Annotated in this window: 57 protein-coding genes and 1 pseudogene (1 of these 58 only partly in view); 32 read left to right on the top strand and 26 right to left on the bottom strand. The window is 72.7% G+C overall.

Annotated elements, in window-relative coordinates; all coding sequences use genetic code 11:
• A protein-coding gene (locus tag ACFY2K_RS29830; protein WP_387715544.1) for a hypothetical protein crosses the window boundary here: on the bottom strand, positions 1–196 show its start. The gene continues 389 nt to the left of window position 1, outside the view; 196 of the gene's 585 nt are visible here — the first part of the coding sequence; it begins with the start codon at positions 194–196; its stop codon lies beyond the left edge, outside the window.
• 195 nt (positions 197–391) lie between these two features.
• Between ACFY2K_RS29830 and ACFY2K_RS29825 the strand changes: the two genes are divergently transcribed.
• The 20 genes from ACFY2K_RS29825 to ACFY2K_RS29730 all read left to right on the top strand — a co-directional run bounded on the left by ACFY2K_RS29825 (position 392) and on the right by ACFY2K_RS29730 (position 24,643).
• Positions 392–1,519, top strand: coding sequence for a sensor histidine kinase (locus tag ACFY2K_RS29825; protein WP_387715541.1), 1,128 nt, complete (start codon positions 392–394; stop codon positions 1,517–1,519).
• Positions 1,516–2,211: a response regulator gene (locus ACFY2K_RS29820; protein WP_380590755.1), complete on the top strand. Its 696-nt coding sequence runs from the start codon at positions 1,516–1,518 to the stop codon at positions 2,209–2,211. Before ACFY2K_RS29825 ends, ACFY2K_RS29820 begins: the two co-directional genes overlap by 4 nt.
• 798 nt (positions 2,212–3,009) lie before the next feature.
• The gene (locus ACFY2K_RS29815) at positions 3,010–3,369 is read left to right on the top strand and encodes an NADH-quinone oxidoreductase subunit A (RefSeq protein ID WP_360239135.1); all 360 of its coding nucleotides are present in this window, start codon (positions 3,010–3,012) and stop codon (positions 3,367–3,369) included.
• Positions 3,370–3,496: 127 nt separating this feature from the next.
• Positions 3,497–4,051 carry a NuoB/complex I 20 kDa subunit family protein gene (locus ACFY2K_RS29810; protein ID WP_375888969.1) on the top strand — a complete coding sequence of 185 codons (555 nt, stop codon included), beginning with the start codon at positions 3,497–3,499 and terminating at the stop codon, positions 4,049–4,051.
• Entirely contained in the window at positions 4,048–4,761 is a 714-nt protein-coding gene (locus tag ACFY2K_RS29805) for an NADH-quinone oxidoreductase subunit C (RefSeq protein WP_375888972.1), read from the top strand. Before ACFY2K_RS29810 ends, ACFY2K_RS29805 begins: the two co-directional genes overlap by 4 nt.
• Positions 4,761–6,092 carry an NADH-quinone oxidoreductase subunit D gene (locus ACFY2K_RS29800; protein WP_380531196.1) on the top strand — a complete coding sequence of 444 codons (1,332 nt, stop codon included), beginning with the start codon at positions 4,761–4,763 and terminating at the stop codon, positions 6,090–6,092. Before ACFY2K_RS29805 ends, ACFY2K_RS29800 begins: the two co-directional genes overlap by 1 nt.
• Positions 6,089–6,895: an NADH-quinone oxidoreductase subunit NuoE gene (gene nuoE, locus ACFY2K_RS29795; protein WP_375888977.1), complete on the top strand. Its 807-nt coding sequence runs from the start codon at positions 6,089–6,091 to the stop codon at positions 6,893–6,895. Before ACFY2K_RS29800 ends, nuoE begins: the two co-directional genes overlap by 4 nt.
• Positions 6,895–8,256, top strand: coding sequence for an NADH-quinone oxidoreductase subunit NuoF (gene nuoF / locus ACFY2K_RS29790; protein ID WP_375888980.1), 1,362 nt, complete (start codon positions 6,895–6,897; stop codon positions 8,254–8,256). The genes nuoE and nuoF overlap by 1 nt, the downstream gene beginning before the upstream one ends.
• Positions 8,253–10,808 carry an NADH-quinone oxidoreductase subunit G gene (locus ACFY2K_RS29785; RefSeq protein WP_387715535.1) on the top strand — a complete coding sequence of 852 codons (2,556 nt, stop codon included), beginning with the start codon at positions 8,253–8,255 and terminating at the stop codon, positions 10,806–10,808. Before nuoF ends, ACFY2K_RS29785 begins: the two co-directional genes overlap by 4 nt.
• Complete coding sequence (nuoH, locus tag ACFY2K_RS29780; RefSeq protein WP_375888984.1) at positions 10,805–12,145, top strand: NADH-quinone oxidoreductase subunit NuoH; 1,341 nt, start codon at positions 10,805–10,807, stop codon at positions 12,143–12,145. Before ACFY2K_RS29785 ends, nuoH begins: the two co-directional genes overlap by 4 nt.
• 6 nt (positions 12,146–12,151) lie before the next feature.
• Positions 12,152–12,754 (top strand): NADH-quinone oxidoreductase subunit NuoI, encoded by a 603-nt coding sequence (gene nuoI / locus ACFY2K_RS29775; protein ID WP_375888986.1) that lies wholly within the window; start codon positions 12,152–12,154, stop codon positions 12,752–12,754.
• Positions 12,754–13,650, top strand: a complete 897-nt coding sequence (locus ACFY2K_RS29770; protein ID WP_380531204.1) for an NADH-quinone oxidoreductase subunit J — start codon at positions 12,754–12,756, stop codon at positions 13,648–13,650. The genes nuoI and ACFY2K_RS29770 overlap by 1 nt, the downstream gene beginning before the upstream one ends.
• A complete protein-coding gene (nuoK, locus tag ACFY2K_RS29765) occupies positions 13,647–13,946 on the top strand; it encodes an NADH-quinone oxidoreductase subunit NuoK (protein ID WP_360244848.1) in 300 nt (99 codons plus the stop codon). Before ACFY2K_RS29770 ends, nuoK begins: the two co-directional genes overlap by 4 nt.
• 14 nt (positions 13,947–13,960) lie before the next feature.
• Positions 13,961–15,874, top strand: coding sequence for an NADH-quinone oxidoreductase subunit L (gene nuoL, locus ACFY2K_RS29760; protein WP_380531201.1), 1,914 nt, complete (start codon positions 13,961–13,963; stop codon positions 15,872–15,874).
• A 157-nt stretch (positions 15,875–16,031) separates the two neighbouring features.
• Positions 16,032–17,651, top strand: coding sequence for an NADH-quinone oxidoreductase subunit M (locus ACFY2K_RS29755; protein WP_380531202.1), 1,620 nt, complete (start codon positions 16,032–16,034; stop codon positions 17,649–17,651).
• Positions 17,648–19,285, top strand: a complete 1,638-nt coding sequence (nuoN, locus tag ACFY2K_RS29750; protein ID WP_375888995.1) for an NADH-quinone oxidoreductase subunit NuoN — start codon at positions 17,648–17,650, stop codon at positions 19,283–19,285. Before ACFY2K_RS29755 ends, nuoN begins: the two co-directional genes overlap by 4 nt.
• A gap of 253 nt (positions 19,286–19,538) precedes the next feature.
• Complete coding sequence (locus ACFY2K_RS29745; protein WP_375888997.1) at positions 19,539–20,549, top strand: polyprenyl synthetase family protein; 1,011 nt, start codon at positions 19,539–19,541, stop codon at positions 20,547–20,549.
• A gap of 94 nt (positions 20,550–20,643) precedes the next feature.
• On the top strand, positions 20,644–21,306 hold the full coding sequence (locus tag ACFY2K_RS29740) for a response regulator transcription factor (protein ID WP_360244863.1): 663 nt from the start codon (positions 20,644–20,646) through the stop codon (positions 21,304–21,306).
• 287 nt (positions 21,307–21,593) lie between these two features.
• On the top strand, positions 21,594–23,591 hold the full coding sequence (locus ACFY2K_RS29735; RefSeq protein ID WP_387715526.1) for a 2-oxoacid:acceptor oxidoreductase subunit alpha: 1,998 nt from the start codon (positions 21,594–21,596) through the stop codon (positions 23,589–23,591).
• Positions 23,588–24,643, top strand: coding sequence for a 2-oxoacid:ferredoxin oxidoreductase subunit beta (locus tag ACFY2K_RS29730; RefSeq protein WP_380531038.1), 1,056 nt, complete (start codon positions 23,588–23,590; stop codon positions 24,641–24,643). The genes ACFY2K_RS29735 and ACFY2K_RS29730 overlap by 4 nt, the downstream gene beginning before the upstream one ends.
• An 81-nt stretch (positions 24,644–24,724) precedes the next feature.
• Here ACFY2K_RS29730 and ACFY2K_RS29725 read toward each other — a convergent pair whose 3' ends face one another.
• From ACFY2K_RS29725 to ACFY2K_RS29715, 3 genes are all read right to left on the bottom strand, one after another.
• Positions 24,725–25,105: a VOC family protein gene (locus tag ACFY2K_RS29725; protein WP_387715523.1), complete on the bottom strand. Its 381-nt coding sequence runs from the start codon at positions 25,103–25,105 to the stop codon at positions 24,725–24,727.
• A gap of 166 nt (positions 25,106–25,271) precedes the next feature.
• Positions 25,272–26,951: an LCP family protein gene (locus ACFY2K_RS29720; protein WP_387715520.1), complete on the bottom strand. Its 1,680-nt coding sequence runs from the start codon at positions 26,949–26,951 to the stop codon at positions 25,272–25,274.
• Entirely contained in the window at positions 26,944–27,294 is a 351-nt protein-coding gene (locus tag ACFY2K_RS29715; protein WP_380590772.1) for a DUF6542 domain-containing protein, read from the bottom strand. Before ACFY2K_RS29715 ends, ACFY2K_RS29720 begins: the two co-directional genes overlap by 8 nt.
• A 417-nt stretch (positions 27,295–27,711) precedes the next feature.
• Here ACFY2K_RS29715 and ACFY2K_RS29710 point away from each other — a divergent pair, with 417 nt between their 5' ends.
• On the top strand, positions 27,712–28,353 hold the full coding sequence (locus ACFY2K_RS29710) for a TetR/AcrR family transcriptional regulator (protein ID WP_380397464.1): 642 nt from the start codon (positions 27,712–27,714) through the stop codon (positions 28,351–28,353).
• Between the two features lie 130 nt (positions 28,354–28,483).
• Here ACFY2K_RS29710 and ACFY2K_RS29705 read toward each other — a convergent pair whose 3' ends face one another.
• The 5 genes from ACFY2K_RS29705 to ACFY2K_RS29685 form a co-directional block, all read right to left on the bottom strand.
• The gene (locus tag ACFY2K_RS29705; protein WP_375889014.1) at positions 28,484–29,191 is read right to left on the bottom strand and encodes a hypothetical protein; all 708 of its coding nucleotides are present in this window, start codon (positions 29,189–29,191) and stop codon (positions 28,484–28,486) included.
• A gap of 268 nt (positions 29,192–29,459) precedes the next feature.
• Entirely contained in the window at positions 29,460–30,242 is a 783-nt protein-coding gene (locus tag ACFY2K_RS29700; protein ID WP_380590774.1) for a GNAT family N-acetyltransferase, read from the bottom strand.
• 54 nt (positions 30,243–30,296) lie between these two features.
• On the bottom strand, positions 30,297–30,857 hold the full coding sequence (locus ACFY2K_RS29695) for an RICIN domain-containing protein (RefSeq protein WP_375889020.1): 561 nt from the start codon (positions 30,855–30,857) through the stop codon (positions 30,297–30,299).
• A gap of 64 nt (positions 30,858–30,921) precedes the next feature.
• Positions 30,922–31,371, bottom strand: coding sequence for a CAP domain-containing protein (locus ACFY2K_RS29690; protein WP_387715513.1), 450 nt, complete (start codon positions 31,369–31,371; stop codon positions 30,922–30,924).
• Between the two features lie 131 nt (positions 31,372–31,502).
• Positions 31,503–34,424: a BTAD domain-containing putative transcriptional regulator gene (locus ACFY2K_RS29685; protein ID WP_380531016.1), complete on the bottom strand. Its 2,922-nt coding sequence runs from the start codon at positions 34,422–34,424 to the stop codon at positions 31,503–31,505.
• A 134-nt stretch (positions 34,425–34,558) separates the two neighbouring features.
• Here ACFY2K_RS29685 and ACFY2K_RS29680 point away from each other — a divergent pair, with 134 nt between their 5' ends.
• Entirely contained in the window at positions 34,559–36,007 is a 1,449-nt protein-coding gene (locus ACFY2K_RS29680; RefSeq protein WP_380531014.1) for a BTAD domain-containing putative transcriptional regulator, read from the top strand.
• Positions 36,008–36,022: 15 nt separating this feature from the next.
• Here ACFY2K_RS29680 and ACFY2K_RS29675 read toward each other — a convergent pair whose 3' ends face one another.
• The 10 genes from ACFY2K_RS29675 to ACFY2K_RS29630 form a co-directional block, all read right to left on the bottom strand.
• Positions 36,023–36,520, bottom strand: coding sequence for a hypothetical protein (locus tag ACFY2K_RS29675; RefSeq protein WP_380638839.1), 498 nt, complete (start codon positions 36,518–36,520; stop codon positions 36,023–36,025).
• Between the two features lie 101 nt (positions 36,521–36,621).
• On the bottom strand, positions 36,622–37,101 hold the full coding sequence (locus ACFY2K_RS29670; protein ID WP_380531009.1) for a hypothetical protein: 480 nt from the start codon (positions 37,099–37,101) through the stop codon (positions 36,622–36,624).
• Between the two features lie 139 nt (positions 37,102–37,240).
• On the bottom strand, positions 37,241–37,399 hold the full coding sequence (locus tag ACFY2K_RS29665; RefSeq protein WP_380524109.1) for a hypothetical protein: 159 nt from the start codon (positions 37,397–37,399) through the stop codon (positions 37,241–37,243).
• A gap of 121 nt (positions 37,400–37,520) precedes the next feature.
• A complete protein-coding gene (locus tag ACFY2K_RS29660; protein ID WP_380524107.1) occupies positions 37,521–37,661 on the bottom strand; it encodes a hypothetical protein in 141 nt (46 codons plus the stop codon).
• 93 nt (positions 37,662–37,754) lie between these two features.
• Positions 37,755–38,885, bottom strand: a complete 1,131-nt coding sequence (locus ACFY2K_RS29655) for a methyltransferase domain-containing protein (protein WP_380638837.1) — start codon at positions 38,883–38,885, stop codon at positions 37,755–37,757.
• Between the two features lie 215 nt (positions 38,886–39,100).
• On the bottom strand, positions 39,101–39,949 hold the full coding sequence (locus tag ACFY2K_RS29650; RefSeq protein ID WP_380524102.1) for a helix-turn-helix domain-containing protein: 849 nt from the start codon (positions 39,947–39,949) through the stop codon (positions 39,101–39,103).
• Positions 39,950–39,959: 10 nt separating this feature from the next.
• Positions 39,960–40,478 (bottom strand): DUF6879 family protein, encoded by a 519-nt coding sequence (locus ACFY2K_RS29645; protein ID WP_380524100.1) that lies wholly within the window; start codon positions 40,476–40,478, stop codon positions 39,960–39,962.
• Positions 40,459–40,722, bottom strand: coding sequence for a hypothetical protein (locus ACFY2K_RS29640; protein ID WP_380524098.1), 264 nt, complete (start codon positions 40,720–40,722; stop codon positions 40,459–40,461). The genes ACFY2K_RS29645 and ACFY2K_RS29640 overlap by 20 nt, the downstream gene beginning before the upstream one ends.
• 135 nt (positions 40,723–40,857) lie before the next feature.
• On the bottom strand, positions 40,858–41,058 hold the full coding sequence (locus tag ACFY2K_RS29635; RefSeq protein WP_380524096.1) for a DUF397 domain-containing protein: 201 nt from the start codon (positions 41,056–41,058) through the stop codon (positions 40,858–40,860).
• Between the two features lie 10 nt (positions 41,059–41,068).
• Positions 41,069–42,007, bottom strand: a complete 939-nt coding sequence (locus tag ACFY2K_RS29630; protein ID WP_387715505.1) for a helix-turn-helix domain-containing protein — start codon at positions 42,005–42,007, stop codon at positions 41,069–41,071.
• Between the two features lie 132 nt (positions 42,008–42,139).
• Here ACFY2K_RS29630 and ACFY2K_RS29625 point away from each other — a divergent pair, with 132 nt between their 5' ends.
• The 5 genes from ACFY2K_RS29625 (at position 42,140) to ACFY2K_RS29605 (ending at position 44,611) form a co-directional block, all read left to right on the top strand.
• On the top strand, positions 42,140–42,508 hold the full coding sequence (locus ACFY2K_RS29625) for an ATP-binding protein (protein ID WP_380524092.1): 369 nt from the start codon (positions 42,140–42,142) through the stop codon (positions 42,506–42,508).
• 14 nt (positions 42,509–42,522) lie between these two features.
• Positions 42,523–42,756: a hypothetical protein gene (locus ACFY2K_RS29620; RefSeq protein ID WP_387715502.1), complete on the top strand. Its 234-nt coding sequence runs from the start codon at positions 42,523–42,525 to the stop codon at positions 42,754–42,756.
• Positions 42,744–42,869 (top strand): hypothetical protein, encoded by a 126-nt coding sequence (locus tag ACFY2K_RS29615; RefSeq protein ID WP_380524088.1) that lies wholly within the window; start codon positions 42,744–42,746, stop codon positions 42,867–42,869. Before ACFY2K_RS29620 ends, ACFY2K_RS29615 begins: the two co-directional genes overlap by 13 nt.
• A 63-nt stretch (positions 42,870–42,932) precedes the next feature.
• A complete protein-coding gene (locus ACFY2K_RS29610) occupies positions 42,933–43,382 on the top strand; it encodes a hypothetical protein (protein WP_387715499.1) in 450 nt (149 codons plus the stop codon).
• Between the two features lie 113 nt (positions 43,383–43,495).
• Positions 43,496–44,611 carry an alpha/beta hydrolase gene (locus ACFY2K_RS29605; RefSeq protein ID WP_387715496.1) on the top strand — a complete coding sequence of 372 codons (1,116 nt, stop codon included), beginning with the start codon at positions 43,496–43,498 and terminating at the stop codon, positions 44,609–44,611.
• A gap of 8 nt (positions 44,612–44,619) precedes the next feature.
• Here the strand turns inward: ACFY2K_RS29605 and ACFY2K_RS29600 are convergent, their stop codons facing one another.
• The 3 genes and pseudogenes from ACFY2K_RS29600 to ACFY2K_RS29590 form a co-directional block, all read right to left on the bottom strand.
• Positions 44,620–45,336, bottom strand: a complete 717-nt coding sequence (locus tag ACFY2K_RS29600) for a DsbA family oxidoreductase (protein WP_380638829.1) — start codon at positions 45,334–45,336, stop codon at positions 44,620–44,622.
• 92 nt (positions 45,337–45,428) lie between these two features.
• A complete protein-coding gene (locus ACFY2K_RS29595; protein WP_387715493.1) occupies positions 45,429–45,986 on the bottom strand; it encodes a GNAT family N-acetyltransferase in 558 nt (185 codons plus the stop codon).
• Between the two features lie 172 nt (positions 45,987–46,158).
• Positions 46,159–46,605: pseudogene (locus tag ACFY2K_RS29590) on the bottom strand (MerR family transcriptional regulator); the annotation flags it as partial.
• A gap of 68 nt (positions 46,606–46,673) precedes the next feature.
• Between ACFY2K_RS29590 and ACFY2K_RS29585 the strand changes: the two are divergent.
• The gene (locus ACFY2K_RS29585; RefSeq protein WP_387715490.1) at positions 46,674–47,654 is read left to right on the top strand and encodes an oxidoreductase; all 981 of its coding nucleotides are present in this window, start codon (positions 46,674–46,676) and stop codon (positions 47,652–47,654) included.
• Positions 47,655–47,716: 62 nt separating this feature from the next.
• Here ACFY2K_RS29585 and ACFY2K_RS29580 read toward each other — a convergent pair whose 3' ends face one another.
• Together ACFY2K_RS29580 and ACFY2K_RS29575 are read right to left on the bottom strand one after the other, a co-directional pair.
• The gene (locus tag ACFY2K_RS29580; protein ID WP_375889041.1) at positions 47,717–48,205 is read right to left on the bottom strand and encodes a hypothetical protein; all 489 of its coding nucleotides are present in this window, start codon (positions 48,203–48,205) and stop codon (positions 47,717–47,719) included.
• A gap of 150 nt (positions 48,206–48,355) precedes the next feature.
• Positions 48,356–49,072, bottom strand: a complete 717-nt coding sequence (locus ACFY2K_RS29575) for a chitinase (protein WP_380524077.1) — start codon at positions 49,070–49,072, stop codon at positions 48,356–48,358.
• Positions 49,073–49,348: 276 nt separating this feature from the next.
• On the opposite strand from ACFY2K_RS29575, the gene ACFY2K_RS29570 reads away from it, so the two are divergent.
• On the top strand, positions 49,349–51,379 hold the full coding sequence (locus ACFY2K_RS29570; protein ID WP_380594941.1) for a hypothetical protein: 2,031 nt from the start codon (positions 49,349–49,351) through the stop codon (positions 51,377–51,379).
• Between the two features lie 21 nt (positions 51,380–51,400).
• On the opposite strand, the gene ACFY2K_RS29565 is transcribed toward ACFY2K_RS29570, so the two are convergent.
• Positions 51,401–51,592, bottom strand: coding sequence for a DUF6011 domain-containing protein (locus tag ACFY2K_RS29565; RefSeq protein WP_375889049.1), 192 nt, complete (start codon positions 51,590–51,592; stop codon positions 51,401–51,403).
• 43 nt (positions 51,593–51,635) lie between these two features.
• Here ACFY2K_RS29565 and ACFY2K_RS29560 point away from each other — a divergent pair, with 43 nt between their 5' ends.
• Positions 51,636–52,448: a TetR/AcrR family transcriptional regulator C-terminal domain-containing protein gene (locus tag ACFY2K_RS29560; protein ID WP_387715485.1), complete on the top strand. Its 813-nt coding sequence runs from the start codon at positions 51,636–51,638 to the stop codon at positions 52,446–52,448.
• Here ACFY2K_RS29560 and ACFY2K_RS29555 read toward each other — a convergent pair.
• Positions 52,435–52,854 (bottom strand): winged helix-turn-helix transcriptional regulator, encoded by a 420-nt coding sequence (locus ACFY2K_RS29555; protein ID WP_375889053.1) that lies wholly within the window; start codon positions 52,852–52,854, stop codon positions 52,435–52,437. The genes ACFY2K_RS29560 and ACFY2K_RS29555 overlap by 14 nt on opposite strands.
• 110 nt (positions 52,855–52,964) lie before the next feature.
• Here ACFY2K_RS29555 and ACFY2K_RS29550 point away from each other — a divergent pair, with 110 nt between their 5' ends.
• Together ACFY2K_RS29550 and rarD are read left to right on the top strand one after the other, a co-directional pair.
• Positions 52,965–53,852: an SDR family oxidoreductase gene (locus ACFY2K_RS29550; RefSeq protein ID WP_380524072.1), complete on the top strand. Its 888-nt coding sequence runs from the start codon at positions 52,965–52,967 to the stop codon at positions 53,850–53,852.
• Between the two features lie 202 nt (positions 53,853–54,054).
• Positions 54,055–55,044 (top strand): EamA family transporter RarD (gene rarD / locus ACFY2K_RS29545; RefSeq protein WP_387715480.1); only part of this gene is annotated, 990 nt, incomplete at its 3' end.

Genomic DNA, 55,044 nt, shown 5'->3' with positions numbered 1-55,044 from the left:
CCGTCGCCCCGCTGAAACCGAGCGGGACGCCGAAGCCGAAGACGATCCGCCACAGTCCCGAGGGAACCGTGCTGAGCGCGGCGGCCGCGGCGGCGATCCGGGCCCAGCGCGGGGCGGGCGGGACGTCCGGCACGACCGCGTCGACCGGGCCGATCCGGTGGTCGGACAGACGGGCATTGATCATGAGCTTCGACATGGCGGTGCACTCCCTTCGGCTCCGGCCCCGTGGCCGGTGCGATGACTCAAGACTGGCGCTCGGGAAGGGCCGGCGGCAGATGCCGATCGGGCTGTTCCTCCTGCTCAACTGCCCTTTGAAATGTGCCGATCGGCACAGGTGTGCCGCCCCTCCCGCGCCGTAATGTGACGGCAGTCGAAGAGTCGAGGAGAGGTGATGACGATGACTCAGATCCTGTCCGGGGTCGTCCTGGTCCTGGCACTGCCTGCCTGGTCGGCGCGGGGCCGCCGTGGCACGGCAGTCGTGACCTTGGCGCTCGGGGCGTCCTCGGCGGTGGTCACGGCCGCCGTCTGGATCCTCGGCCGTTGGATGGAGGGCGACCGCTGGGCCGGGCTGCTCGGACTGGTCGAACTGGCCGTCCTGCTGCTGTCGGTGGTCATCACCCTGCGCACCGAGGACGGCCTGCGGTGCGCACTGGCGGCCTGGACGGCATGCGCAGCGGTCGCCCTCTGGCTTACCAGGTTCGCGTTCGTCGAAGGGCCCGGGGACGTCCTCACGATCTTCGGCTTCGGCTCGGCGCTCTCCCTGCCGGCCGTCCTGATCGGGCTCTACCTGAGGGGCCTGGACGAGGGACGCGCCAAGGCGGTGGTCGAGGCCAGGCGGACCCAGCGGCTCGAACTGGCCCACGATCTCCACGACTTCGTGGCGCACGACGTCAGCGGCATGGTGGCCCAGGCCCAGGCCGGTGCTTACCTGGCCTCGGTCGACCCGGCCCGAGCGGTCGCCATGTTCGAACGGATAGAGCAGGCCGGGCAGCGGGCCCTGGCATCACTGGACCGGACGGTCCAGCTGCTGCGCACGGAGGAGGGGACCGGGCGCGGCCCACAGCCGGGGCTGTCGGAACTCGCGGAGGTGGCCGAGCGGTTCACCGCCGCGGGCGGCCCCGAGGTCCGGCTGGAACTGCCGGAGCAGCAGGTTCCGAGGGAGCTGGGAGGGACGGTCCACCGGATCGTCGTCGAGGCGCTGACGAATGTCCGACGGCACGCCCAGGGTGCCGGACGGGTCGACGTCCGGGCGCGCCGTGTCGGCGAGTGGCTGGAGCTGACCGTGACGAACGACGGTCGGCCGGTGGGGGCGGCCAGTCGGCCCCGGCGTGGGGGCGGCAGCGGACTGCCTGGTCTGGCCGCGCGGGTGGAGGCGCTCGGCGGCACCTTCGAGGCGGGAGTGCATGAGCGGGAGGCCTGGCGTGTGACGGCGAGGCTGCCGCTGGCGGGGCGGGAGGAACCGGAGCGGCCGGAGACCCCGATGAGGACGAGTGCGGGTGCAGGGGAGAAGAGCGGATGAGCAGCAGCGCAAAGCCGATCCGGATCCTGGTCGCCGATGACCAGGCGGACATTCGCAGCGCGTTCAGGATGATCCTGGACGTTCAGCCGGACATGACGGTGGTGGCGGAGGCGGCGGACGGTGCCGCGGCGGTACAGGAAGCGAACAGGCTGCGGCCGGACGTGGTGCTCGTGGACATCCGGATGCCGAAGCTCGACGGCCTGGAGGTCACGCGGCAACTCGCCGGTCAGTGCAAGGTGATCGTGGTGACGACCTTCGACCTGGACGAGTACGTGCACACGGCCTTGCGGCACGGTGCGGCGGGCTTCCTGCTCAAGCGCTCGGGGCCGGTCCTGTTGATCGAGGCGGTCAGGGCGGCGATGGCGGGGGACGCGTTGATCAGTCCGCAGGTGACCGTTCGGCTGTTGCAGCACATGGCACTGCCGGGCGCCACGCCGACGCCTGGGGCCGCGGGCGGGGGAGGCGTGCCGGGCCCGTCGATAGCCGGCCCGGTGGAAGAACTGACCGAGAGGGAAAAGGAGATCGCTGAGCTGGTGGCCGATGGAGCGACCAACGCCGAGATCGGCGCCGGGCTCTTCATCTCACCGGGAACGGTGAAGAACCACCTCGCCAACATCCAGCGCAAGCTCGGTGCCCGTAACCGGGTGGGCATCGCGGCCTGGGTGTGGGAACAGGCAGTCGGCAACCGGTAGCCGGCCCCTGGCCCCAAGGGCGAGAGCGGAACGACGGACGAGGCCTGCGCCAGAGCAGGGCCCGAGAGCGAGAGGGAGGCAGGGCGGAGGAGGAGGCGGGCCGAGGGATTCGAGGGCCGCAGCAGGAAGTTGGGCCTGCCTACACGGGAGGCGGAGCCGCGAGGGCGGCGGGTGAAGCGGAGGCGGAGGAGGAGGGCAGGCCCCCAGGGGCCCACAGGCTGCCGGGGCTGCGAGCGCGCAGCAGCCCCGCGCTGGGACCGGCCGGTCCAGCGCAGGTGACACCGGCAGCAGGTGGGCAACCCTGGCGCGGGCGGCGGGCGGCGGGCGGCGGGCGGCGGGAGGGGGAGGGGGAGACCCCCACGGCAACATCGCGCGCTTGTGAATAAAGGGTCAAGCAAGCGTTCCTCCCCCCACCACCCCTCCGAGTGAGCCGCTATAACACGTCAACATGACGCCCAGAAATTTGCCATCCCCGGAGCATAGTTGATATAGGAATACGCCCCCGACCAGCCGCTTCCCAGGTGAATGCGACTGCTTGTGACCATTTGACTCCTTTGCGTTGACAACTCTGGGCATGTTCACATTCGCCACCATTCACATGGTGGCGTAGATCACAAAGATGACGATGAACTGCGTGTCGCAGATCACAAGCCACCGGGCATAGGATGCGCTCGTTCCAGGCTTTGTGAACTGCCTCACATGAGGTGGATCTCGGGAACTGGAACGCGGGTTCACCTCAGTGTGACCCGCCGGTTCCGATCTGCAGTCAAGGACGACTGGACGGAGGGAGCGGGGGCTATGAATGCCTACGCGCCGATCCTCGTACTCGGTGCCATCGCGGCGGCGTTCGCGGTCGGTTCCGTCGTGATGGCCTCACTCACCGGCCCCAAGCGCTACAACCGGGCCAAGTTGGAGGCGTACGAGTGCGGCATCGAGCCGACCCCGCAGCCCGTGGGCGGCGGTCGGTTCCCGATCAAGTACTACCTGACGGCGATGCTCTTCATCGTCTTCGACATCGAGATCGTCTTCCTCTACCCCTGGGCGGTGACCTTCGACTCCCTGGGGCTCTTCGGGCTGGTCGAGATGCTCCTGTTCATCGCCACCGTCTTCGTCGCGTACGCCTACGTCTGGCGTCGCGGCGGCCTGGAGTGGGACTGAGGCAGGGGTGGCGCCGCCGCCCTTGTGAACGAGCGGACAAGCTCGGACGGGCCGGACGTTCCCCCGGACGCTCCGCGGGCGCATCGCCGGACGTACCAGAGGACTTGAGGGCATTGAGAGGGATCTGATGGGAATCGAGGAGAAGCTGCCGAGCGGCTTTCTGCTCACGACCGTGGAGACGGCCGCCGGCTGGGTGCGCAAGGCGTCACTCTTCCCGGCCACCTTCGGTCTGGCCTGCTGCGCGATCGAGATGATGACCACCGGTGCCGGCCGCTACGACCTGGCCCGGTTCGGGATGGAGGTCTTCCGGGGCTCCCCCCGGCAGGCCGATCTGATGATCGTGGCGGGCCGGGTGAGTCAGAAGATGGCCCCGGTGCTGCGCCAGGTGTACGACCAGATGCCCAACCCGAAGTGGGTCATCTCGATGGGCGTCTGCGCCTCTTCCGGCGGGATGTTCAACAACTACGCGATCGTGCAGGGCGTCGACCACATCGTCCCGGTGGACATCTACCTGCCCGGTTGCCCGCCCCGCCCGGAGATGCTGCTGGACGCGATCCTGAAGCTGCACGACAAGATCCAGCACGAGCCGCTGGGCGTGAACCGGCGCCGCGCCGAGGAGTTGGGCGAGGCCCTGGCCCTCAAGGCGACCCCGATCAGCGAGATGCGGGGGCAGCTGCGATGAGCGAGCAGGTACCCGAGTCCCGCCGCGAGCAGCCGCCCCGGGAGATCCCGGTCGAGGTGGTCGGCCGCCGGCAGGGCATGTTCGGTGCCGACGGCACCGGCGACACCTCCGGCTTCGGCGGTCTGGCCGCCCCGATCGTGCTGCCCGGCCCGAGCGAACGCCCGTACGGCGGCTGGTTCGACGAGGTCGCCGACGAGTTCGAGGGCGCGCTGGAGGAGCAGGGCCTGGACCCGGCCGAGGTGGTCGAGAAGACCGTGGTCGACCGCGGCGAGCTCACCTTCCACCTGGACCGCACCCACCTGTTGAAGGCGGTGCGCATCCTGCGCGACGACCCGGCGCTGCGCTTCGAGCTGTGCCTGGGCGTGAGCGGGGTGCACTACCCGGGCGACCGGGGCCGCGAGCTGCACGCGGTCTACCACCTGCGTTCGATCACCCACGGCCGGCTGATCAGGCTGGAGGTCACCGCGCCGGACGCCGACCCGCGGATCCCCTCCGTGGTGAGCGTCTACCCGACCAGCAACTGGCACGAGCGCGAGGCCTACGACTTCTTCGGCCTGGTCTTCGACGGCCACCCGGCGCTCACCCGGATCATGATGCCGGACGACTGGCTGGGCCACCCGCAGCGCAAGGACTACCCGCTCGGCGGCATCCCCGTCGAGTACAAGGGCGCCCAGATCCCGGCTCCCGACCAGCGGAGGTCGTACAGCTGATGAGTACTCAGCACTACGAGGAAGCAGATGCCCGCGACACCACCGAGGGCCGGGTCTTCACCGTCACCGGCGGCGACTGGGGCGAGGTGATCGAGGCGGCCGGCCGGGCCGACGACGAGCGCATCATCGTCAACATGGGCCCCCAGCACCCGTCCACCCACGGCGTGCTGCGGCTGATCCTGGAGATCGACGGCGAGACGGTGAAGGAGGCCCGCTGCGGCATCGGCTACCTCCACACCGGCATCGAGAAGAACATGGAGTTCCGCAGCTGGGTCCAGGGCACCACCTTCGTGACCCGCATGGACTACGTGATCCCGCTGTTCAACGAGACCGCCTACTGCCTGGCGGTCGAGAAGCTGCTCGGCATCACCGACGACATCCCGGAGCGGGCCAGCGTCATCCGGGTGATGATGATGGAGCTCAACCGGATCGCCTCGCACCTGGTCTGCCTGGCCACCGGCGGCATGGAGATCGGCGCCACCACCCTGATGGTCTACGGGTTCCGGGACCGCGAGCTGATCCTGGACGTCTTCGAACTGGTCACCGGCCTGCGCATGAACCACGCGTACGTCCGCCCCGGCGGCCTGGCCCAGGACCTGCCGCCCGGCGCCGTCGACCAGATCCGCGAGGCGGTCCGCACGCTCCGCTCCCGGATGCACGAGTACGACAAACTCGCCACCGGCAACCCGGTGTTCAAGGCCCGGCTGGTCGACGTCGGCTTCCTGGACCTGGCCGGCTGCCTGGCCCTGGGCGCCACCGGTCCGATCCTGCGGGCCACCGGCCTGCCGCACGACCTGCGCAAGACCGATCCGTACTGCGGCTACCAAGACTACGACTTCGAGGTCGCGGTCGCCGACACCGCCGACTCCTACGGCCGGTTCCTGATCCGGCTGGAGGAGATGAAGCAGTCCCTGCGGATCGTCGAGCAGTGCCTGGACCGGCTGCGCCCGGGCCCGGTCATGGTGGCCGACAAGAAGATCGCCTGGCCGGCCCAACTGGCCGTCGGCCCGGACGGGATGGGCAACTCGCTCGACCACATCCGCAAGATCATGGGCACCTCGATGGAGGCCCTGATCCACCACTTCAAGCTGGTCACCGAGGGCTTCCGGGTCCCGGTCGGCCAGGCGTACGCGGCGGTCGAGTCGTCCAAGGGCGAGCTGGGCGTGCACGTGGTCAGCGACGGCGGGACGCGCCCGTACCGGGTGCACTTCCGGGACCCGTCGTTCACCAATCTGCAGACGATGGCGGCGATGTGCGAGGGCGGCCAGGTGGCCGACGTGATCGTCGCGGTGGCCGGGATCGACCCGGTGATGGGAGGCGTGGACCGGTGACGGACGTCGAACTGGGACTGCCGGCGATGCCGGCCCCGCCGTACCCGGAGGAGGTGCGCTCCCGGCTGGCCGCCGACGCCGCCGAGCTGATCGGCCGCTACCCGCAGGCCCGTTCGGCGCTGCTGCCGCTGCTGCACCTGGTGCAGGCCGAGGAGGGCTTCGTCAGCCGGACCGGGATCCGCTTCTGCGCCGAGCAGTTGGGGCTCACCACGGCCGAGGTCACCGCCGTCGCCACCTTCTACACGATGTACCGGCGGCGCCCGGCCGGGAAGTACCACGTCGGGGTCTGCACCAACACCCTGTGCGCGGTGCTCGGCGGGGACCGGATCTTCGCCGACCTCCAGGAGCACCTGGGCATCGGCAACAACGAGACCACCGAGGACGGCGAGATCTCGATCGAGCACATCGAGTGCAACGCCGCCTGCGACTACGCCCCCGTGGTGATGGTCAACTGGGAGTTCTTCGACGACCAGACCCCGCAGAGCGCCCGCCGGCTGGTCGACGACCTGCGGGCCGGCCGCGAGGTGCGGCCCACCCGAGGCGCCCGGCTGTGCGGCTTCAAGGAGACCGCCCGGATCCTGGCCGGCTTCCCGGACGAGCGCCCGGGCGCCAACGACGAGTCGGGTGCCGGCGGCGCCCCCTCGCTGGCCGGGCTGCGGCTGGCGCGCGGCGAGGCCCTGCCCGGCACCGCCGGCACCAAGGTGGTCTCCCCCCGCCACGAGGCCCCCCGCCACGGGGATCCGGGCCACGGGGAGCCGGGCCACGAAGGCAAGGCCGACGGCCAGGAAGGGACCGAAGCGTGATGACCTCCGCCGAGCCGGCCGAGAAGCTGCTCACCCCCGTCCTGTCCGACCCCTGGGACGACAGCCGTCCCTGGACCCTCGCCACCTACCGCCGCCACCACGGCTACGAGGGCCTCAAGGCGGCCCTCGCGATGCCCCCGGACGACGTGATCGCCCTGGTCAAGGACTCCGGTCTGCGCGGCCGCGGCGGCGCCGGCTTCCCCACCGGGATGAAGTGGCAGTTCATCCCGCAGAACGACGGCAAGCCGCACTACCTGGTGGTCAACGCGGACGAGTCCGAGCCGGGCACCTGCAAGGACATCCCGCTGCTGTTCGCCAACCCGCACTCCCTCATCGAGGGCATGGTCATCGCCTCCTACGCGATCCGCTGCGACCACGCGTTCATCTACCTGCGCGGCGAGGTCGTCCCGGTGCTGCGCCGCCTGCACGCCGCGGTCGCCGAGGCGTACGCGGCGGGCCTGCTCGGCCGGGACATCCTCGGCTCGGGCGTGAACCTGGACATCACCGTCCACGCCGGCGCCGGCGCCTACATCTGCGGCGAGGAGACGGCGCTGCTGGACTCGCTGGAGGGCCGCCGCGGCCAGCCGAGGCTGCGCCCGCCGTTCCCGGCGATCGCCGGCCTGTACGCCTGCCCGACGGTGGTCAACAACGTCGAGTCGATCGCCTCGGTGCCGCCGATCCTGGCCCGCGGCAAGGAGTGGTTCAAGGGCCTGGGCACCGAGAAGTCCCCGGGCTTCACGCTGTACTCGCTGTCCGGCCACGTCACCAACCCCGGCCAGTACGAGGCCCCGCTCGGCATCACGCTGCGCCAGCTGCTGGACCTCTCCGGCGGCGTCCGGGCCGGGCACCGGTTGAAGTTCTGGACCCCGGGCGGCTCCTCCACCCCGATGTTCACCGACGAGCACCTCGACGTCCCGCTGGACTACGAGGGCGTCGGCGCGGCGGGCTCGATGCTCGGCACCAAGGCGCTGCAGGTCTTCGACGAGACCACCTGCGTGGTGCGGGCGGTGACCCGTTGGACGGAGTTCTACGCCCACGAGTCCTGCGGCAAGTGCACCCCCTGCCGGGAGGGCACCTACTGGCTGGTCCAGCTGTTGAAGCGGATCGAGGCGGGCCAGGGCGTCGACGGGGACCTGGAGAAGCTCCTCGACATCGCCGACAACATCAACGGCAAGTCCTTCTGCGCGCTGGGCGACGGCGCGGCGAGCCCGATCGTCTCCTCGCTCCAGTACTTCCGGGCCGAGTACGAGCAGCACCTGGCCGAGCGCCGCTGCCCGTTCGACCCGGCCGCGTCCACCGTCTGGGCCGACGGCCCCCGCCCCGGCCACCAGTCCGCCACCGAGAGGGAGGTGCACGCGTGACGATCACCGAGCCGGCCGCCTCCACGAACGACGGAGCCGCGGTCGAACTGGTCACGCTCACCATCGACGGCGTCGAAGTGAAGGTCCCCAAGGGCACCTTGGTGATCCGGGCCGCCGAGACCATCGGCACCCAGATCCCGCGCTTCTGCGACCATCCGCTGCTGGATCCGGCCGGCGCCTGCCGGCAGTGCATCGTGGAGGTCGAGGGCCAGCGCAAGCCGGTCGCCTCCTGCACCATCCCGGTCGCCGAGGGCATGGTGGTGCGCACCCAGCTGAGTTCGCCGGTGGCGGAGAAGGCCCAGCGCGGCGTGATGGAGCTGCTGCTGATCAACCACCCGCTGGACTGCCCGGTCTGCGACAAGGGCGGCGAGTGCCCGCTGCAGAACCAGGCGATGAGCAGCGGCGCGGCGGACTCCCGGTTCGAGGGGATGAAGCGCACCTACGCGAAGCCGCTGCCGATCAGCAGCCAGGTGCTGCTGGACCGGGAGCGCTGCGTGCTGTGCGCGCGCTGCACCCGCTTCTCGCAGCAGATCGCCGGGGACCCGTTCATCGACCTGGTGGAGCGCGGGGCGCTGCAGCAGGTGGGCACGGGGGAGGGGGACGACTTCGAGTCGTACTTCTCCGGGAACACCATCCAGATCTGTCCGGTGGGGGCGCTGACCTCGGCGGCTTATCGTTTCCGCTCGCGCCCCTTCGACCTGGTGTCCTCGCCGAGCGTGTGCGAGCACTGCTCGGCGGGTTGCGCGCAGCGCACCGATCACCGGCGGGGCAAGGTGCTGCGCCGGCTGGCGGGCGAGGACCCGGCGGTGAACGAGGAGTGGAACTGCGACAAGGGCCGGTTCGCGTTCCGCTACGCCCAGCAGCGGGACCGGCTGACGGCCCCGCTGGTGCGGGTGGACGGCGAGCTGGTGCCGGTCTCCTGGCCGGAGGCGTTGCGGCGGGCCGCCGAGGGTCTGCGCGGGGCCCGTACGGGTGTGCTGGCGGGCGGCCGGGTGACGGTGGAGGACGCGTACGCGTACGCGAAGTTCGCCCGGGTGGTGCTGGGCACCAACGACGTGGACTTCCGGTCCCGCCCGCACAGCGGTGAGGAGGCGGACTTCCTGGCCGCGGCGGTCGCCGGGCGCGGGGTGGACGTGGACGGTTCGGGCGTCGACTACGCGCGGCTGGAGCAGGCTCCGGCGGTGCTGCTGGCGGGGTTCGAGCCGGAGGAGGAGTCGCCGATCGTCTTCCTGCGGCTGCGCAAGGCGTCCCGGGGCAACGGCGTCAAGGTGTTCTCGGTGGCGTCGTTCGCCTCCCGGGGGCTGGCGAAGCTGCGCGGTGCGCTGCTGCCGGCGGCGCCGGGGACGGAGCCGGAGTGGTTCGCGGCGCTGGCGGCGGACGAGCCGTTGAACGACGAGGCCGGGCGGGCGGCGGAGCTGTTGCGCCGGCCGGGTGCGGTGATCCTGGCGGGTGAGCGGCTGGCGTCGGTGCCGGGTGCGTTGACGGCGGTGCTGCGGTTGGCGCACGCGACCGGGGCGGCGCTGGCCTGGGTGCCGCGCCGGGCCGGGGAGCGCGGGGCGGTGGAGGCCGGCGCGCTGCCGGGTCTGCTGCCGGGCGGCCGTCCGGTGGCGGACGCGGCGGCGCGGGCCCAGGCGGCCTCGGTGTGGGGGGTGGCGGAGCTGCCGTCGCGTCCGGGCCGGGACACCGGCCAGATCCTGACCGCGGCGGCGCGGGGCGATCTGGACGCGTTGCTGGTCGGCGGGGTGGACCTTGACGATCTGCCGGATCCGGCGCTGGCCGGGGAGGCGCTGGCGGCGCTGCCGTTCGTGGTGTCGCTGGAGCTGCGGCCGTCGGCGGTGACGGGCCGGGCCGACGTGGTGCTGCCGGTGGCGGCGGTGGCGGAGAAGGCGGGGACGTTCCTGGACTGGGAGGGCCGGGTGCGGATGTTCGAGGCCGCGCTCAAGCCGGACCAGCAGATGGGCCGTCACCTCCAGTCGGACCTGCGGGTGCTGGCGATGCTGGCGGACGCGCTGGGGCACCGGCTGGGCCTGGCGGACGTGCGGGCGGCCCGGCTGGAGCTGGACCGCTTCGGGCCGTGGCGGGGTGACCGCGCGGCGGATCCGGCGGCGCACCCGGGTGTGCTGCCGCGTCCGGCCACCGGCCAGGCGGTGCTGGCGGGTTGGCGGCTGCTGCTGGACGAGGGCTCGTTGCAGGACGGCGATCCGCACCTGGCGGGGACGCGGCACCGGGCGGTGGCCCGGGTGTCGTCGGCCACCGCGAAGGAGATCGGCGCCAAGGAGGTCGGCGCGGGTGTCGGCACGGGGGTCGGCGCCGAGGTCGGCGCGGAGGCCGCCGGTGCGCTGCGGTTGACCGGTCCGGCGGGTTCGCTGGTCCTGCCGCTGGAGGTGACCGACTCGGTCCCGGACCGTACGGTCTGGATCCCGCTCAACTCCACGCCGGGCGGCGCGCACCGCGCGCTCGGCACCACCGTCGGCCATCTGGTGACGATCGCCGCGGCCGAGCTCGCGCCGGTCGCCGTCGAGGGCGGGTCCCGGGAAGGGGAGGTCCGATGACGACTCCGCAGCCGTACGAGACGCTCCACTTCTTCGGCCAGGACCCGTGGTGGCTGGTGCTGTTGAAGGCGGTGTTCTGCTTCGCCTTCCTGGTGCTGACGGTGCTGGTGACGATCGTCTGGGAGCGCAAGGTGGTGGCCTGGATGCAGTTGCGCATCGGGCCGAACCGGCACGGGCCGTGGGGCCTGCTGCAGTCGCTGGCGGACGGCGTGAAGCTGGCACTCAAGGAGGACCTGGTCGTCAAGGGCGCGGACAAGGTGGTCTACGTCCTGGCCCCGATCGTCTGCGCGATCCCGGCGTTCATGGCCTTCGCGGTGATCCCGTTCGGCCCGGCCGGCGAGGAGGTGTCGGTCTTCGGCACCCGGACGCCGCTGCAGCTGACCGACTTCCCGGTGGCGCTGCTCTACATCCTGGCCACCGCCTCGATCGGCATCTACGGGATCGTGCTGGCCGGTTGGTCCTCCGGTTCGACGTACCCGCTGCTGGGCGGCCTGCGGTCGGCCGCGCAGATGATCAGCTACGAGATCGCGATGGGCCTGTCCTTCGCGGCGGTGTTCGTCTACTCGGGGTCGATGTCGACCTCGGAGATCGTGGCGCACCAGCAGCCGAAGTGGTTCGCGGTGCTGCTGCCGGTGTCGTTCATCGTCTACGTCATCGCGATGGTCGGGGAGACCAACCGGGCGCCGTTCGACCTCCCGGAGGCCGAGGGCGAGCTGGTGGGCGGTTTCAACACCGAGTACTCCTCGTTGAAGTTCGCGATGTTCATGCTGGCCGAGTACGTCAACATGGTGACGGTCTCGGCGGTGGCGTCGACCCTGTTCCTGGGCGGCTGGCGGGCCCCGTGGCCGGTGTCGGCCTTCTGGGAGGGCGCCAACCACGGCTGGTGGCCGATGCTGTGGATCACCTTGAAGATCCAGCTGCTGGTGTTCTTCTTCATCTGGCTGCGCGGCACGCTGCCGCGGTTGCGCTACGACCAGTTCATGAAGCTGGGCTGGAAGGTGCTGATCCCGGTCTCGCTGGTGTGGCTGGTGCTGATCGCGAGCGTGCGGGCGCTGCGCAACGAGGGGTACGGCTTCGGCGAGGTGGTGCTCTACGTGGGCGCGCCGGTCGGCGCGATCCTGCTGCTGGCGCTGGTCCGGGACTTCCTGCGCAAGGAGAAGGAGCCCGGGCCGGAGCAGGAGGCCCCGGGCAAGGGCGAGTTCGATCCGATGGCGGGTGGGTACCCGGTGCCGCCGCTGCCCGGGCAGGTGCTGCCGCCGGTGCCGCGCCGGCCGGGCCGGGCCCCGAAGCAACTCCAGGACGCCCTCAACGGGGCCGACCATTCCGAAGGGAGCTGATCCGCGATGTCGTCCGACCAGACGGGCCGGCCCGAGCGGGCCGACCGGCCGTCGGTGCTCGGTCCGGCCGCCGGTTTCGGCGTGACCTTCAAGGCCATGTTCAAGAAGCGGCTGACCGAGCAGTACCCGGAGCAGAAGAAGCCCACGGCTCCGCGCTTCCACGGCCGCCACCAGCTGAACCGGCATCCGGACGGGCTGGAGAAGTGCGTCGGCTGCGAGCTGTGCGCGTGGGCCTGCCCGGCCGACGCGATCTACGTGGAGGGCGCGGACAACCGGGACGAGGAGCGCTACTCGCCGGGTGAGCGCTACGGCGCGGTGTACCAGATCAACTACGCCCGCTGCATCCTGTGCGGGCTGTGCATCGAGGCCTGTCCCACCCGGGCGCTGACGATGACCAACGAGTACGAGCTGGCGGACTCCTCCCGCAAGGACCTGATCTTCACCAAGGAGCAGCTGCTGGTGGGCCTGTCGGAGGACATGGTCGACACCCCGCACGCGATCTTCCCGGGCACCGACGAGGGTGCGTACTACCGGGGCGAGATCACGGGGGCGGCGCCGGGGACGGTCCAGCAGGAGCGCACCGACCGGGAGAAGGAGGTGCGGCAGTGATCGCACAGCTGGCGGCGGCGGGCGGGACGACCTCCACGGGTGAGGCCGTCCAGTTCTGGGTGCTCGCGGTGATCGCGGTCGGTGGCGCGCTGGGGATGCTGCTGATGCGCAAGGCGGTGCACAGCGCGCTGTGCCTGGCGGCGACCATGCTGGCGCTGGCGGTCTGTTACATGGCCCAGGGCGCGGTGTTCCTGGGCGTGGTGCAGATCGTGGTGTACACCGGCGCGATCATGATGCTGTTCCTGTTCGTGGTGATGTTGGTCGGCGTGACCAGCGAGGACTCCCTCAAGGAGCAGTTGAAGGGCCAGCGGTTCGCGGCGGTGCTGTGCGGGCTGGGCTTCGGGGTGCTGCTGATCGCGGGCATCGCGAACGCGCGGCTGGACCACTTCACCGGGCTGGCCGAGGCGAACGCCGAGGGCAACGTGCCGGGCCTGGCCCGGCTGATCTTCACCCGCTACGTGTGGGCCTTCGAGGTCACCGGCGCGCTGCTGATCACCGCGGCGGTCGGCGCGATGGTGCTGACCCACCGGGAGCACGTGAAGGCGCCGAAGACCCAGCGGGAGCTGGCGGAGCAGCGGGTGCGGGACAACATCCAGCTGCCGCCGCTGCCGGCGCCGGGCGTGTACGCGCGGCACAACGCGGTGGACGTGCCGGCGCTGCTGCCGGACGGCACGATCGCGGAGGACTCGGTGATGGCGACGCTGCGCGAGCGCGGCCAGGTCCGGGACGTCAGCCAGGAGATGCTGCGGCGGATGGCGGAGCTGGAGAACAGTACGGCGGACTGGCTGGGCCGGCCGTCCTCGGAGCGGCCGGTGGTGGCGGCTCCGCGCGGGCCCCTGGAGCCGGTCCCGGGCCACGGGTCCGAGCCGCGCGAGGCCGGGGAGGGAGAGCGGTGAATCCGGTCAACTACCTCTATCTGTCCGCCCTGTTGTTCACCATCGGCGCGTCCGGGGTGTTGATCCGGCGCAACGCGGTGGTGCTGTTCATGTGCGTCGAGCTGATGCTGAACGCCTCGAACCTGGCACTGGTGACGTTCTCCCGGCTGCACGGGACCCTGGACGGTCAGATCATCGCGTTCTTCACGATGGTGGTGGCGGCGGCCGAGGTCGTGGTCGGCCTCGCCATCATCGTCTCCATCTTCCGGACCAGGCACTCCGCTTCGGTCGACGACAGCAATCTGATGAAGCTGTAGGCGGAGGACCTTCGGTGAACTCTCTCATTCCGCTGCTGGTGGCGGCTCCGCTGGCCGGTGCCGCCCTGCTGCTCCTGGGCGGTCGGGCCTTCGACCGCTTCGGCCACTGGCTGGCGACCGCGCTCGCCGCGCTCTCGTTCGGCTTCGGCCTGGCCCTGTTCTCGGACATGCTGGGCCGGGACGTCGAGCACCGGGCGGTGACGAAGCACCTGTTCAGCTGGGTGCCGGTGAACGCCTTCCAGGCCGACGTCTCGTTCCGGCTCGACCAGTTGTCGATGACCTTCGTGCTGTTGATCACCGGGGTGGGCACGCTGATCCACCTGTACTCGGTGGGCTACATGGCGCACGACGAGCGCCGGCGCCGCTTCTTCGCGTACCTGAACCTGTTCCTGGCCGCCATGCTGCTGCTGGTGCTGGCGGACAACTACCTCCTGCTGTACTTCGGTTGGGAGGGCGTGGGCCTGGCCTCGTACCTGCTGATCGGCTTCTGGCAGCACAAGCCGAGTGCGGCGACGGCCGCGAAGAAGGCGTTCCTGGTCAACCGGGTCGGCGACATGGGCCTGTCGATCGCGATCATGCTGATGTTCGCCGAGTTCGGCTCCTTCGCCTTCACCCCGGTCCTCGGTTCGGAGGGCGCGGTCGGGGCGGTGCACGGGGCGAGCGAGGGCAGGCTGACGGCGATCGGCCTGATGCTGCTGCTGGCCGCGTGCGGCAAGTCGGCGCAGGTGCCGCTGCAGTCCTGGCTGGGGGACGCGATGGAGGGCCCGACCCCGGTCTCGGCCCTGATCCACGCGGCCACCATGGTGACCGCCGGGGTCTACCTGATCACCCGGTCCTCGGCGATCTTCGACCTGGCGCCGGACGCCCAGACCGCCGTGGTGGTGGTCGGTGCGGTGACGCTGCTGTTCGGTGCGGTCGTCGGTTGCGCCAAGGACGACATCAAGAAGGCGCTGGCCGGCTCGACCATGTCGCAGATCGGCTACATGGTCCTGGCGGCCGGGCTGGGCCCGATCGGCTACGTGTTCGCGATCATGCACCTGGTGACCCACGGCTTCTTCAAGGCCGGGCTGTTCCTCGGCGCCGGGTCGGTCATGCACGGCATGGACGACGAGGTGAACATGCGCCGCTACGGCGGCCTGTGGCGGCACATGCCGTGGACCTTCGCCACGTTCGGCCTGGGCTACCTGGCCATCATCGGCTTCCCCGGGCTGTCCGGCTTCTTCTCCAAGGACAAGATCATCGAGGCGGCCTTCGCCAAGGGCGGCACCGAGGGCTGGATCCTCGGCCTGTGCGCGCTGGTCGGCGCGGCCGTCACCGCGTTCTACATGACCCGGGTGATGCTGCTGACCTTCTTCGGCGAGAAGCGCTGGCAGCCGGACGCCGAGGGCAACCTCCCGCACCCGCACGAGTCGCCGCGGACCATGGTCGTGCCGATGGTCCTGCTGGCCTTCGGCTCGGTCTTCGCCGGCGGGCTGTTCGTCTACCACGGCTCCTTCCTGAAGTGGCTGGAGCCGGTCACCGGCCACAGCGAGGGCAACCCGCCGCTCGGCTCCTGGACGGTCACCGGGCTGACCACGGCCTGCATGCTGGCCGGCGTCGGGCTGGCGTACCTGATGTACGGGCGCTCGCCCGTCCCGGTGGTGCCGCCGGTCGGCTCCCCGCTCACCCGGGCGGCCCGCCGCGACCTGCTGCAGGACGACTTCAACCACGCGGTGCTGGTGCGGCCGGGCTCGGCGCTGGCGGCGACCCTGGTCTACTTCGACAGCCGCGGCCTGGACGGCTTCGTCAACGGCCTGGCCGCCCTCATCGGGGGCCTGTCCGGCCGGCTGCGGCGGGTCCAGAACGGCTTCGTCCGCTCGTACGCGCTCTCCATGTTCGGCGGCACGCTGGTGCTGGTCGCCTCGACTCTCCTGATGAGGTCCGTGTGATGACTGTGATTCGCCCGCTCGCCTCCGGGCGCTCGGACCCGGCGCCGGCACTCTTCGCTCCGGCACTCCCTCCTTCGTCGGTCGCTGGTCGCTCATCGCTCTCGGCACCGGCGCGCCCTTCGGCTCGGGGCGGGGAAACGCGTCGGGAGGCCAGGCCGTGAGCGTGCTACTGACCACCACCTGTGCCGTCCCGGCGGCCGGCGCGGTGCTGACCGCCGCCCTGCCCGCCGGGTCGAACGCGGCCCGGCGGCGCACCATCAAGACCGTCGCGCTGGCCGTGTCGGGGGTGACCCTGGTGCTGGCCGCCCTGGTGGCGCTGCGCTTCGACCCGCACGGCGCCCGGTTCCAGCTGACCGAGTCGTACAGCTGGATCCGCTCCTTCGGCATCACCTTCTCGCTCGGCGTGGACGGCATCGGCGCGGTGCTGGCCCTGCTGACGGCCGTCCTGGTGCCGATGGTGATGCTGGCCTCCTGGCACGACGCGGACCCGGCCGCCCCGGGCCCCGACGGCAGCTTCGAGAACAAACGGCGCACCCAGGCCTTCTTCGCCCTGATCCTGGCGGTGGAGGCGATGGTGGTGGTGTCCTTCTACGCCACCGACGTCTTCCTGTTCTACGTGTTCTTCGAAGCCATGCTGATCCCGATGTACTTCCTGATCGGCGGCTTCGGCGACCGGGCCGGCGGCCCGGACTCGGCGCGCCAGCGCTCCTACGCGGCCGTCAAGTTCCTGCTGTACAACCTGCTCGGCGGCCTGGTGATGCTGGCCGCGGTGATCGGGCTGTACGTGATCGCCCAGGAGCAGGGCTTCGGCACCTTCGACCTGCCGACCCTCACCGGGGCGATCGCCGGCGGCAGCCTCAAGCTGTCCGGGACGGCGCAGAACGCGCTGTTCCTCGGCTTCTTCTTCGCCTTCGCGGTGAAGGCCCCGCTGTGGCCGCTGCACACCTGGCTGCCGAACGCGATGGGCGAGGCGACGGCCGGCACCGCGGTGCTGATCACCGCGGTGGTGGACAAGGTCGGCACCTTCGCGATGCTGCGCTTCTGCCTCGGGCTGTTCCCGGACGCCTCGAAGACCTTCGCCCCGGCGATCCTGGTGCTGTCGCTGGTCGGGATCGTCTACGGCGCGCTGCTGGCGGTCGGCCAGAAGGACATCAAGCGGCTGGTCGCCTACGCCTCGATCTCGCACTTCGGCTTCATCATCATGGGCGTCTTCGCGATGACCAGCCAGGGGCAGAGCGGCGCGACCCTCTACATGGTCAACCACGGCCTCTCCACCGCCGCGTGGATGCTGGTGGCCGGCTTCCTGATCTCGCGCCGCGGCTCGCGGCTGATCGCCGACTACGGCGGCGTGCAGAAGGTCGCCCCGGTGCTCGCCGGGACCTTCCTGATCGGCAGCCTGGCGACCCTGTCGCTGCCGGGACTGGCCCCGTTCGTCAGCGAGTTCCTGGTGCTGGTGGGCACCTTCACCCGCTACCCGGCGATCGGCGTCGTCGCCACCCTCGGCATCGTGCTGGCCGCGCTGTACGCGCTGCTGCTGTACCAGCGCACCATGACCGGCCCGGTGAAGGAGGGCGTGCGCGCGATGCCCGACCTCAAGGTCCGGGAACTGGCCGTGGTGGCACCGCTGGTGGCGCTGACGATCCTGCTCGGGGTGTACCCGAAGCCGCTCACCGACCTGGTGAACCCCTCGGTGGACGCGACGCTCTCGCAGGTCCACCGGACCGACCCGGCGCCGGCCCACCCGGTCGCCGCCACCTCAGGAGGTGAGCAGAAGTGAGTGCCACCGCAGTGCTCGCCGCCGTCGGCGGCAACACCCCCGGCATCCCGGCGCCGCACATCGAGTACGGCCAACTCTCCCCGATGCTGGTGGTCTTCGGGGCCGCCGTGGCGGGCGTCCTGGTCGAGGCCTTCGTCCCGCGCCGGCTGCGGCACTGGACCCAGGTGTCGCTGGCGCTGGTCGCGCTGGCCGGCGCGTTCGCCGCCGTGGTGGTGCTGGCGACGCAGGGCCACGGCGCGCCGCGGGTCGACCTGCTGGCCATGGAGTCGGTCGCCCTGGACGGCCCGGCGCTGTTCCTCCAGGGCGTGATCCTGCTGGTCGCCGTCGTCGCGGTGCTCACCTACGCGGAGCGCAGGCTGGAGCCCAAGGCCGGCGGCCTGCCCGCCGACGCCTTCGCCGCCCAGGCGTCCGCCACCCCGGGCGGGGAGCAGGAGCGGGACGCGGTCCGGGCCGGCTTCGCGACCACCGAGGTCTTCCCGCTGACCCTGTTCGCGGTCGGCGGCATGCTGCTCTTCCCAGCCGCCAACGACCTGCTGACCATGTTCGTGGCGCTGGAGGTCTTCTCCCTCCCGCTGTACCTGCTGTGCGCGCTGGCCCGGCGCCGCCGGCTGCTGTCCCAGGAGGCGGCGGTCAAGTACTTCCTGCTGGGCGCCTTCGCCTCGGCGTTCTTCCTGTTCGGCACCGCGCTGCTGTACGGCTACGCGGGCAGCGTCAAGCTCGGCGACATCGCGGACGTCATCTCCGGCAAGGCGATGACGACCCCGGCGCAGCTGAGCAGCACCCAGAGCGACGCGCTGCTGCTGACCGGCCTGGCGCTGCTGGCGGTGGGCCTGCTGTTCAAGGTGGGCGCGGTGCCGTTCCACTCCTGGACCCCGGACGTCTACCAGGGCGCGCCGACCCCGGTGACCGGCTTCATGGCCGCGGCCACCAAGGTCGCCGCGTTCGGGGCGTTCCTGCGGCTGTTCTACGTGGCCTTCCCGGGCCTGCGGCTGGACTGGCGGCCGGTGCTGTGGGGCGTGGCGATCCTGACCATGGTGGTCGGCGCGGTGCTGGCGGTGACCCAGCAGGACGTCAAGCGGCTGCTGGCGTACTCCTCGATCGCGCACGCCGGGTTCATCCTGACCGGGGTGATCGCGGTCAACAAGCAGGGCCTGTCCTCGGTGCTGTTCTACCTGGCGGCGTACTCCTTCGTGACGCTGGGGGCCTTCGCCGTGGTCACCCTGGTGCGCGACTCCAAGGGGGAGGCGACCCACCTGTCCAGCTGGGCGGGGCTGGGGCGGCGCTCGCCGCTGGTGGCGGCGGTCTTCGCGCTGTTCCTGCTGGCCTTCGCCGGGATCCCGCTGACCTCCGGCTTCACCGGGAAGTTCGCGGTGTTCCAGGCGGCGGCGGCCGGCGGGGCGACGCCGCTGGTGATCGTGGGTGTGCTGAGTTCGGCGGTGGCCGCGTTCTTCTACATCCGGGTGATCGTGCTGATGTTCTTCTCCGACCCGCAGCCGGGCGGTCCGACGGTGGCGATCCCGAGCGCCTTCACGGCGACCGCGATCGGGGTGGGGGTGCTGGTCACGCTGGGTCTGGGCCTGCTGCCGCAGTACTTCCTGGACCTCGCGTCCAAGGCCTCGCTGTTCGCGTACTGACCGTAGCCGGTCGGTTTGTTCGGAGATCGGCCCGGATCCGCGGGCCGATCTCCGGTCTGTGTTTCCCGATGAATTCGCCCCCACCGCCGCTGCGTCCGCGCAGGCCTCCTGACCAGGGCTTCCGGCGCGGTCATGACGGGATCCGCACGCCCGTGCAGTGATCCACTCGCGACCGGATACCCTGCCTGTATGGCCAGCGGCGGCACTCAGGGACCAGGCCGCTAGATCGACCAGGGACAGAGGAGTGGTCTTCGTGACCGTCGTGGGACCCTTCGGGCTCAGCGTGCAGGACCGCGACCTGACCCGGGACGTCCAGGCCGGACTGGACGCGGTGGAGGCGGCGCTCTCCGAGGCCGTCAAGAGCGACGTCCCCTTCATCACCGTCACCGCCTCCCACCTGATCGAGGCCGGCGGCAAGCGCTTCCGCCCGCTGCTCCTGCTGCTGGCCGCCCAGTTCGGCGACCCGGGGGCGCCCGGGGTGGTGCCGGCCGCGGTGGTCGTCGAGCTGACCCACCTGGCCACGCTGTACCACGACGACGTGATGGACGAGGCCCCGGTGCGCCGCGGCGCGGAGAGCGCCAACTCCCGCTGGGACAACTCGGTGGCCATCCTCACCGGCGACTTCCTGTTCTCCCGCGCCTCCCAGGTGCTGGCCGACCTCGGCCCGGAGGCGGTCCGGATGCAGGCCGAGGCCTTCGAGCGGCTGGTGACCGGCCAGATCCTGGAGACCCGCGGCCCCGGCCCGGAGGCCGACCGGCTGCTGCACTACCTGGACGTGCTGGCCGGCAAGACCGGATCGCTGATCGCCGTCTCCTGCCGGATAGGAGCGCTGATGGCCGGCGCCCCGCCCGCACTGGTGGACACCCTCGGCGAGTTCGGCGAGCGGATCGGCATCGCCTTCCAGCTCGCCGACGACGTCCTGGACGTCGCCAGCGACGGCCACGAGTCCGGCAAGACCCCCGGCACCGACCTGCGCGAGGGCGTGCCGACCCTGCCGACCCTGCTGCTGGAGCAGATGCCGGCCGACCCGGACGACCCGGCCGACACCCGGCTGCGCGAACTGCTCGACGGGGACCTCTCGGACGACGACCTGCACGCCGAGGCGCTGCGCCTGCTGCGCGCCCACCCCGCCCTGGAGCGCGCCCGCCGGGAGACCCTGCGGCACTCCGAGGAGGCCCGGGCGCTGCTGGCCCCGCTGCCGGACTGCGCGGCGAAGGCCGCCCTGGACGGGCTGTGCGACGCGGTGGCCATCCGCACCATGTGAGCGTCCCCGGGCGGATCCGACCCCGAGCCCGTGCGGGCGCGGGCGGATGGGGGAGACTGACACCCGTCAGCTCACGCCTGCCCGGAAGGTCGCCATGCGCCGCGTCGTCATCGCCGAGGACTCCGTACTGCTCCGGGAAGGCCTGACCAGGCTGCTCACCGACCGCGGCCTGGAGGTCGTGGCGGGGGTCGGGGACGGTGCGGCCCTGGTGAAGACGATCCACGACCTGGCGGCGGCGGACGCCCTGCCGGACGTGGTGGTCTCGGACGTGCGGATGCCCCCGACCCACACCGACGAGGGCCTGCGCGCCTGCGTGGAGCTGCGCGGGCGCTATCCGCAGCTGGGCGTGCTGGTGCTGTCGCAGTTCGTGGAGGAGCGCTACGCCTCCGAGCTGCTGGCCGGGTCGACCCGGGGCGTCGGCTACCTGTTGAAGGACCGGGTCGCCGAGGTGCGCGAGTTCGCGGACGCGGTGGTGCGGGTCGCCGAGGGCGGCACCGCGCTGGACCCGGAGGTGGTGCAGCAGCTGCTCAGCCGCAGCCGCAAGGGCGACGTCCTGGCCAATCTCACGCCGCGCGAGCGCGAGGTGCTCGGTCTGATGGCGGAGGGGCGCACCAACGCCGCCGTGGCCAAGCAGCTGGTGGTGTCCGACGGGGCGGTGGAGAAGCACGTCAGCAACATCTTCCTCAAGCTGGGGCTGGCGCAGAGCGCGGAGGACCACCGCCGGGTGCTCGCGGTGCTGACCTACCTCAACTCCTAGCCGGGGGCCGCCCGGGGCCGTTCGGGGCCGCCCGGGGCTGTTCGGGCCGTCCGGGGTTTGTTCGGGGGCTGTTCGGGGCGCCCGCCGCGGGGCGGCTGCTCCGTACCCGGAATGATCTCCGGCGGCCGGGCGTTGTCCTTGGGTGCGGTAGCGGCGTGGGCGGGGGAAATTCCTGCGGGAGTTCCAACCGGGCCCGAGGTCGCGCGCATAGGATGCGAGCGGTGCACCAAGCGGACGGGGCACGGGGCCGCGCCCGCGGTGGTGCGTCCACGAGGAGGTCCGCGGCAGTGACCAGTCAGGTCGATCAGTCGGAGGCAGTGGACGGATCGGGCGGCGACGAGGGTCGTACCGGCAGTGGTGACGGACGCCCCGGAGCGGCCGGACCAGCCGGCCCGCACGCCCCGGGCGGTCCACCGGAGAGGCGCCCCAAGCCCGTTCGCAGACTCGACCGGGTGATCATCCGCTTCGCGGGGGACTCCGGCGACGGTATGCAGCTCACCGGGGACCGGTTCACCTCGGAGACGGCCGCGTTCGGCAACGACCTCTCCACGCTGCCGAACTTCCCGGCCGAGATCCGGGCCCCCGCCGGCACCCTGCCGGGCGTCTCGTCCTTCCAACTGCACTTCGCCGACCACGACATCCTCACCCCGGGCGACGCCCCGAACGTGCTGGTGGCGATGAACCCGGCGGCCCTGAAGGCGAACCTGCCGGACCTGCCGCGCGGCGCGGAGATCATCGTCAACACCGACGAGTTCACCAAGCGCGCGCTGGCCAAGGTCGGTTACGCCGCGGACCCGCTCGGCGACGACTCGCTGGACGCCTTCCACCTGCACCGGGTCCCGCTCACCACGCTGACCCTGGAGGCGCTCAAGGACAGCGGGCTGGCCCGCAAGGACGCCGAGCGGGCGAAGAACATGTTCGCCCTGGGCCTGCTGTCCTGGATGTACCACCGGCCCACCCACGGCACCGAGTCCTTCCTGCGCGCCAAGTTCGCCAAGAAGCCGCAGATCGCCGAGGCCAACATCAGCGCCTTCCGGGCGGGCTGGAACTTCGGCGAGACCACCGAGTCCTTCGCGGTCTCCTACGAGGTGCCGCCGGCCAAGCTCCCGGCCGGGCGCTACCGCAACATCTCCGGCAACCTGGCGCTGTCCTACGGGCTGATCGCCGCCGGGCAGCGCTCCGGGCTGCCGCTCTACCTGGGCTCGTACCCGATCACCCCGGCCTCGGACATCCTGCACGAGCTGAGCCGGCACAAGAACTTCGGGGTGCGCACCTTCCAGGCCGAGGACGAGATCGCCGGCATCGGCGCCGCGCTCGGCGCGGCCTTCGGCGGGGCGCTCGGCGTGACCACCACCTCCGGGCCGGGCGTGGCGCTCAAGTCGGAGACGATCGGCCTGGCGGTCTCGCTGGAACTGCCGCTGCTGGTGGTGGACATCCAGCGCGGCGGCCCGTCCACCGGCCTGCCGACCAAGACCGAGCAGGCGGACCTGCTGCAGGCGATGTTCGGCCGCAACGGCGAGGCGCCGGTGCCGATCGTCGCCCCGGCCACGCCCGCCGAGTGCTTCGACGCGGCGCTGGAGGCGGCCCGGATCGCGGTGACCTACCGCACCCCGGTGTTCCTGCTCTCGGACGGCTACCTGGCGAACGGCTCGGAGCCCTGGCGGATCCCGGAGGTCGACGAACTGCCGGAGATCGACCCGAAGTTCGCGACCGGCCCGAACCGCGAGGACGGCGCCTTCTGGCCGTACCTGCGGGACCAGCACACCCTGGCCCGCCCCTGGGCGGTGCCCGGCACGGCCGGCCTGGAGCACCGGATCGGCGGCATCGAGAAGCAGGACGGCACCGGGAACATCTCCTACGACCCGGCCAACCACGACCTGATGGTCCGCACCCGGCAGGCCAAGGTCGACGGGATCACCGTCAAGCCGCTGGAGGTCGACGACCCGACCGGCGACGCCCGGGTGCTGGTGCTCGGCTGGGGCTCGACCTACGGCCCGATCACCGCGGCGGTGCGCCGGGTGCGCGCGGACGGCGGCGAGGTCGCCCAGGCGCACCTGCGCAACCTCAACCCGTTCCCGGCCAACCTGGGCTCGGTGCTGCGCAGTTACGAGAAGGTCATCGTGCCCGAGATGAACCTGGGCCAGCTCGCGCTGCTGCTGCGGGCGAAGTACCTGGTGGACGCCGAGTCCTACAACCAGGTGCGCGGACTGCCGTTCAAGGCGGCGCAGTTGGCGGACGTGCTGTGGGCGGCGATCGGCACCCTGGACGAGGAGGACCACCGATGAGTGAGCACGCGTTCCCGTCCTTGGAGCTGGTGCCCAAGGCCGACGGGCCGCAGAGCGCCCGGGACTTCAAGACCGACCAGGAGGTGCGCTGGTGCCCGGGCTGCGGGGACTACGCGGTCCTGGCCGCGGTGCAGTCCTTCATGCCGGAGCTCGGCATCAGGCGGGAGAACACGGTATTCGTCTCCGGCATCGGCTGCTCCTCGCGCTTCCCGTACTACATGAACACCTACGGGGTGCACTCGATCCACGGCCGGGCGCCGGCGATCGCGACCGGGCTGGCCTCCTCCCGGCGGGACCTCAGCGTGTGGGTGGTGACCGGGGACGGCGACGCGCTGTCGATCGGCGGCAACCACCTGATCCACGCCCTGCGGCGCAACGTCAACCTCAAGATCCTGCTGTTCAACAACCGGATCTACGGCCTCACCAAGGGCCAGTACTCGCCGACCAGCGAGCTCGGCAAGATCACCAAGTCGACCCCGATGGGCTCGCTGGACGCGCCGTTCAACCCGCTGTCGCTGGCGATCGGCGCCGAGGCCTCCTTCGTCGCCCGCACCATCGACTCGGACCGCCAGCACCTGCAGTCGGTGCTGCGGGCGGCGGCCGAGCACGAGGGCACGGCGCTGGTGGAGATCTACCAGAACTGCAACATCTTCAACGACGGCGCCTTCGAGGTGCTCAAGGACGCCGGCACCCGTGACGAGGCGCTGATCCGGCTGGAGCACGGGCGGCCGATCCGCTTCGGCGCGGACGGGGCCAACGGCGTCTTCCGGGGCGAGGACGGCGAGTTGTCCACCGCCCCGGTGACGCCGGAGAACGAGGCACGGGTGCTGGTGCACGACGCCCACGCGGCCGGCCCGACCGGCGCCTTCGCGCTCTCCCGGATCGCCGACGCGGACACCCTGCACCACACGCCGATCGGCGTGCTGCGCGACGTCCGGCGCCCGGTCTACGACGAGCTGATGGACAGCCAGCTGGCCGCCGCCGTCGCCCACCGCGGGCCGGGCGACCTGGCGGCCCTGCTGGCGGGCGGCGACGCCTGGACGGTGGACTGACCACCCCGCCCGGTCCCGCCGCGACGCGACGCGTGGGCGCCCCCGTCCCCTTCCGGGACGGGGGCGCCCACGCGTTCACGGCTACGGCCGGGCCCACTCCACCAGCTCGATCGGGACCCCGTTCGGGTCGGTGACCTGGAAGAGCTTCTCGCCCCACGGCTCCTCGCGCAGCGGCAGGGTGATCTCGACCCCCTCGCCGCGCAGCCGCGCCTCCTCCGCCGCGACGTCCTCGACGGTGAACGCCAGGATCACCCCGTTCGCGGTCCGGTGCCGCTGCTCCTCGGGCAGCACCTCCAGCCCGCGCCGCAGGTAGACGACGCCGACCCCGCCGCCGGGGTGGCCGAGCGAGACGAAGCCGTCGGCGGACATCAGCTCGGTGTAGCCGAAGTGCCGCTGGAGGAAGGCGGCGGAGGGGGTGGTGTCCTCGACGGTCAGGGAGACGACGGTGCTGGTGATCTGCATACGGAGCCCTCTCGTCACTGCGCACGGGTTATCCCGTACGCAGTACACTATACACAGTACGGAGAATCGCGCCAGGAGTCGGCCAGGAGTCGGTCAAGGGTCGGCCAGGGAAAGCGCCGAGGGAGGCCCCGGCGGGGACCTCCCTCGTGCGGTGCCGCGGTTCGCGTCAGAAGACGCAGGGGATGCCGCCGTCGGACGTGGCGTCGACGCCGGGGCCCTGCATCGGCAGGTTGGCGGCCGGGTCGCCGGTGGGGGTGGGGCCGCCGGGGGCGGCGGACTTGTCGTCGGCGCCGGTGAAGGCGGTGCCGAGGGTGACCACCACGTGGTCGGCGGCGGCGGTGGCGGACTCGGTGGCGGTCACGCCGTAGCGGGCGGCGACCTGGTCGGCGGCCTCCTTGGCGCCCTTGCCGTAGGTCACCGTGGTGGTCTTCGGCTTGCTGCGGGCCGGGCCGGTGGTGCCCTCCTTGAAGCCCATCGCGACCAGGGCCTTGGCCTCGGCGGAGGAGGAGACCCCGGCGGCGGTGGAGGCGTTGTACACGTCGACGGTGGCCGGGGAGGCCGCCTTGGCCGGGGCTGTCGCGCTCGGCGAGGGGCTGGCCGGGGCCTCGGTGGTGGGGGCGTCGGTGGCGCCGCCCGCCGGGGCGGCCGCGTCGGCGTAGCCGAACAGCTGCTTGACCACCTTCTGGATCTTCGAGGGGGTGACCAGGTTGACGTCCTGCCCGTTCCTGGTGCCGAAGCCGTCGAAGGTCAGGGTGTTGAACTCGACGTTGCCGCCGGTCAGCGCCGGGGCCTGCTGGGCGAAGTCCAGGACGTTCCACTCGTTGTCGATCACCAGGTCCTTCTGGACGACGCCGAACAGGTCCTTGAGCTTGCCGAGGTCGCTGATGATGCCGTCCTGCTTGAGCTTGTGCACGACGGAGGAGATGAAGGCCTGCTGGCGGTGGGTGCGGGCGAAGTCGCCGGTGTTGCCCTTGCCGTCGTCCAGGTTGTGGCGCTGGCGGACGAAGGCCAGCGCCTGGGAGGCGTTGAGGGTGTTGATGCCCTTCTTGAAGTCGGCGCCGGAGCCCTGGCCCTCCATCGCCGGGTCCTTGGTGTCGTGGGTCAGGCAGACCTGGATCGGCTCCACGGCCTTGGCGATGTCGTAGAAGCCCATCAGGTTGACCTCGGCGATGTGGTCCACCGGCTGGTTCACGAAGGTCTGGACGGTGCGGATGGTGGCCGCGCGGCCGGCGTCGCGGCCGGCCTTCTCCAGGTCGGCGCCCTTGAGGCCCTTGGCCTTCGGGCTCCGGTCGAAGGCGTCCTTGGCGTTGCCGTACGCCTCCTTGATCTTGTGCATGCCCTGCTGGGAGCCGTCGCCGTTGTAGGTCATGACGTAGTCGTCGCGCGGGATGGAGACCGCCTGCACCTTGCCGCCGCCGGCCGGTATGTGCAGCAGGATCAGGGAGTTGGTGTTGTAGCCGCCGATGTCCGAGCTGTGCCCGGCGTGCAGTTCGTCCTGGACGAACTGCGGGGGCAGGTCGGAGCCGTCCATGGCCTTGCGGCTGTCCAGGCCGATCAGCAGCAGGTTGACCGAGTTGTCCAGGTGCTTGGGGGCGTCCTTCTTGGTCTCCGCGATCGCGTTGGACGTGGTCATCCCGTCGGTCAGCGACGTGTACTCGTACCAGACCACCCCGCTGGCCGCGAACACCGCGAAGCCCACCGTGGTGGCGACCACCCGGCCGACGATCAGCAGCGGGGAGTTGCGGCGCCCCGCCGCCGGGGCCGCCGCGGCCCTGCGGTCGGCGGCCCGGCCGCCCCCCGGCCGTTCCCGTTCCCGTTCCCGCTCGTGCTCACGCTCGTCAGCCATGCTGCCTCCTCCGGTCCAGGACCACCCGGGCCACGATCACCAGTAGGGCCGCCACGGCGGCCTGCGCCATCACCGGGAAACCGTGCACCACCCACTTCGCGGCGCCGGTGGCCAGGGCCTTGCCCCGGTACGTGTCGCCGTTCGCCGCCAGTTCGGCCGCGGCCGTCACGCCGAGCACCACCAGCGGGGAGGCGGCGACCACCCACCACCAGCCGCGGCGGGTGCTGAGCCCGGCCGCGACGCCGGTGCCGAGCACCGCGCACACCGCGAAGGCCAGGCCCATGCCCGGCCCGGAGAACTCGTCGACCACCGCGCCGACCAGCGGCAGCCCGAGGGCCGCCACCGCGGGCAGTGCGGGCCCGCCGGAGAAGGGACGCGTGGGGCCCGCGGGCCGGCTCGTCGTCCGCCGTCGCGAACCCTGGTCGGACGAACGTCCTCGCTGCCCCGCCACTCACTCACCCCCGGGTGTTCCCGTGCTTCGCGCGCCACGTCGGCGCTGCGCCGGGTCTGCCGTGGTAGAGCGGTTGCGGCGCTGCCAGTACGGGACGCTGGTGTTCGGCCGGCCGGTTCCCGTTCTCGGTTTCCCGCTGCTGCTCGGGGGCAGGCCCGTTTTCGGATTTGCTCTACAGAGGTGTAGAGATCGTACGCAGCATAGAGCACGCCTGTTCGGTGGCAAGTCCGCTCGTGAACGGGCCAGCAGACACTACACCGGGCAGTTTCTGAGACGGTCGGCGGGGCGCCGACGGAGAAGGAGAAGGTCGTGGCGACCACGGGCGCAGCGGGACGGCCGGAGAAGCGCAGGGCGATCACCGGGGCCGCGACCACGGTGTTCGGGCGGGAGGGGTACGTCCGGGCCAGCATGGACGCGATCGCGGCCGAGGCCGGGGTGTCCAAGCGCACGGTCTACAACCACTTCGCCGACAAGGAGACCCTCTTCCTGTCGGTGGCACTGCAGAACTCGGCGGAACTGGCCGAGCGGATGCGGGAGTTGCTGGCGGAGCACCTGGACGGGGCGGTGGACGTGCGGCGCGCCCTCACCGCCTTCGCGGTGGAACGGGCGAACGCGGCGCCGGCCGCGGGTGAGCTCGGGGCGCTCGGCCGGGCGATCCGGGCCGAGGTGGCCAACATCCCGGCGGACGTCCTGGAGGCCTGGCTGGAGACCGGCCCGGCGGCGGCCCAGCGCGCCCTCGCGCAGTGCCTGGCGGAGCTCGGCGGGCGCGGGCTGCTGGCGGTCCCGGACCCGGGGCTCGCGGCCGAGCGGTTCACGCTGCTGACCTTCCACGGCGTGGCCGAGCGCTCCTTCTGGGGCGCCCTGCCGGTGGCCGAGGAGGAGGTCCGGCGGACGGCGGAGTCCGGGGTGGACGCCTTCCTGCGGATCCACGGCGGGCCGGCCGCGGGCTGAGCGCGGGCCGGCCACGGCCGACCGGCGGGCGTGCCGGTGGGCGTGCCGGTGGGCGGGGCGGCCCGGAGCCGCCCCGCCCACCGGGTCGTCGGAGGTGCACCGGCGGTCGCCGTCGGTCACCGTCGACGGGTCACTTCCAGTTGACGCCCTTGCCCAGGGTGTACGGCTCGCCCCAGTACTCGGCGCCCGACACCTTGGTGGCCGTCGGGGCCAGCGCCAGCACGCAGGAGGTGATCGACTGCCCGTTGGTGAAGCCCTTCGGGAAGGACGGGTGCGGGCACTTGTCGAAGCTGCCGATCAGCATCACCTCGGCGGCCTCCGAGCCGTCCGGCAGGGTGCCCTTCACCTGGGTCAGGCTGGAGAAGGACAGGTCGGTGCTGCCGGTGTTGGTGACCTTGAAGCGGATGTAGTACGGCACCATGCCCGCGGCCTTGTCGCCGAGCTTGAGCGAGGTGAGGTCGGCCGGGTCGCCCTTGTCGATCGAGGTGACCGCGAGCGCGACGGTGCCCTTGGTGCTGCCCGAGCTGAACGGGATGGTCGCCGCGTCGCCGAGCTTCACCGTGGTGCCGGGCGCCGCCGTCGCACCGGCCTGGGCCGGGGCGCCGCCGGTGGTCCCGCCGGTGGCCGCACCGCCGGTGCCGCCGGTCGGCGCGGCCGCCGAGGCGGAGGCCGCCGGGGTGGTCGGCGCGGCGGACGGCGTGGCCGGGGCCTGGGTGGCCGGCGGGGTGGTGGCGCTGTCGGACGACGCGGCGTCGTCGTTGCAGGCGGTCATGGTGAGCGCGCCGACCACGGCCAGGCCGGCCAGGGCCATGGTGCGACTGTTGCGGATGGTCTTCATGTGAGGTCCCCCGTGCGTGCGGACCGCCGTGTCGGCGGTTCTCCTGAGGGACGTTCATAGCGTAGTGGGGAAGCCGGGCGCCATTCCTCGCCGCCGTCTTGACGCCGCCGTGACGAGTCCCACGCGGGTTCGTGACAAGGGATGCCGAGTCGTGATCAGTGGTACCCGAACCGCCTGCCACCTCGGTCGATCCGGTGCCGTGCGATTCTGTTCGCCATGCGTACGGATGCCGTGACGATGATCGGCCAGGCCCGCCGGCCGGCGGCCCTCAACGCGCCGTCAGCACCAGTTCGTTGTAGGTGGTGACGGTGGTGAAGCCGAGCTGCCGGTAGAGGTGGATCGCCGGGGCGTTGTCGGTGCGGACGTTGAGGCCCAGGTGGTCGGTGGTCGGGGCGAGCCGGCGGGTCAGTGCGGTGACGCAGGCGCGGGCGAGGCCGCGGCCGCGCGCGTCGGGGTGGGTGACGACGTTGCCGAGCACGGCGACCCGGTGGGCGGGGGAGTGCACGTGCACCCCGGCGGCGGCCAGCAGCCGCCCCCGCTCGCGGACGCCGACGTAGCCGCCGCCGGCGAGCAGCCGCGGGTCGAACCAGGACTCGGGGTAGCCCGCGGCCAGCAGGGCGCGCAGATCCCCCTGGTCGGACGGGGTCAACGGCCGGGCGCGGTGGCCGGGTTCGGCGGGGAGCAGCCCGTGGTCCGGGAGGATCATCCGCAGCAGCGGGGTGCGCCGCTCGGTGGTGTAGTCGGGGGCGAGGGCCCGCTCGGCGCCGTCCGGGAGCCCGGCCGTGAACCGGCGCGGCAGGAAGGGGCGCAGCGCGCCGAGCAGGTCCTCCAGGGCGGGGACGGCGGCGGGCCGGGCGAAGGCGAGCAGCACCGGGGTGTCGCCGCCGCTGTAGAGCAGGGCGACCGGCCCGTGGTCGGGATCGGCGGTGTACCAGGCGGTGTTGGGCCAGAGGGTGTCGTCGAGGTCGCCGAGTTCGAACAGGTGCAGCGCGGGGTCGGTGCGGAACCGTTCGGCGAGGGCGGTGCGGTCGTGCAGGCTGATGAGGGGCACGTGACCGAGGATAGGCCCGTTCCTCCGGCCGGCGGAACGGGCCCCGTGGGGTGCCTACTTGTGCCAGCGCTGGGCCGGGTCGGCGGCGTTGCAGGAGGTCACCGAGGTGTACTGGGCGATGCCGTTGCCCTTGAGGCACTGCCCGGTGGCGACGTTGCGGATCAGGTACCAGCCGCGGTCCTCGTCGGTCAGCCGCCACTTCTGGTTGGCGCCCATCCCGGGGCCGTTCTGCTGGTTGAGGCCGTCCCAGCCGCCGGGGGTGTCCCAGAGCTGGACGGCGCCGGTGCCGTGCGAGTCGAGGTCGAGCACCTTGCCGCTGCCGCCGTGCGAGATGGCGGTGGTGCCGTCGCAGTAGTCCCAGAACGTCCAGGTCTGGGCGGGGGACTGGTTGGCGGTGTAGGTGCCGACCCGCGTCCCGTTGGTCTCGTTGTCGGACGGCAGGTCGAGGGCGCCGGCGGAGCCGTTGAAGACGTTGACGGTGGCGCTGACGGACGGCCCGAGGTCGCAGGGCCCGGGCGTGGCCGCCTGGGCGGCGGGGGCGGCGACCAGGACGGTGGTGGCCAGGGCCGCGGCGGCGCCGAGGCCGGCGAGCAGGCGGCGGGTGGGGGTGGTCATGGCGGTTCTCCTTCGGGTGGGGTGCGGTGGGTGTTACTGCGTCACTGCGGTGTGCGGTCGGCCGTCAGACCTGGCCGAGGGTCAGCACGTAGCGGCCCGGGGCGCCGGAGCGGCCGGGGGCGAAGCCGGTGCCGAGGTGGTCGAAGCGCGGGTCGAGCACGGCGTCGCGGTGCCGGGGGCTGTTCATCCACAGCTGGACGGCCCGGGGCACGCTGTCGGCCGGGGCGATGAGCTCGGCGGCGAAGCGGAACGCGAAGCCGGCCGCCCGGATCCGGTGCCAGGGCGTGCTGCCGTCGGTGCCGTCCTGCTGGAGGAGGTCGTGCGCGGCGAGGTCGGCGGCGTGGCGCTGGGCGGCGGCGTCCAGCCGTCCGTCCGGGGTGAGCGGCCGGACGCCGGCGTGGACCCGCCGGAAGTTGACGGAGGTCAGCAGCTCGGTGCGGAAGTCGACGCCCGGTCCGGTCGGGTCGGCTGCCGCGGGGGTCAGGACCCGGCCGTCGTGCACGAGCGTGGTCATGGGTCGCGCCTCTCCTCGGGGTGTCGCCCCGGGGCGGCGGGTGCCGCGGTCCGGGGCCGGATGAGGAGTACGGTCCCGGACCGCGGTAGACAGGCGGTCAACGCGCGTAGCGGGCGATCACCCGGGGCCGGTCACCCCAACTCGGCCAGGACGGCGCTGACCTGGGCCGCGTCCTCGTCGAGGCCGAGCCGCCGGTAGCCGTCCAGGGCGTCGGTGAGGCAGGCCCGGGCCTGGCGCGGGCGGCCGAGGCCGGTGAGGGCGGTGCCGAGGGTGCGCAGCAGTCCGGCCTCCAGGGCGGGGCTGGTGCGGCGGGCCTGCGGCAGGGCGGCCTCGGCGACGTCGGCGGCGAGCAGCCAGCGCTGGGCCTCGCCGTGGATCCGGGCGGCGAGCTCCCCGGCGGCGGCCTCGAACACGGTGACCTGGAGGGCGGCGAACTCGTCCCGGGCGCCGAGCGCGTGGGTGAGGGCGCCCGGGCCGTCCCCGCACAGCCGCAGCACCCGGGCCAGGTAGTAGCGGCCGGTGGCGGCGGAGACCGGTCCGGCGGCGGTCATCAGCCGGGCGCCGCGTTCGGCGGCCTCCCGGGCCTCGGCGAGGCGTCCGGTCTGGGCGGCGTTGAAGGCGAACTCGCCGAGGGCGCTGCCTTCGGCGCGTTCGGCGCCGAGGCGGTGGAAGAGTTCGGCGGCGCGGCCGGCGTGTTCGGCGGCCTCGGCGTGGCGGCCGTGGACGCGGGCGTTGCCGCCGAGGTTGACCAGGGCCTTGGCGAGGACCCGTTCGGTCTCGGGCGTGGTGCAGAGGTCGACGGCGCGGTGCAGCTCCGCCGCCGATTCGGCGTAGTGGTTGAGGTGCCAGAGCATGGCGCCGCGCAGGTAGCGGGCGAGGGCGAGCGGGCCGTGTTCACCGCGGGCCCCGGCCTCGTCGGCGAGGCGTCCGGCGAGGTCGACGATGATGCCGGTCTGGGTGCGTTCGGCGAGCACGGCGCCCATCCGGTCGGCGAGTTCGGCGGCGCGGTCGAGCGGCCGGGAGGGGTCGGCGCAGCTGAGCGCGATGGCGGCGGCGTGCACCTCCGCCTGCTCGCGCATCCAGCGCACGGCCTCCTGGCCGTCGGCGATGGGCACGCCGGGGGAGGCCACGGGGGCGCGGAGCAGGCTGAGTTCGGCGTCCTCGGCCTTGCGGGCGGCCCGGTCGGCGTTGCGGGCGGCGGCGAGGCAGAAGTCGGTGAGCCGGTCGGCGGCGGCGGTGTGCTCGGCGGTCGGTTCCTCGGCGGCGAGCCGGCCGCGGGCGTAGTCGCGGACGAGGTCGTGGAAGCCGTAGCGGCCGAAGCGGGGGGAGTGGAGCAGGTTGAGGTCGACGAGGGTCTCCAGCAGCCGGTCGGCCTCGTCCTCGGTGCGGCCGAGCAGTGCGGCGGCGCAGGACAGCGGGAGGTCGGGGGCGTCGGGCAGGGAGAGCAGCCGGAAGGCGCGGGCGAGTTCCGGGTCGAGGCGGTGGTAGGAGAGGGCGAAGGTGGCCTCGACGGTCCGCTCGCCGTCGCTGAGTTCGGCCAGCCGGTGCTCCTGGCGCAGTCCTTCGGCGAGGCCGGCCAGGGTGAGCGCGGGGTCGGTGGCGATCCGGGAGGCCGCGATCCGGACGGCGAGCGGCAGCAGGCCGCAGGCCCGGACGACGTCCTCGGCGGCCGCCGGTTCGGCGGCGACGCGGTCGGCGCCGACGATCCGGGTGAGCAGTTCCAGCGCCTCGGCGGGCGGCAGGGTGTCCAGGCGCAGGTGGTGGGCGCCGGAGAGGCCGGTGAGCCGCCGTCGGCTGGTGATCAGGACGGCGCAGCCGGCCGCGCCGGGCAGCAGCGGTTCGACGTGGTCGAGGGTGGCGGCGTTGTCGAGGACGACGAGGACGCGCCGCCCGGCGAGGGCCGAGCGGTAGAGGGCGCTGCGTTCGCCGGTGTCGTCGGGGATCCCGCCGGGGGCGACGCCGAGGGCGCGCAGGAAGCCGGCCAGCACGGTGCCCGGGTCGGGCGGGGTGCGGTCGGCGCCGCGCAGGTCGGCGAAGAGCTGGCCGTCGGGGAAGCGGGCGCGGACCTGCCGGGCGGTGTGCACGGCGAGGGTGGTCTTGCCGACGCCGCCCATGCCGTCCAGGGCGGAGACCACGACGGCCCGTCCGCCGGCCCCGGCCAGCCGGTCGGTGAGGGCGTCCAGTTCCTCGGTGCGGCCGGTGAAGTCGGGCAGTCCGGAGGGCAGCTGGTCGGGCGCCTGCCAGGGCTCGGCGGCGGGTTCGGGGTCGGCGCCGGCGGCCCGGGCGGGCAGCAGGGTGGTGTCCTCGCGCAGGATGCGCAGCTGGAGTTCGGCGGCGGCCCGGTCGTGCGGGGGCAGGGCGGGGCGGGCGTCCTCGTAGACGGCGAGCGCCTCGGCCTTACGCCCGGCCTGGTAGAGGGCGCGCATCAGGACGGCGGTGAGCCGGGGCCGGCCGGGGTGTTCGAGGGCGAGCGCGGTGGCCTCGGCGGTGAGGTCGGTGCGGTCGCCGAGGTCGGCGTCCAGTTCGAGCTGGGTCTCCTTGGCCGAGATGCGCTGTTCGGCGAGGTGGGCCCGGAGCGCTTCGGCGTGCGGTCCGGGGAGCCCGGCGAGGGCTTCGCCGGCCCACAGCCGCTGGGCGCGGCGCAGCACTTCCCGGACGTCCTGCCCGGGCGCGTCCGCCCGGCGCAGGTGCTCGGCCTCGGCGAGCAGGGCCTGCCACTGCTGGGTGTCGGTGGGGGCGGTGCGCAGGGCGTAGCCGTCGCCGACGCGGTGCAGCGGCAGCTGGTCCGGGTCGCCGGCGGTGTGCGGCCTGAACGCGGCGCGCAGCCGGGAGACGGCCAGCTGGACGGCCTTGCGCGGGTCGGACGGCGGGGTGCCGCCCCACACGCCCTCGACCAGCACCGAGGTCGCGACCGTCCGCCCGGCGGCGCCGATCAGCACGGCGAGCAAGGCGCGCTGCTGCGGGCGGCCGAGCTCCACCTCTTCCGTCCCGTACCAGGCCCGTAGCGGGCCGAGCAGCGCGAAGCGCAGTCCGGTCCCCCCGATCTCCACCATGTCGTCCCGTTTCGTGAGTCGTCGCGTGCCGGGTTCTCGCCACTTCCGTCCGGACGGCGGCGCCCCCATGTCCCGGCTTCTATGCTCTGTTCACAGATTGTGCCCTGGACGTCGGAATTCCGAGAGGGTGGGGAGTGGAGCTCGATTTCCGCGTACTGGGGCCGTTGCGCGCCCGGTGCGAGGGCCGTGAGGCCGACCTCGGCAGGCCGCAGCAGCGTGCGGTGCTGGCGGCGCTGCTGCTCGCCCCGGGGGAGTTGGTGGCGACGGACCGGCTGGTCGAGGGCGTGTGGGGCGAGGACGACGCGCACTGGCCGAAGGATCCGGTGGGCCAGATCGGCACCCACGCGCACCGGTTGCGGCGGGCCCTGGACGCGCCCGGGCTGCTGGTCGCGGCGGCCGGCGGGTACCGGTTGTCGGTGCCGCGCGCCTCGGTGGACCTGTTCCGGTACGAGGCCGCGGTGGCCGAGGCCGTCGCGTTGCGTCACCGGGAGCCGCTGCGGGCCCGGGAGTTGCTGGTCGGGGCGCTCGACGCCTGGGAGGGGCCGCGGGCGCTGGAGGGCGTACCCGGTCCGCTCGCCGAGCGGGCCCGGGAGCGGCTCGCGGCCGGGCGGCTGGCGGCGCTCAAGGTGCGCTACGACCTGGACCTCGCGCTCGGCGGGCACGAGGAGGCACCGGCGGCGCTGGAGCCGCTGGGCGAACTCGCGCGGGCGTACCCGCTGGACGAGGAGGTGCACCGGCTGCACCTGCTGGCGCTGCACCGCTGCGGCCGTTCCGAGCGGGCGCTGGCGGCGTACGAGGAGCTGCGGGAGCGGCTGGACCGGGAGCTGGGCCTCGAACCGGGGGCCGCGGTGGCGGAGCTGGCCGAGCGGGTCCGGGGCGGGGAGCCGGTGGTGGCGGTGGCCGCGGTGCGGGCACTGCCCCGGCCGTGCCAGCTGCCGCCGGACATTCCCGACCTGGTCGGCCGGGCGGGGTTGGTGGGGGAGGCGGAGCGGGCGCTGCGCGCGCTCGCGGCCGGCGCCTCGCCGGTGGTGGGGCTGTCGGGGCCGTCCGGCAGCGGGGCCTCGGCGCTGGCGGTGCACGTCGCGCACACGGTGCAGGACGCCTTCCCGGACGGGCAGTTGTACGCGGCCGGCGGGGAGGCCGGTGCGGTGCTGGCCGGCTTCCTGCGCGCCCTGGGGGAGCGGCCCGGCGACGGCGCGCAGGTCGCGCAGCTGCGGGTCCGGTACCACGAACTGCTCGCCGGACGGCGGGTGCTGGTGGTGCTGGACGGGGTGGCCGACCCCGGGCCGCTGCTCCCGGAGGTGCCGGGCTGCGCCGTGGTGGTGGCGGGCGCCGAGCCCGGGGCGCTGCCCGGCTGCGCCGTGCGGCTCGCGGTGGGACCGCTGGAGCCGCACGACGCCTACGAGCTGCTGGCCCGGATCGTGGGCGCGGAGCGGATCCGCCGCGAGCCGGACGCGGTGGCGGGGCTGGCCGCGGCCTGCGGGTACCTGCCGGTCCTGCTGCGGACGGCGGCGACCCGGTTGGCGGCCCGCCCGCAGTGGTCGGTGGCCGACCTGGTGCGGTGGTTCGCGGGGCGGGGGTGAGCCCGCCCCGCGGTCTCAGTACAGGTCGGAGGAGAGGGCGACGGTGTTGGAGTCGGGGCCGTTGCTGCTGCGGGGGATGATGCCGCCGTTCCAGTGGACGCCGGAGCGGCCGGCGTCGAAGACCATCAGCTTGGCGTGCGGGTGGCCGGCCGTGCCGAGGGACCAGCAGACGCCGCCGTTGGCGGCGTAGACCACGAGGTTGCCGTCGGACTGCATGACGGCCTTGTAGCCGCAGCCGACGGTGCCGCTCGCGAAGGCGACCTTGCTGAACTGCCCGCTGCCGTCCTTCTGGTAGACGACGAAGTTGCCGTCGGGCTGCATGATCACGCGGGCGGTCATCGAGTCGACGTGCCAGCCCGGGTAGAGCGGCTCGTCGTCGTAGATCGCGGTGTAGCCGTTGCCCGTTTCGAGCGCCGCCTGGGCGGTGCCGGTGGCGGTCATCGTCCCGGCCAGGGCGAGGGCGGTGGTCGCGCCGGCCATCGCCAGGTGCCGGAGGGTCTTCGTCGTCTTCATGTCCCCGTGTGTCTCTTCCAGTTGCTCCGCGCCCCGTGTTCCCCCGGGGGCGCCGTGTCGAAGGTGGTTCGCGGGGCGGGGGTGGGCCCGCCCCGGCGGTCTCAGTACAGGTCGGAGCTGCGCAGGGTCGCCCAGTCGAGGCTGTGGCCGGGCGGGTTGGTGAAGGAGATCGCGAGGCCGCCCTTGTTGGCGACCACCAGGGTGGCCTTGCCGGCGGGGTTGGGCTTGAAGGTGCCGCTGGCCCAGCAGACCTTGGCGTTGGCGCCGTAGACGACGAAGTTGCCGTCGTCCTGCATGATCGCCTTGAGGCCGCAGCCGAGGGTGCCGGGGGCGACCCACGCCACGGTGGGGTAGGCCGTGTTGGTGTTCTTGTAGAGGACCAGGTTGCCGTCGCCCTGCATGATCAGGCTGGTGTCGTCGCTGGAGAGGCGGTTGCCCTGGTAGAGCACCCCGGGCTCGTCCATGCCCACCATGGGGTCGGCGTGCGCGGCCCCCGCCGACACCACCGTCCCGGCCAGCGCCAGCACACCGACGGTGGCGGTCATGGCCATGTGCCTCAGCGTCTTCTTCGTCTTCTGCATGTCCCCGTGTGCCCCTTCTCCGTGCTCCGCGCCCCGTGTTCCCCCGGGGGCGCCGTGTCGAAGAGGATCATGGCGCACGGCGGTAGACAAGCGATGAACGCCCGCCCGCCGGTGACGGCGGGCGGGCGCGGCCGCGCGGCTAGCCGTTCAGGTACGGGCAGGTGCCCGTCAGGATCTGCCACTGGGTGCAGAAGCCCGTCCCCCCGTCCCGGGGCGACGCGGCGGCAGCGGCGGCGGGCACGGCCAGCGCCCCGAGCAGGGCGCACACACTGAGGACGAGAGTGGCGATACGGCGCACGGAGGTGCCTTCCCACGAAGCGGCTGGACGGCCCCGGCCTACCCGCCGCAGTGCCCCGCACGCACGGTGTCGCCCGTGTGAGTGACGAACCCAGGCCGCCGCCCGCTCTGGGTCAGCGGTCTCAGTACAGGTCGGAGCTGCGCAGCCGCACCCACGCCAGGCTGTGGGTGGGCGGGCTGGTGAAGGAGATCGCGAGGCCGCCCTTGTCCTTCGCGCCCCGTGATCCCCCGGGGGCGCCGTGTAGAAGAGGATCATGGCGCACGGCGGCAGGTAAGCGATCAACGCGCCCGCCCGTCGGACTCCGACGGGCGGGCGGTGCGCTGGTCGAGGCGTCCAGTCGGGCTGCGGCCCGGGGTCAGCGCAGGGTGCTGCCGGGGTTGTCCAGCCACACGTGCTGGTCACCGCGGGCCGTGACGGTCAGGCCGAAGCGGGTCAGTTCCGGTCTGCCGTCCGCCAGCCAGGCGCGGCGGGCGGCCACCACTTCGTCCCACAGTCGGCGGGGCCCGCTCTGGTGGACGGCGTCGGCTCCGTGCCAGTCGTTGAAACGCACGGTCGCCCAGGACCCTGATTCGTCCGAGAGCCGGAAGCGGTGGGTGCCGGCCGGGTCGGCCGCCTGCCAGGTGTGCAGGGTCCGGACGCCCGGCACCCGCAGCCCGACGGCGAACGCCGCGTGGACGTTCTCCTCGGCCAGGTCGGGGTCCATGGGGGACGGGCCCCGGCGGGCCGGAGGCAGGTCCGGGCTCGTGACCGTGTGGGGTCGCTGGGCCCGCATCCACATGAACGACACGTCGCCCACGAATCGCCCGTGCGAGTCCCGCCCCCGCTCGCCGACTTCCAGCCGCAGCAGCCCGGCGTTGGCGTACGGGGTGCCCCAGGGGGTCACGACGACCCCGCCGGGGCGGGTCTGCTCGATCCACGCGAGCGGCACCCGCTGAACGGCCGCCGTCGAGTGGATCCGGTCGAAGGGGCCACCGGCGGGGTGGCCGAGCAGACCGTCGCCGACGACCTGGCAGGGCTTCAACCCGAATGCCGCCAGGTGCTTCCCGGCGGTGGCGGCCACCACCGGGTCGACCTCGACCGTCGTGACGGCCCGGTCGCCGAGCCGGTGGCACAGCAGGGCGCTGGTCCAACCGGTGCCGGTGCCGACGTCGAGCACCGTGTCTCCGTCCGCTACGTCCAGGTGATGGAGCATGGACGCGACCAGGCGCGGCATGGATCCCGACGACGTGGCGACACCGGGTCCGTCCGCCCGTCCGTCGTCGAGCTGGGTGACGACCTGCCGGCCGGAGTTGACCTCGGTCCACCACCCGACCGGATCGGCGCCCTTGTCGACCAGGCGGTATCCGTTGGAGGCATCGCCGTCCTCGACCCAGATGCGGTCGGGCACGAAGGCAGAGCGCGGGGCGTGCTCGAAGGCGCCCCGCCACTCCTCGTCCAGCTCGCCGGCCTCCGCGAGACCGGCGAGCAACTGCGCGTACTCGTCCATCGGTTCGGGCTCACTTCTTAGGCGGGTCGGTGACGGGCTTGGTCCACTGGCCGTCCGACTCCTTCGGGGACTGCTTCTTGTCCCCGGACCCGCCGCCCTTGCCATCGCCGTGCTTGCCCATGTCGGCCACTCCCTCGGAGGTGCTGGAATCGATGGCAATACGCTAGGAGGGCGGGCGAGTTGGGATCCACGGGATTCTGCGGGATTGCACGACGTCACCCGATTGCAGCAATCGCGGCCGTGATCAGCGCACGAGCCTTCGAACCGTGGACCGCCATGCCCGCCAGTGCGGTGAACGTGTCGGCGTACATGGTCACTTCGCCGGGCTGGGTCAGCGTGAGGTGCCCGGAGACCAGCTCCACGTTCACCTGGGTCGCGTCGAAGATCCAGAACCCTTCCACGGGCATCCTCGTGCGGTGCATCCGGGTGGGGACGATTCCCACGCTGACATTCGGCAGAGTGCTCGCTGCCATCAGCTGCTCAAGCTGCTCCGCCTGGGTGTCGGCGTCACCGAGCCCGTTGCGCAGCACGGACTCCTCGATGAGGAAGGCGAAGCGACGCTGTCCCTCGCGGAGCACCTGTTGCCGTTCCATCCGGACCGCCACGGCAGCGGCCACGTCGTCGACCGGGACCCGCCTGAGCTGGACGGCGCGCAACACGTCCTCGGTGTACCGGCGCGTCTGGAGGAGCCCGGGAACGAGCCATGACGAATAGGCCCGGAACCGGTGCGTTCGCTCGAAGAGCGGCAGAACGGCCTCCTGTGCCCTCCGCAGGCCCGCCCGCTCCATGCGGCGCCACTCCACCCACATGCCTTCGACGGTCCGCAGCGAGGCCACCAGGTCCGCCGCCTCGTCCTCCCTGCCGCAGGCGCGGCACCACGCGCGCAGGTCGTCAGCGGACGGCGAGGTTCTGGCACTGGAGATCCGGGACACCTTGGACGGATGCCAACCGCACAGCGCCGCAAGCTGCTTGCCGTCCAGCCCGGCGTCCTGGCGCATCTCCCGAAGGCGATCCGCGAGGACCTTGCGGGCGGCTTGGACGTGAGACGATCCGGAATCGGGCATGGGGGTCAGGTCAGGTCAGCTCGTAGTCCTCGTGCGGCGTGGCCCGTTCCCAGACGGTCTCGAAGGCGGAGCCGACCAGTTGAACGGTGGCCCGGTCCGTCCGCCACTCCCGGTCGACGACCTCACCGGCGCCGGAGAAGTACGTGAACAGCACGGCTGATCCGTCGAACATCCAGAGGTCTGTTCCCGGCAGCGCGATGTCGGCAGCCCTCCGCCGGGGCAGCCAGCGGACCAGTTCGCCCGCGGCGATGTTGGCGAACGTGAGGTCATGCTCGTACCGGATGTAGTCCGTCACCGGCTCCGAGACGATGCGGGCCCGCCGCATGACCACGCCCCGCCCGGTCGTCTCGGCCGCGAGGTCGGCCCAGGAGCCCCACCAGCCGGGCAGCTTGGAGGGATCGCTGTCGTACCGGTGGCCGGCGCGCCAGCGGGCGAACTCCGGGTCGTCGGGCGTGTAGCTGTCGCGCATCTCCAGATGCACGGCGGAGCGCTGCGCCTTGGCCAAGCCCTCACGTACGGGGTACTTCACCGGTTCCGTCCTCCAGTCGCGGAATGAACTGCCGCATCACGGCGGGGAGCCGGACGATCGTCTCGTGATCAGGGACGCCCGTGCCGTGGCCGGGGATCGATCCGATCTCCTGGCACGCCTTCACTTCTTCCGCCGTGGCCTTGTAGGACTGGATCAGCAGGTCGCCGCTGTCCTCGTCCAGCCAGATCGTCGGCGAGTCGTCGACGGGGGTGTTCGGGATGATCCCCAGGAAACGCAGCCTCATGACCTCTCCCTGTATCGGGCCGGTCGCACTCAGTTGCACGACTATCGCCCCGGGCAGTCGATGAGCGCAAGAACCGCTGGTACGAACCCCGCCCGCTCGTTGGGGGCCAACGAGCGGGCGGGGGCGGGCGGTGGTTCAGGCGAGGTGGTCGAACTCGCCGGCCTTGGCCCCGAGGAGGAAGGCCCGGAGCGCGGCGGCCGAGGTGGTCAGGATGGAGAAGGGCTCGTCAGACTCGCGAAGGTGGCGGACGTCCTCAGCTCCGGCTGCGAGTTCAACGCAGCTGCCGCCTTCGTTCGAGCCGCTGAACGATGACTTTTGCCAACGGAGTTCGGACATCGGAAGCCTTTCAACTTTGCAGCAAGTAGAGAAGATGTCGAATGAGTCCCCACGAGTCGCGCGAGGAAAGCGTGTTGAGCGACTGGTCGACTGGAGGTAGAGCCAGCTCACTCAGCTGGTTGAAGGTCCTCCGGTAGGTCTCGATCGAATGCTGGTCGCCAAGATACTCGGTGTGGCTTGGGTGATCCACGACGACAGTGGAGAGGTCCGACGATCCGGGATCGACGAGCACAAATTGGCTGGTGTAGGGCGGCTTCTGTGTGGCAGTGAAGGGCAGGACCTGAATGCTGACGTTCGGAAGCTCTGAAATCTCCAGCAGATGAACGAGCTGTTCCCGCATGGCTGCATCGCCCGGGAATCGCATTCGCAACGCTGTCTCGTGGATGACAAATCGAAACTGGCGCAGTGGCAAGTCTGCGAGAATATGCTGCCGCTGCCTCCTGAAGTCGATTTCCGCCGCGACGTCCAACTCGCGCTGCTGGCTGGCATCCTTGTAGATCGCCTCGATGTAGGCGGGTACCTGGAGAAGCCCAGGGATGAAGAACGTCTCGAAGTTGTCGAGCCTGGCGGCGCTGTGTTCCGTCTCGGCCAGGTCGAGTAGCAGGGTTGGCACGCGGTCCGCGAAGTCGGTCCACCAGCCCTTCCCTGTGCTCCGGCCCATCTCCGCGAGCTTCGCACGGTAGGTCGAGTCCGCACATCCGTACGCGTCGAGCCAGATCTTGAGACGTTCGGAGTTGAGCGTGATCCGACCGGCCTCGGTGTGGCTCACCGCCGGGCCCTTCATCCCTACAAGCGCGCCCGCCTCCGGCGCGGACAACCCTGCTGCCGTGCGCAGGCGCTGCAACTCCTCGCCGAAGCGTCGTTGCCGCTGGCTGATCGGTCCCTTGTATGCCACTACCGGCCCCTCCTCGTCGGTGCAGTTTTCCGCATGGGTCGAGCTGCTCGCCACCGCGATCTCACCGCAGCATATGCAGCGTTGCTTGTTCGATTGCAGAGATGGCAACGGCTCCCCTACTCTCAGTGTTGCACCGGTCACATGACGGAACGTCAGTGACTCCCCTCCTCTCCCCAGGGGTTACTCATGTGTGCCTTCGTTCCCCCCGACTGCTCCGCCGCCCGCAGCGAGCTCTCCTCCCTCCTCTCCAGCGCCGGGTGGCCGCCCTCCCGCATCTCGGACGCCGAACTCGCCTTCCACGAGCTCTTCGTCAACGCCTGGGAGCACGCGGGCAGCCCCGCGCCGCTCTGCACCTTCTCCCTCTCGCCCCGCCGCCTCCGGGTGCAGGTGTGCGACGACAGCCCCCTGCTCCCGCCGCCGCCCGACCTCCCCGCCGACCCGCTCGCCCTTTCCGGGCGGGGGCTCCACCTGGTTCGCGCGCTCACCCACCGGTTCGGCGCCGATTCCCGCAAGCACGGCAAGGTCGTCTGGTTCGAACTGGAGCCCCTGGCATGAACCACCGTCGCCCCATGCAGCCCACCGATCCCCGGATCCGGGCCTACAGCGACGAGCACATCCGTACGCTCCTGGCCGAACTCCACGAGCGCGGCCGCAAGTTCGCTCTGGTCTTCCCGTCCGCGACCACCGACAAGACCCTCGACGGCCGCGTCCTCGTCCGCTTCAACACGGCCCCGGCGTCGACTCTCCTCAACCTGCTCACCCTGCTCCTCGACGCCGACCGCGAGCGCCCGTGCGGTTCCTGATCGCCGCCGCCTTCGCCGTCCTCCTCGCCCTGGCGCTGGCCACCGTCGCCCTGGGCGTGATCACCGCACTCAACGTTGCAAGACCCGACGAAGAGGAGTCCGGGGAGGTCTGACCTGAACCTCTACCGCCTCCTCTCTGCCGCCCAGCGCATCGCCGGTGTGGAACTCTGAGTCGCATGGACGAGGTTGCGAGCCGCCTGCGCGGCGCCTGGGAGTGGTGGCACGCCGCCATCGAGGACTCCCAAGAAGGCCACTGGATCCGCACCGACTTCGAGCGGGAGGTCGTGGACGACATCGCCGCCGTGACCGTCGGCGGCCCGGTGCCGTCCGGTGAACTGCCATGGCGCGGCCGGCTGGCCCGGATAGCCATGTGGGGCTCGGCCGTCCGGCTCGCGGCAAAGGCCGGGGGTTGGGAGCTGACGTCCGTCGTCGGGGTGGACCCGCCCCGGCCCGCGGGCATGGCCGAACTGCTCTCCGCCCTCTATGCCGTGGGGGAGCTGGGCGAGCTCTGGCTGATCCGCCTCAAGGAGGAGGGTCCGCCGTCGCCGGTCCTCGCGGCGAGGGCGGAGGCCTTCCTCTTCGGGCCGGGCTCCGCCGAGGACCTCCGCCAGTTCTTCTACGACTGATTGATTCCCCGGGAGCTCCCAGCGCGGGAAGTCGGCCCCGCCGACTTCCGGCGCGTGAATTCCCTGCCGCCTCAGCTGCAACCGAACACCCGTTTCCACCCGTTTCAGCAGGTGTGAAGCTCACCGGCACTCCGTTCTTCGTCCTCGCGCTGCTCCTCCTCCCGCTCTCCGTGGGCCTGCTGATGTACCTGTGGAACCGGGTGCGCGGCCCGCAGGCCCTGCGGTTCGGGTCGCGGCTGCTGATGGTGGTCTTCGCTCAGGTCACGGCGGTGACGCTGGTGTTCGTGCTGGTGAACAACGACAACCAGCTGTACGGAAGTTGGGACGACCTGCTCGGCACCGGCAACCACGTGCGCGCCGTGCCCGTGCCGCTCCCGGCGGACGCCACGGCGGCCGCGAACGCGCCCGACCAGCCCAAGGTGGTGCAGCAGTTCGGGCCGGTGGACGACAACGCCGTGCCGAAGGACGTGAAGACGACCCAGCTCAAGGGCCGGGTGTCCGGGGTGGATGGCGAGGTGCTGGTCTGGACGCCGCCGCAGTACGACGACCCGGCGTACAAGGACAAGAAGTTCCCGGTGGTCGAGCTGCTCGCGGGCTTCCCCGGCTCCTCCAGCGCCTGGTTCGGCAGCATGAACGTCTCCAAGCAGCTGGTGCCGCTGATGAAGTCGGGGCAGATCGCGCCGTTCATCCTGGTCTCGCCGCGGGTGGTGCTGCTCGGCAGCCACGTGGACACCGGCTGCGCGGACGTGCCGGGCAAGGTCAACGCCGAGACCTGGCTGGCGCGCGACGTGCCGCAGATGGTGCTGGACAACTTCCGCGCCGAGCCCGGCCCCGAGCGCTGGGGGGTGGCCGGCTATTCGGCGGGTGCGCACTGTGCCGTCCGGCTCGCGCTGGGGCACCCGAACCGCTTCCACGCGGGTGTCAGCATGTCCGGCTACAACGACCCGATGGGCGAGAACGACTCGCTGACCGCCAAGGACGGGCACCTGCGCGAGGTCTCCAACCCGGTCTACCTGCTCCAGCACGCGCAGACGCCGCCCAACGTGGCCCTGTACATGACCGGGAAGAAGGGCGACGGCCTGGAGGACGCCCAGGCGCTCCAGAAGAACGCCAAGGCGCCGACCACCGTCACCCCGGTGGAGGTCAACGGCCCGCACCTGACCTCCACCTGGCAGCCGCTGGTGCCGTCGGTGTTCACCTGGCTCACCCAGACCATCGGGAAGAGCTGAGCGGGGTGTTACCGCTGCGGCAGCTCGCAGCCGTCCGGCCCGCAGGCCTCGGCGTCGCCGGACGCGCCGACCTGGACCAGCGGAGCCGGCACCCGGCTCTCCCAGGCCTGCTCCAGCGCCATGGTGAAGGTCTCGGCGGGCTGGGCGCCGGACACCCCGAGCCGCCGGTCGAGGACGAAGAACGGCACGCCCGTGGCCCCCATGGCGCTCGCCGTCGCCTCGTCCTCGCGCACCGCCTCGGCGTAGGCCTCCGGGTCGGCCAGCACCGCGGCCGCCGCCCCGCCGTCCAGCCCGGCCCCGACGGCCAGCTCGACCAGCCGCCCGGGGTCGAAGGCGGAGCGCTCCTCGGCGAAGTTGGCCCGGTACAGCGCGTCCAGCAGTTCGGCCTGCCGGCCGTGCTCGGCGGCGAAGTGCAGCAGCCGGTGCATGTCGAAGGAGTTCGCGGCGTCCCGGCCCTCGTCCAGGTACGGCAGGCCCTCGCCGCGCGCGTTCTCGGCGATCCGGGCCTCGGCGGCCTCGGCCTGCTCCAGGCTCAGCCCGTACTTGGCGGCGAGCAGCGGGATGAGCGGGCGGGCCGCGCTCGGCGCGTCGGGGTCCAGCTCGAAGGAGCGGTGGACGACCTCCACCTCCTCGCGGTGCGGGAACGCCGCCAGGGCCCGTTCGAACCGGGCCTTGCCGATGTAGCACCACGGGCAGTTGATGTCGCTCCAGATCTCCACGCGCACGGCGCCGCACTCCTTTCGTCGCGCAGGGCTGTCCCGCGTCGATACCCGGGGGAACGTGCTCCTGGACCTGAATATTTCTCGTTCTGAAATATTCAGGTCCGGGGGTCGGCGAGCGCCCGCTCGTAGCGGCTCATCCACAGGACCGGGACGTCCTCCCGCCGCTGCCCCGGCAGGCCGAGCCACCGGGCGTCGCCGCGGTGGGTGAAGCCGCGGCGCTCGTAGTAGTCGCGCAGCGAGCGGTTGTGGGAGACGCAGTCCAGGCGCAGCGCGGCCGCGCCGCGCTCGCGGGCGCGGTCCTCGGCCCAGGCGAGGATCACCCCGCCCAGGCCGCGGGCCGACCGGCGGACGGCGAGCCGGTGCACGTAGCCGGCCGTGCCGCCGACGTCCGCCCACAGTTCGTCGGCCCAGTCCAGGGTGACCGTTCCGGCGGTCTTGTCGCCGACGTCCACCAGCCAGGTCTCGCCGCGTTCGATCGCCGCGGCCACCCAGGTGGGCGGGAAGCGGTCCGGCCACTGGCGGATGCCGCGCCCGCCCAGCCAGCCGGCCGCCTCGTCCAGCACCTCCAGCACCTCGCCGGTGTCGGCCGGGGTGGTGGGCCGGAACGACACCCGGTCGCCGGCCCACTCGATCGGAGCGTTCGTCGTTGCCACAGTCCTACCGTCCTGCCGTTTCGGGTGCGAAGGCCGATGCGGGATCCCCCGCCGTCCAGCGTTCCGGCTCCGCCGGTTCTTCCGGCGCCTCCGGCGGCCCCGGGGTTCCCGGTGCCTCTGGGGCTCCCAGCGGCCCCGGGGCTCCGGGTGCGGGCGGGCGGCCCGGGCGGACGGTCGGGTCCCAGAGGCCGGTGGCCTCGCCGCGCGCCAGGTGCTCGGCGTAGACGGCGGTCTTCCAGGCGATCACCGAGCGGCACTCCTCCAACACCCGGATCCGCTCGTCGACGCGCCGCTGGTGGGCGTCGAGCAGGCGCAGCCGCTCGGCCTCGTTGCCCGGGCCCCGGCGCACCAGCTCGGCGAAGTGCCGCAGCTCGGCGAGCGGCATGCCGGACTCGCGCAGCTTGACGCAGATCCGCAGCCACTCCACGTCGAAGGCGCTGTAGCGCCGGCGGCCGCCCGCGCTGCGCCGGACCGGCTCGACCAGCAGGCGCTCGCGCTCGTAGAAGCGCAGGGCGTCCACGCTGAGCCCGGTCCGCTCCGCCACCTCGCCGATGCCCAGCACCGCCCCGCCGTCCCCGGCCCCGGCCCCGTCGCCGCTCCCGCCCCCGTCATCCGCCATGCCGCCCAGCCTAGTTCGGAGGCGACGGACTTGAACTGGACCGCACTCCAGCTCCTACCGTCCTCGCCATGACCACCGATGACCAGCAGCCGCTCGGCTCGCCCTTCTCCGCCACCAGCACCGCCGAGGCCGTCACGGCCGGCCTCGACCTCTCCGGCCGGACCGCCGTCGTGACCGGCGGCGCCTCCGGCCTCGGCCTGGAGACCGTACGGGCCCTGAGCGCGGCCGGAGCCCGGGTGATCGTCCCGGCCCGCCGGCCGGAGCACGCCCGCGACGCGCTGCGCCACCTCGACGGCTGCGAGGTCGTGCCGGCGGACCTCACCGACCTCGACAGCGTGCGCGCCGCCGCCGAGCTGATCGCCGGGGCCGCCCGGCACGTCGACCTGCTGTTCGCCGTCGCCGGGGTGATGGCCACCCCGGAGCGGCGCGTCGGGCCGGGCTGGGAGGGTCAGTTGGCCGCCAACCACCTCGGGCACTTCGCGCTCGCCCGCGCGCTCCACCCGTTGCTCGCGGCGCGCGGGGCCCGGGTGGTCGTCAACAGCTCGGCCGGGCACGCCCTGACCGACATCCGCTGGCACGACCCGCACTTCCACGACGGGTACGACAAGTGGCTCGCGTACGGCCAGTCCAAGACCGCCAACGTGCTGTTCGCCGCGCACCTCGACGTGCTCGGGCGGGCGGACGGCGTCCGGGCCTTCGCGCTGCACCCCGGCAAGATCATCACCGGCCTCCAGCGGGAGCTGACGCTCCGGGAGCAGGTCGAGCGCGGCTGGGTGGACGAGCGGGGCGCGGTCGTCGGGGCGGACTTCAAGTCCCCCTCCCAGGGCGCCGCCACCGGCCTGTGGGCGGCGACCTCCCCCCTCCTCGACGGCCGGGGCGGGCTCTACCTGGAGGACTGCGAGGTCGCCCGCGTCGCCGCCCCCGGGGAGGCGATGGACGACGGCGGCGTCCGCGCGTACGCCCTCGACCCCGGTTCGGCGGCCCGCCTCTGGGACGTCTCCCTCGCCGCGACCGGAGCCGCCCCGATCACCCGTGGTCGAGCCCGCTGAGCCCGTCGAGCCTGCTGAGCTGTTGAGCCCGCCGAGCCCGGCCGAACACGCCGAGGCGCCCGCTACAGGCAGACCCAGCAGTACAGCCGTTCGCCCGCCGCCCGCGCCCGGCGGGCGAGGGCGATCAGCTCCCCGGCCGGCGGGAGCAGATCCGTCGGATCCGCCCCGCCCCACTCCTCCGCCTCGGCCCACTGCCGGACGGCCTCCGGTATCCGGTCGTCGCGGACCTCGGCGAGCGCGTCCCGGGCGGCGTCACCGAGCTCGAACGCCCACGGGCCGGTCGCCCACGGGTCGTCCTCGTCCCAGGGCCCGTCCGGGCCGGGTTGCGGAGCGGTCGGCCAGATCGGCGTGTCCTCCACCAGGTCGACCCGCCACGGCTGCGCCAGGATCGCCGCGACGAGCTGCCCCAGCACGACGCCCGGGTCGATCCGCTTGGCCTCGACCACGTCGAAGTCCGGTCGGACGGCGGCCAACGAGCCGTCGGCCGCCGCCAACGCCCGCACCACCGTCTCCGCGTCAGGTGCGCGGAAGTAGTCCGTCAGCACGCCCATCCAGGCCGCCCCCTCGTCTCGTTGCCTGGGGGCAGTCCAGCAGACGCCACTGACACCGTTCACTCGATCGGCTGACGCGCGGAACGGGAAGTCGGCCGGGTCGACTTCCCGTTCCACGGACGGGCCCGTCGGGCCGTCGGGCGGCGCGGGTCAGCAGGAGATGTTGCCGCCGCCGACGCTGGTGCCGAGCACGCCGACGAACTGCTTGAACAGGTTGATCCGGTCGTTGCGCTCGTCCGGGTTCTTGCCGTTGCACTCCAGGTCGCCGTTGATGCTGCGGATGGTCTCGCCGAAGCCCCGGTTGTTGACGATCGCGTCGTGCGGGGTCACGGTGCCGGCGCCCTTCTGGGTGTCCCAGAACCAGAGGCCGGTCTTCCAGGCGACGGCCGGGTCCTTCTCGACCTTGTACGGGTCGTGCAGCAGGTCGATGCCCAGGGCGTCGCCCGCGGCCTTGTAGTTGAAGTTCCAGCTGATCTGCAGCGGCCCGCGCCCGTAGTAGGCGGACTTCCCGGCCGGACAGCCGTAGGGCTGGCTGGTGTCGCAGTAGTGGCTGTAGTTGGCGGTGTTCTGCTCGACGACGTAGCGCAGCCCGCCGGTCTCGTGGCTGACGTTGGCCAGGAAGGCGGCGGCCTCGCGCTTGCGGGTGGCGTCGTCGCCGCTGGTGGCGAACTTCGGGTAGGCGCCCAGGGCGTCGGTGAGGCCCTTGTACGTGTAGAAGGAGTTCCGGTTCGGGAACATCTTGTTGAACTGGGCCTCGCTGACCACGAAGGACGCCGCGGAGGCCGGTGTGGCGACCGGTCCGGTCAGGGCGAGGGTGCTCAGCACGGCGGCTGCGGCGAGTGCGGAGAGGGTGCGGGAGAGCTTCATCGTTCCTCGTCAGGCTCGTCAGGGATGGGGTGCGCAAGGTGCTTCGCTCTCGAAGCACCGGAGCCATCGTGCTGGCCGCCAACCCCTACCTGAGCCCTTCTCAGGTCTAAACCACTCGTAAGGGTCGCATCAGAAGGGTCGTCACGGGCGGGGCAGTTGTCCGCCGCGCCCGTCGCGGGGTGATCATCGGCCAGTCATACGCACCGGATAACCTCGTCCGCGCACGAGGACCGAGGAACCAGCGAACACCGCGCGACCGCGACCGGGGGACAGGGCATGGCGCACACCGACGACGACGGCGACGAACGGCTGGCGGCCGAGGGCGAGGTGGCCGTCGCCCGGCTGGCGATCGACTCCGGCGACCTCGACCACGCCGCCGAGCACCTCGCCGACGCCATCCTCGCCGACCCCCAGCTGCCCGAACTGCACGAGGCCCTGGCCGAGTTGTGCGCCGCCACCGGCGGCCCGGCCGCGGCCCGCGAGCTGTTCCCGCTGGACGGCGAGGTCTACCTGGGCACGGTCGTCTGCCGCGCCCACGTGGAGGCCGCCGCCGGGGACTGGGACACCGCCGTCGGCCTGCTCGCCTCGGCGATCCAGTACGAGCCGGCCCGCCCCTGGGCCCACACCGCGTGGCTCGCCCGCGAGGACCTGCCCACCCTGGTCGACCCGGACGCCGTCGCCCAGGCGGTGGCCCGCGCCGCCGGAGCGCTGCCGGACCCGCTGCCCACCGAACTCGCCGACGCGGTCAGGCCCTTCGAGCGCTTCCTGCGGGCCGTGGTGGACCGCCACCCCGACCACCCGCTGCTGCTGGCGATGGCCTCCGGCCTGACCCGCCGCTTCGGCGCCACCACCCGCGCCGTCGAACTCGCCGAGCGGGCCCACCGGCTGGCCCCCGACTACCTGCCCGCCGTGATGCTCGGCAACGCCCTGCGCGCCGACGGCCGCCCCGAGCACGCGCTCGCCGTCTGGGAGGCCGAACTGGCCCGGGTCGCACCGGCCGAGGGCAACTCCAGCGGCTACCTCGCCGTGGACGTCGCCGAGCTGTACGGCTCCCTCGGCCGACCCGCCGAGGGCATGCCCTGGCTGGAGCGCGTCCTCGCCGCCGAACCCGGGCACCCCAAGGCCGGCCCCGCCCTGTACGGCCTGCGGCACGCCGTCGACGGCGAGGCGGTCCACCTGCTCGCCCTCGCCGACCACCACCGGGACCACCCCGACCACGCGTACGCCCAGGACCTGCTGGAGCGGCTCAGCCACCGGGAGTCCTGGCTCGGGATGGTCACCGGCACCACCGAGGCGACCGTCAACGTGCTGCACCAGGTGCTCGGTTCGTCCGGCGCCGGACGCGACACCGAGGTCGACTGCACCGCCTCCGCCGTCGAGCCGCCCAGCTCGGTGCTGGCCGTGCACCTCGCCCTGCCGCGCTCCACGGTGTCCTACCGCTCCGTCGGCGAGCCCGACCCCCGGCTGCCGCTGACCGAGCCCACCACACGGATCTGGGCCTGGGACGGCACCGACCCGCGCCCGGCCGTCGCCGCGCCCGCCCCGGCGAGCGCCGACCTCGTGCGCGCCACCGCCGAGATCGTCTGGCCGACCGTCCCCGCCGCCTACGACCACGCCGTCCGGCTGGCCGGGCTCCCGCTGGACGAGCTGCTCGGCGTCCTGGTCCACCCGCCGCTGCCGCGCGAGGACGACCTCGGCCGCGCGCTGCTCGCCCACCAGCCCGAGCTGTGGGTGCGCGCCGTCCAGGCCTTCGCCTGCCTCGGCATCGCCCACCACCGCACCGACCAGCCCTGGGAGGGCTCCGAACGCCGCCGGGTGCTGCGCGACCTGCTGCTCGGCCCGGAGGACTGGGTGGTCGAGGCGGCCGGGTTCGCCCTGGTCGCGATCGGCTGGACCCACCCCGCCGCCCGCGCCGACGTCGCCGCACTGCTGCGGCAGCGGCTGCACTACAGCGCCCGGGCGAGCCGCAGCCGGGTGGTGACGATCCTGCGCTCGTACTGCGCCCTGGTGCTGGCCGCGCCGTGGGTGGAGCGGTCCGACCGCGAGCTCGCCCGGCGACTGCTGGCGGCGGCCGAGGCCCAGGACGCCCGGGACGGCGAGGACGGCGAGGACGCCCGGGACGGCGACGACGGCCGGGACGGCGGCGACAGCGCGGCCGCCGAGGACGCGAAGGGGGCCGAGGAACCCGGGGGCGCCGACGCGCCCGGCCCGGCGGCGCCCGAACCCCCGCAGCGGCGGCGACAGCGACCGGCCGAGCCGGGCCGGGCCCGCCCCGGCCTGCTCCGCCGCCTCTTCGGCCGACCGTAGGGCCCGTCCTCGAACCCCGCCCTACACGCCCGGCAGGGTCTCCTGGTCCACCTCGAACCGGGCGACCCGCTCCGCCGGGTCCCGGCACTCCGGCCCCAGCCGGAGCATCCGCGACTCCGGGTCGTGCAGCGGCCGGTGGCAGCGCCGACAGGTGACCCGGGGGCGGAGGACCTGGGCGGTGTCCGTGCCGGGAAGCGGCTCAGTGCTGGTCATGGGGGAGACGGTAACCGCCGCCTCCCGTGGGAGGATCCTCCGCATGGCCACCGACCGCAGCAGCGCCGACCGCAGCGGCGCCGACCGCAGCAGCGCCGACCGCAGCGGCGCCGGAGACCCGGCGCGCACCCTCGCCCTGCTCTGGGGGCTCACCGCCGAGGAGAAGCCGGGCCGCCGCGGCCCCCGGCAGGCCCGGTCGACCGGCGAGATCGCCGCCGCCGCCGTCGCCCTGGCCGACGCCGAGGGCGTGGAGGCCGTCACCATGCGCCGGGTCGCCCAGGAGCTGGGGCTGTCCCCGATGGCCCTCTACACCTACGTGCCGGGCAAGGCCGAGCTGCTCGACCTGATGCTCGACACCGTCTACGCCGCGGTGCCCCGCAGCGCCCCGGCGGACGCGGGCTGGCGGGCCCGGGCCACCGCCGTCGCGGACGACAACCGGGCGCTGTTCCGCGCCCACCCGTGGGTCGCCGCCGTCTCCACCAGCCGCCCGCCGCTGGGCCCCGGCCTGATGGCCAAGTACGAGTACGAGCTGCGCGCCCTGGAGGGCACCGGCCTGCCCGACGTCGAGCTGGACGCCGCGCTGACCCACCTGCTCGGCTTCGTCCAGACCTGCGCCCGGATGGCCGCCGACGAGCGGGCCGCCCAGCAGGACAGCGCGATGACCGACGCCCAGTGGTGGCAGGCCAACGCCGAGCTGCTGGCCCGGGTCTTCGACCCCGAGCGCCACCCGGTGGCCGCCCGGGTCGGCGCCGCGGCGGGCGAGGCGCACGGCGGCGCGTACGACCCGGACCACGCGTACGCCTTCGGCCTGGCCCGGGTGCTGGACGGGCTGGAGGCCCTGATCAGGGAGCGGTAGCCCGCCCGTCGTACTCCTCGCGCGCCGCGACCACGGCGCCCACCCGCTGCTCCGACCAGTGGGCGAGCGCCGCGACCAGCTCCGCCGCCTCCCGGCCGAGCGGGGTGAGGCTGTAGTCGACCCTGGGCGGGATCACCGCGTGCGCCTCGCGCAGCACGAAGCCGTCCCGCTCCAGCGTCTGGAGGGTCTGGGCGAGCATCTTCTCGCTGACCCCCGAGACCTGCCGCCGCAGTTCGCTGAACCGGTAGCCGCGCTCGCGCAGCGCGCCGAGGACGAGCACGCCCCAGCGGCTGGTGACGTGCTCCAGCACGCCCCGGGACGGGCACATCCGGTCGAAGACGTTCGCCGGGGGCGGCACCGCGTCGACCGGTGCCCCGCCCACCATGCGCAGGGTGCTTACCTTCATGTCAGTACCCTACTTCGAAGTGCGTACTTTCGAAAGGTTAGTGCCAGCCCTAGGGTGAGTGTCGAGGCCAGAGGCCATTCGAGGTCGGACACCATCCAGAGGAGCACCCCATGTACGTCGTCACCGGAGCCACCGGCCAGCTCGGCCGCCTCGTCGTCGAGGGCCTGCTGGCCCGGGTCCCCGCGGGCGAGGTGGCGGTCGCCGTCCGCTCCGCCGGGAAGGCGGCCGACCTGGCCGCGCGCGGGGTCGACGTCCGGGTGGTCGACTACGACCGGCCGGAGAGCCTGGCCGGCGCCTTCGCCGCCGGGGACCGGGTGCTGCTGATCTCGGGCAGCGAGGTCGGCCGCCGGATCCCGCAGCACCGGGCCGTGGTCGAGGCCGCGCGGGCCGCCGGGGTCGCCCTGCTCGCCTACACCAGCATCCCGGCCGCGGCCACCTTCCGGCTGGCCGACGAGCACCGGGCCACCGAGGAGCTGGTCCTCGCCTCCGGCCTGCCGTACGCCTTCCTGCGCAACGGCTGGTACACCGAGAACTACCTGGGCGACGCGGCCGGCACGGTCGAGCGCGGCGTGGTGCTCGGCAGTGCCGGGGACGGCCGGGTGGCCACCGCCCCGCGCCGGGACTACGCCGACGCGGCGGTCGCGGTGCTGCTGGGCGACGGCGCGGGTGGCGGCGAGGGCGAGGGCGCCCGGGGCCGGGTGTACGAGCTGAGCGGCGACACCGCCTGGAGCCTGCCCGAGCTGGCCGCCGAGCTGGCGCAGGCCTCCGGCAAGCCGGTCGCGCACCGCGACGTCACCCCGGCCGAGCACCTGGAGGTCCTGGTCGGCGCGGGCCTGCCGCAGGGCTTCGCCGAGGCGCTGGTCGACGTGGACGCGGGCATCGCGCGCGGCGAGCTGGCCGGCACCCCGGGCGACCTGGCCCGGCTGATCGGCCGCCCGACCGCCCCGCTGGCGCAGTCCGTCCGCGAGGCGCTGGCCGCCCGGTCGACCGGCGCCTGACACCGGCGCCTGACACGGGCGCCCGAAGGGCCCCTGACCGGCGCGGACACGGCGCCGCCGCCGGAGTCCGACCGGCACGGACGCCGGAGCCGTCCAGCATGCAAGCAATGTCATGACCAAAATCCGGAAACGGAGATGACAGTCCGCCCTCCCGCCCGCTACCGTCGCATCGATATTCGCGCGCGCGGGAGGGCACTCGGCCATGCCACAGACGACCCAGCAGGACAGCGGCCGAGGCCTCTGGTACGGCACGGCGGCCTACGGGATCTGGGGGATCTTCCCCCTGTTCTGGCCGCTGCTGGAGCCCGGCGCCGCCGACGACATCCTGGCCAACCGGATGGTCTGGTCGCTGGTCGCGGTGGTGCTGATGCTGGTCGCCCAGCGGCACTGGAGCTGGATACGCCCGCTGCTGCGCCAGCCCCGTCGGCTCGCCATGCTGGCCGGCGCGGCCACCGTGATCTCCGTCAACTGGGGCGTCTACATCTGGGCCGTCAACAACGGCCACGTGGTGGAGACCAGCCTCGGCTACTTCATCAACCCCCTGGTCACCATCGGCTTCGGCGTCCTGGTGCTCAAGGAACGGCTGCGCACGGTGCAGTGGACGGCCGTCGGCATCGGCGCCGCCGCCGTCGCGGTGCTCACCGCCGCCTACGGGCAGCTGCCCTGGGTCGCGCTCACCCTGGCGCTCTCCTTCGCCACCTACGGCCTGGTGAAGAAGCAGGTCGGGCTGAGCGGGCTGGAGAGCCTGGCCGCGGAGAGCGCCTTCATGTTCCCCTTCGCCCTCGGCTACCTCGTCTACCTGGAGGTCAGCGGGCGCGGCACCTTCGGGCACACGGTGGCCGGCTCGTACGGCTGGGGGCACTCCGCGCTGCTGGTGGTCAGCGGGGTGATCACCGCGATCCCGCTGCTGTTCTTCGGCGCGGCCGCCGTCCGGGTGCCGCTGACGGTGCTCGGCCTGCTGCAGTACCTGGCGCCGGTGTTCCAGTTCCTGATCGGCGTCGCGGTCTTCCACGAGTCGATGCCGCCCGCGCGCTGGGCCGGCTTCGCCCTGGTGTGGGCCGCCCTCGCGCTGCTCACCTGGGACGCGCTGCGCCAGGTGCGGGCGGACCGCGCGGGGCGGGGGGGGGGCCCGGCCCCCCCCCCCCCCCCCGGCGCGGCCGCCCGCCCCCCCCCCCCCCCGCGGCCCCCGGGG

Source organism: Kitasatospora sp. NPDC001309, from assembly GCF_042896295.1.
In the GTDB taxonomy this organism is placed as follows: Bacteria; Actinomycetota; Actinomycetes; order Streptomycetales; family Streptomycetaceae; genus Kitasatospora.
Note: the sequence above shows the minus strand (reverse complement) of the source record. Positions and strands in the feature narration are given on the sequence as shown.

Bases quoted from the DNA above. Each gene is read 5' to 3' on its own strand.
- ACFY2K_RS29585 (WP_387715490.1), top strand. From the start codon at position 46,674: ATGACCACCGATGACCAGCAGCCGCTCGGCTCGCCCTTCTCCGCCACC.
- ACFY2K_RS29640 (WP_380524098.1), bottom strand. From the start codon at position 40,722: ATGAGGCTGCGTTTCCTGGGGATCATCCCGAACACCCCCGTCGACGAC.
- ACFY2K_RS29740 (WP_360244863.1), top strand. From the start codon at position 20,644: ATGCGCCGCGTCGTCATCGCCGAGGACTCCGTACTGCTCCGGGAAGGC.
- ACFY2K_RS29670 (WP_380531009.1), bottom strand. From the start codon at position 37,101: ATGCAGAAGACGAAGAAGACGCTGAGGCACATGGCCATGACCGCCACC.
- ACFY2K_RS29800 (WP_380531196.1), top strand. From the start codon at position 4,761: ATGAGTACTCAGCACTACGAGGAAGCAGATGCCCGCGACACCACCGAG.
- nuoH (WP_375888984.1), top strand. From the start codon at position 10,805: ATGACGACTCCGCAGCCGTACGAGACGCTCCACTTCTTCGGCCAGGAC.
- ACFY2K_RS29705 (WP_375889014.1), bottom strand. From the start codon at position 29,191: ATGAAGACCATCCGCAACAGTCGCACCATGGCCCTGGCCGGCCTGGCC.
- ACFY2K_RS29725 (WP_387715523.1), bottom strand. From the start codon at position 25,105: ATGCAGATCACCAGCACCGTCGTCTCCCTGACCGTCGAGGACACCACC.
- ACFY2K_RS29720 (WP_387715520.1), bottom strand. From the start codon at position 26,951: ATGGCTGACGAGCGTGAGCACGAGCGGGAACGGGAACGGGAACGGCCG.
- ACFY2K_RS29560 (WP_387715485.1), top strand. From the start codon at position 51,636: ATGGCCACCGACCGCAGCAGCGCCGACCGCAGCGGCGCCGACCGCAGC.
- ACFY2K_RS29575 (WP_380524077.1), bottom strand. From the start codon at position 49,072: ATGAAGCTCTCCCGCACCCTCTCCGCACTCGCCGCAGCCGCCGTGCTG.
- ACFY2K_RS29690 (WP_387715513.1), bottom strand. From the start codon at position 31,371: ATGACCACGCTCGTGCACGACGGCCGGGTCCTGACCCCCGCGGCAGCC.
- ACFY2K_RS29695 (WP_375889020.1), bottom strand. From the start codon at position 30,857: ATGACCACCCCCACCCGCCGCCTGCTCGCCGGCCTCGGCGCCGCCGCG.
- ACFY2K_RS29685 (WP_380531016.1), bottom strand. From the start codon at position 34,424: ATGGTGGAGATCGGGGGGACCGGACTGCGCTTCGCGCTGCTCGGCCCG.
- ACFY2K_RS29580 (WP_375889041.1), bottom strand. From the start codon at position 48,205: ATGGGCGTGCTGACGGACTACTTCCGCGCACCTGACGCGGAGACGGTG.
- ACFY2K_RS29655 (WP_380638837.1), bottom strand. From the start codon at position 38,885: ATGGACGAGTACGCGCAGTTGCTCGCCGGTCTCGCGGAGGCCGGCGAG.
- ACFY2K_RS29810 (WP_375888969.1), top strand. From the start codon at position 3,497: ATGGGAATCGAGGAGAAGCTGCCGAGCGGCTTTCTGCTCACGACCGTG.
- ACFY2K_RS29625 (WP_380524092.1), top strand. From the start codon at position 42,140: ATGTGTGCCTTCGTTCCCCCCGACTGCTCCGCCGCCCGCAGCGAGCTC.
- ACFY2K_RS29620 (WP_387715502.1), top strand. From the start codon at position 42,523: ATGCAGCCCACCGATCCCCGGATCCGGGCCTACAGCGACGAGCACATC.
- ACFY2K_RS29610 (WP_387715499.1), top strand. From the start codon at position 42,933: ATGGACGAGGTTGCGAGCCGCCTGCGCGGCGCCTGGGAGTGGTGGCAC.
- nuoI (WP_375888986.1), top strand. From the start codon at position 12,152: ATGTCGTCCGACCAGACGGGCCGGCCCGAGCGGGCCGACCGGCCGTCG.
- ACFY2K_RS29635 (WP_380524096.1), bottom strand. From the start codon at position 41,058: ATGTCCGAACTCCGTTGGCAAAAGTCATCGTTCAGCGGCTCGAACGAA.
- ACFY2K_RS29815 (WP_360239135.1), top strand. From the start codon at position 3,010: ATGAATGCCTACGCGCCGATCCTCGTACTCGGTGCCATCGCGGCGGCG.
- ACFY2K_RS29565 (WP_375889049.1), bottom strand. From the start codon at position 51,592: ATGACCAGCACTGAGCCGCTTCCCGGCACGGACACCGCCCAGGTCCTC.
- ACFY2K_RS29555 (WP_375889053.1), bottom strand. From the start codon at position 52,854: ATGAAGGTAAGCACCCTGCGCATGGTGGGCGGGGCACCGGTCGACGCG.
- ACFY2K_RS29820 (WP_380590755.1), top strand. From the start codon at position 1,516: ATGAGCAGCAGCGCAAAGCCGATCCGGATCCTGGTCGCCGATGACCAG.
- nuoF (WP_375888980.1), top strand. From the start codon at position 6,895: ATGACCTCCGCCGAGCCGGCCGAGAAGCTGCTCACCCCCGTCCTGTCC.
- ACFY2K_RS29825 (WP_387715541.1), top strand. From the start codon at position 392: ATGACGATGACTCAGATCCTGTCCGGGGTCGTCCTGGTCCTGGCACTG.
- ACFY2K_RS29805 (WP_375888972.1), top strand. From the start codon at position 4,048: ATGAGCGAGCAGGTACCCGAGTCCCGCCGCGAGCAGCCGCCCCGGGAG.
- ACFY2K_RS29570 (WP_380594941.1), top strand. From the start codon at position 49,349: ATGGCGCACACCGACGACGACGGCGACGAACGGCTGGCGGCCGAGGGC.
- ACFY2K_RS29675 (WP_380638839.1), bottom strand. From the start codon at position 36,520: ATGAAGACGACGAAGACCCTCCGGCACCTGGCGATGGCCGGCGCGACC.
- ACFY2K_RS29650 (WP_380524102.1), bottom strand. From the start codon at position 39,949: ATGCCCGATTCCGGATCGTCTCACGTCCAAGCCGCCCGCAAGGTCCTC.
- ACFY2K_RS29730 (WP_380531038.1), top strand. From the start codon at position 23,588: ATGAGTGAGCACGCGTTCCCGTCCTTGGAGCTGGTGCCCAAGGCCGAC.
- ACFY2K_RS29550 (WP_380524072.1), top strand. From the start codon at position 52,965: ATGTACGTCGTCACCGGAGCCACCGGCCAGCTCGGCCGCCTCGTCGTC.